The following is a 53552-nucleotide window of genomic DNA, read 5'->3' as shown; positions in this document are numbered from 1 at the left end:
GCACCGGACTCCGCAGCAGCAGGTTCCGTCGCCGCAGGCAATTCCGCAGCCGCCGATCCCGCCGCAGCCGGTTCCGTCGCAGCAGCGCCACCGGATGCGGCCGGATCACCGGAGTCAGCCGCAGCACCACCGGCTCCCGCCGAGACTCCCGAGCTCACACCCCCTTCAGCTGAGGCGGGAGCGGCAGAAGTGACGGGAGTTCCCGCCGAGCCCGAGATCCGCGGCTCCCAGCGACCCGGTTCGCGGGTGGGGACTCCGGCCATGTCGTCGCAGAGCCGGGTGAAGGCCATGTAGTAGTCCGCGATGGATTCCAGGAGTTCGCGGGCCGGTTCGTCGAGGTCCGCCAACAACTTCCGGGCGCGAGCCGGATCAGCCGCGACCACGGCGGCCTTGACATCGTCGGCCGTCTTCGCGACGAGCTCGTTGAGCCGTCCTCGCTGCGCACCGATGCCCTCGGCCGCGTGCTCCAGCGCTTCGGCAAGTGCGGCCATCGAGTCGACGAGGTCCTTGCCCGCCAGCCCAGCACCGCGGATGTGCGAGACGAAGGCCTCCGCGTCGGCGCCCTGCCACGCCGTGTCGATGCCGCCCAGCTTGCCGTCCACATCACCCGAGGACTGCTCGACGGTCTCGGCGGCCTCGCGCCACACCCGGGCCGCCGCGCGGAATTGCTCCGGGTCACCCACCAGGTCGGCGAGATCACCGGGCAGGAAGTGCGGGACGTCGAGCTCCCCGGCGATGTCCGCGAGGTAGTGGTGATGCTCGGTCGACATCGTCAGGCCTCCTGTCTACGCAGGTCAACGGCACTGTCGTCGTCGCCGACGGAGTGGTGGTCGACCACCTCGCGCAGCTCATCACCTGCGCTGGTCAAGGTTTCGGCCGCCTTGCGGTGCCGTTCGAGCAGCTGCTCGCACAGCTGTCGGTAGGAATCGGGCGCACCCGATTCCCGGCCGATCTCGCCGAAGGACTCGGCGGTGATCTCCGCCTCCGCCAGCTTCGCCCTGCCGGTGGTGATGTCCTCACCGGCCTCGCGCACCTGTCGCGCGTGGGTCGCCAGCCAGTCGATGTCGATCCTGATCCCCGACATCGGCCCCACCTCCAAGATCGGTTCTCGCTTCAAAGACAAACCGCCCGCAGCTCACCGTGGCTGCGGGCGGTTTGCTCGTTCCTCAGACGTTGGAGACCGGCGGTTCGGTTCCCGGGCGGGGCGGCGGGTTCGCTCCGAACCGCCGCTCCACCCGCGCGGCTCACCCTCCGGCGGCCCCTCCGGCCTGCGGCTTCGGAGCCGGGCGGTTCACGCCCGGTCCGACCGGCACCGAGTCGTAGGTGGCGCTGGCGGCCGCCGGGTCCAGGAAGTCGCCGCGCGGAAGCGTCCGCATCAGCCACGACGGACCGGCCTTGAGGTCACCAGCACCCTTGGCCACGCCGAGGCCCTGGGCCGTGGCGAGGTCCTTGATGCCGTACTGCACGCCCTGATCGGACACGAGGAAGATCGGGCCGCTCTCGGCACCCGCCTCGTTGGACGTGCCGCGCACCACGGCGGACTTGCCCGCGGCACCGTAGTAGTAGTCGACCTTCGGGCCCGAACCGTCGAACTGCGCCAGCTTCACAGCCGGCTTCACGGCCGGGGTGCCCTTGTTCAAGGTCATCGTGATGATCTGCGAGCCACCGACGTTCTTCCAGCTCAGGCACGACGTGTCGCTCCGCTGGAAGGAAACCGGCTTCGGCACCGACATCGGGAAGTGGTCGAGGTTGAGCGGGTTGTCCGACTCATCGGCGGTCGTGATCGCACCGGTGAGGTTCGGAACCTCGCGACTGGTGGACTTCCCGGCGTGCAGCACGGCGGCCGCACCCTGCGCGGTCAGCGTCTGCTTGCCGTCCTGCAGCAGCAGGAAGTACTGCTCCGGCTCGCCGGGAACGCTGCGCTTGACCACGTCACCGACCTTGTAGCGGTTCAAGTAGGACGCCGTCGCTCCCTCGTTGGGAATCTCCGGGACCTGCAGATCCGGCACGGTCGGAATCGCGTTGAGCATGTTGGTGCTGATGGTGCGCGGGGTCACGCCGTTGAGGCCGAACACGTCTCGGACGACCGTCTCGCTCTTGCCGACCTTCGCCTTCACCGCGCGCGTATTGGGCTCGTTCGTCCGCTGAGCCCGGTAGACGAGGTACTCGTCGCCCGAGCTCTGGTCCTTGACGAACAGCGACTGGTCCGGGGCCATCTCCACGCCGTGGTGCCCGTCGCCGCCGATCACGGTCGTCTCGACCTTCGTGGCGGCCTCAACCCGGGACGAGCTGAGGTTGCCCTGGACCTGGCCGACGTCGCAGACGGCCCACGACGGCTCCGCCGGGTTGTCCGCGCTCGGCACGTAGGTCGGCGCGTTGACCATGCCGGTCAACGGGCCGCGCGCGAAGTCGGCGAGCGCCGCTTCCTTTACCGTGGTCGTCGGCACCGCACCGCTGCCCTGCTTGCCTCCCTGCTGCATGACGAGCAGCTTCGCCGAGGCCATGTTGAGCATCGGGATGAGCCGCTTCTGCGCCTTGTCGTCGGAGGTGACGACGAAAACGCTGCCGCTCTCCTTCGCGACGACGATGTTCCCGGGTTCGGGAACCGTGCCCTTGCCGCCGAACAGGCCCCATACGAGGAACCCGATGATGCCGACGGCAGCGAGCACCGCGCCCGCGACCGTGGCCCGCTTGTGCGAGCCCATCGGGTCGTGGAGCATCACCGCGTCTTTTCGCACCAGCGCCGACTCCATGCGGCGAAGCACGAACCGGTAGGCCTGAACCTGTGACTTCGTTGTGGGTGTTGATGCCATTCTTCGCCTACAGCTCTCCCGTCCGAGGTACGGTTTCGCAGGATAGTCGCTGAGATATACCGAATGGGTGCGGTTCGGCGGACTCCGTCAGTATTCTCTGCACGCGGCTCAACTCCGACGAACGCGTCCGCCGCACCTACCTGCGAGGGGGAGAGACCGAACGGATGTCCGTGCCCACACAACATCCGGCCCAGCCGAAGGCTCCCGGGCCAGCCAACCCGCCCCGCGCCCGCATCCGCGCGCGCCGTCGGCGGATCAACGGCGTGACGCTCGCCGGGATCCCGGCCGCCAACATCGTGCTGATCGAAGTCGGCCTGGGAATCGGCGCCGGCGTCTTCTTGATCAACCCGCGCGACCCGGTCATGTGGTCCATCGCGGGCGGAATCGCGTTGCTGGCCCTGATCATCGCTCTTCTTCGGCGTCGTGGCCGCTGGTTCACGCAGTGGTTCGGGCAGGTGCTCGAATACCGCGGCCGCAACCACACCCGCGTGTCCCAACCGGCCAACGTCGACATCGCCGAGCCGGCTGAGGACAAGGACGGCGACGGGATCATCGGCCCGGACGAGAACCACCGGGTCGCCCTGCTGCGCCTGGTCGTCGACGACCTGGTGATCGCCCGCACCCAGGACCACGACCGGAACCCGGTCGGAATGTCCTGGCACAACGGCAAGTGGACCGCGGTGCTGATGGTCGAGCCGACCCCCTCGCTGCTCAACCCCGTGGACAACGCGCCGAACCTGCCGCTGGGCGCCATCGTTCCGTGCCTGGAGGACCGCGGTGTGGTTCTCGACGCGGTCCAGGTCATCTGGCACTGCTACCCGGGAAGCGCCGCCCTGCCGTCGAACTCGCCCGCGCTGAACTCCTACCTCGAGGTGCTGGGCCGGCTTCCCGCCGCAGCCCGCCGCACCACCTGGATCGCAGTGCGGCTCGACCCGCAGCGGTGCGCCAAGGCCATCGGTGAGCGCGGCGGCGGCGTGCTCGGCGCGCAGCGCGCGCTGATCGGCGCCCTGTCCCGCGTGCGCTCCTCCCTGGAACAGCAGGGGATTCCGACCCGCCCGCTGGACCCCGACGAGCTGCTGCAGGCCGGCATCTCCTCGGCCGAGCTGCACAGCGTGCTCGGATCGCAGCGGCCCGTCGGCCTCAAGGAGCGCTGGGACGGCGTGACCGCCGGTGGCGTCGGCCACTCCAGCTACGCCATCACCTCCTGGCCGAACCAGATGAACGACAGCCTCAACGCCCTCACCGGCATCCGCGCGCTGTCCACCAGCATCGCCCTGTCGGTCTCGCCGGTCGGCGAGGAGGACGAGGTCGGGCTCCGCGGTCTGGTGCGCGTCTCGGCGCGCACGCCCGCCGAGCTGGACACCGCCGACGCCCGCCTGAAGGCGATCAGCAACCGACTCGGGATGACCCTCACGCCGCTGCGCGGTTCGCAGCTGGCCGGCTACGCAGCGACGCTGCCGCTCGGAGGTGCGGCATGAGCCGAAGCAGGACGATCGACGTTCCCGGAAGCCAGGGCGTCGCACCGGAATTCCTCGTCACACCGGACACCCTCGACGCGATCAGCCCGTCCGGCGACCGCGGCGGCGTGATCATCGGATCGGACCCGCAGGGTGAGGCCCAGGCGGCCTCCATCCTCCGGTCGATGCCGACCCGCATGGTCACCGTCGGCGGCCTGTACCTGGCCCGCCAGCTCGCGCTGCGCGCGATGGCGACCGGCGCGTGGGTGATCGTGGCCACAGGACGCCCGGCCGCGTGGAAGATGCTGGAACGCGCCGCGGGTGAAACCCCGGACGGCAAGCCGGTTCCGCTGGTGCAGATCCGCCGGCTCGCCCCGTTCGACCTGCCGCGGTCCTCGGAGGACACCCCGCTGCTGGTCATCCACGACGGCGGCGCCGTTCCGCAGGAGCTGTTCCCGCCGCGCGCACCGTGGCAGACGACCATGTACGTGCTGCCGTACCTGCACCCGCAGGTCAGCAGCGGTACGGCGGCCAACACCGCCGACCTGGTCCTGTTGCAGCGCCTGCCGCTCAACCAGGCCCAGCTCGCTCAGCGGATCTGGAGCCTGCGCAACCACCAGGTGCAGCCGCTCACCCAGCTCCAGGACGACCAGCTCATCGCGCTGGGCAACATGACCTGGACGATGATCCGGCTGGTGACCAACCAGAAGGAGAAGGAGATCCTCGGCCCCATCCGCCGAGGCGACTGACCTCCGCCCGACCGACAAAGGAGCCCCCGGCACCCCGGGGGCTCTTTTGCGTCAATTTCTTAAGTATTTGATCCTCACCCGGGTGACGCTCAAATACTTAAGAAATTGGGAACCTCACCCGGGGGGGTTTCGGCAGTTATCCACAATTGCCTGGTTCGTCCACAGATTTGAGAATGCGCTTGGCATCGGGGGCTCGTGTCGGCAGCTTGGCCTGCATGAACCCCTCGTACGGCGTCTTCGACGTGCCGCTTTTCACCCGGCATGAAGCAAACGAAGCCGGTTACCACGACTACCAACTGCCCATTTTCTTCACCCGAGTGCTGCACGGTCACTACACGAGCAAACAGACCAAAGTCACCCACGCACTCCGGTGCCGGGCAGCGGCGAGGACGTTGCCCGGTGACTCGGTCATCACCGGTCGCTCGGCGGCGACGCTCCTCGGCCTCGAACTCGCCGGCGTCAACGACCCCGTCGAGGTACTCGTGAAACGACCCACCCACGGCAACCGGCGCGTCGGCATCCGCTCCTGGGTACGCGCGTTCAAGGACGGCGAGCACGTTCCCTGGGGGGAGATCAACGTGGCACTCCCGAACAGAATCGGTTTCGACCTGCTCTCGAGGAACACGATCCGGTTCGGAGTCGCCAACTGCGATGCCCTGCTGCGGTCAGGATTGACGGACGAGGACGCCCTGCGGGAATTCATCTCCGAGCACCGCTACTACGGTTGGAAGAAGGCTTGGCGCGCACTGGATCTCACCGATCCGCGATCAGAGTCCATCCCCGAATCAGTCCTCCGAGTCAACCTGGTCCAGGCGAAGCTCTATCCCACGCCCCAGGTCGAGGTGTACGCCGCCAACGGCATCTTCGTCGGCCGCCTCGACCTCGCTTTCGAGGAAGAACGCGTCGCCGTCGAGTACGACGGTGCGTGGCACGGATCCCCGGAGCAGCAGCGGCGCGACCTCGCCCGCCGCCAGCGCCTTCGAGAATGCGGATGGACCGTCATCGTGGTCACCTCGGACGAGCTCTACAACTCACCCGACAAGGTCGTGGCGAGGGTCCGGTCTGCCCTCCGCGGCACCGCGTGACCGGCCGACGCCAATTTCTTAAGTATTTGGGTGCCACCCGGGTGACGTTCAAATACTTAAGAAATTGGCTCCCTGGTCAGGGGAGGGTGCGGGTGGCTCTGGTTTGGTTCTTCCTGGTGGCGAGGTCCTTGTTCGCGGGGTAGTCGATCGCGCGGAGGGTGAGACCGTGGGGTGGGGCGACCGCTGTGGTGCGGGTCTGGGCCGCCAGCAGGTCCGCCGGGTGGGACTCGGCGCGGCGGCCATCGCCGGTCATCAGGAGCGTGCCGACGAGGCTGCGGACCATGGAGTGGCAGAAGGCGTCGGCCGAGACGTCGGCGACGATGAGGTTGTCCTCCGCGCGGGTCCACGTGAAGCGCTGGAGCTCGCGGATCGTCGTCGCGCCCTCCCGCGGCTTGCAGTAGGCCGCGAAGTCGTTGAGGCCCAGCAGTTCCCGCGACGCCTCGTTGAGGGCGTCCACGTCGAGCGGGCGGTTCCAGGCCAGGGTGTCCTTGCGCCGCAGCGGGTCGGCGCCCCAGGGAGCGTCTGAGACCTGGTAGCGGTAGTGCCTGCGCAGAGCCGAGAAGCGGGCGTCGAACTCCGGCGGCACCGCCTCGGCGCTGAGGATCCGCACGTCCGGCGGGAGGATCCGGTTCCACCGGTGCACCATGCGCGTCAGGTCCGGGATCCCCCGCGAATCGACCGAGAGCCTGCCGGGCGCCTCGGGATCCAGCGGGACCACGTCGAGGTGCAGCACCTGTCCGGTCGCGTGCACGCCCGTGTCGGTGCGGCCCGCGACCACGACCGACTTGGGCACCTCGCGGCCCGGGGGCTGCTTGGCGAGCGCGTCCTCCACCAGCCCCTGCACGGTGCGCAGACCCGGCTGCTTGGCCCAGCCCTTGAAATCCGTGCCGTCGTAGGACAAGTCGAGGCGCACGCGAACGAGCCCGCCATCCCCAGCGGGAACAGCGGGCTCGTTCACAGCATCACCGGCCAGAATCAGGACTCGTCCTTCTTCTCGGCGGCGGTGTCGTCAGTGGTCTCCACCTGGTCCTCAGCGGACTCGGTGGCGGCCACGGTCTCTTCAGCCTTGGCCTCCTCGGCCTTCGGCTCGTCAGCGGCGAACTTCGTGCCGCGGGCGGCCTCGGCCTCGGCAGTGGCGGTCTTCTCCGCCACCAGGGCGATCACGGCCATCTTCGCGTTGTCACCCTTGCGCGGCATCGTCTTGATGATGCGGGTGTAACCGCCGTTGCGGTCAGCGAAGAAGGGACCGATCTCGGCGAAGAGCTTGTGCACGACGTCCTTGTCGCGGATGGTCTTCATGACCTCGCGACGGTTGTGCAGGTCGCCCTTCTTGGCCTTGGTGATCAGCCGCTCGGCGATCGGCCGCAGCCGCTTCGCCTTCGCCTCGGTGGTGGTGATCCGACCGTGCTCGAACAGCGAGGTGGCCAGGTTGGCCAGGATGAGCCGTTCGTGCGACGGGGACCCGCCGAGACGCGGACCCTTGGTCGGGGTGGGCATCGGGTTGCTCCTCTCGAGGGCGCGCGGGTGAACCCCGGACGCGCAACACAGCTACAGCTGCTCTGTCTCCGCGTAGTCCTGACCGTCGTCGTAGCCGTTGTCCTCGACGGGACCCGCCGAGCCGACGATGACCTCGTCCTCGGCGGTCCAGCTCTCCGCGGGGTACTCGGCCGCGGCTGCGGACGGGTCGAACCCGGGCGGGCTGTCCTTGAGGGCCAAGCCCAGACCGGCCAGCTTCATCTTGACCTCGTCGATGGACTTCGCACCGAAGTTGCGAATGTCCAGCAGGTCGGCCTCGCTGCGCGAAACCAGCTCGCCGACGGTGTGGATGCCCTCCCGCTTGAGGCAGTTGTAAGAGCGAACCGTCAGGTCCAGGTCCTCGATCGGCATCGCGTAGGCCGCGATGGTGTCGGCCTCCGCCGGCGACGGGCCGATCTCGATGCCCTCGGCATCGATGTTGAGCTCGCGAGCGAGCCCGAACAGCTCGACGAGAGTGCGACCGGCCGACGCCACCGCATCGCGGGGCGTGATGGACGGCTTGCTCTCGACGTCGAGGATCAGCTTGTCGAAGTCGGTGCGCTGCTCGACACGAGTGGCCTCGACCTTGTAGGTCACCTTCAGAACCGGCGAGTAGATCGAGTCGACCGGGATCCGGCCGATCTCAGCACCGGTCTGCTTGTTCTGCATCGCGGGAACGTAGCCACGACCACGCTCGACGACGAGCTCGATCTCCAGCTTGCCCTTCGCGTTCAGCGTGGCGATGTGGAGCTCGGGGTTGTGCACGGTGACACCGGCCGGCGGGACGATGTCCGCGGCGGTGACCGCACCCGGGCCCTGCTTGCGCAGGTACATGGTGACCGGCTCGTCCTCCTCGGAGGAGACGACGAGCTCCTTGATGTTCAGGATGACGTCGGTGACGTCTTCCTTCACACCCGGGATGGTGGTGAACTCGTGCAGCACACCGTCGATGCGCAGGCTGGTGACCGCCGCCCCCGGGATGGAGGAGAGCAGCGTACGACGCAGCGAGTTGCCCAGGGTGTAACCGAAGCCCGGCTCCAGCGGCTCGATGACGAACCGGGAACGGGTCTCCGACACGGCCTCTTCGGACAGTGTGGGTCGCTGGGAGATGAGCACTTCGTATTCCTTTCCTCACGGCGCCCGCTATTTGACGCCGATGGAACGGCATGCCCGCGAGAAGATCGCGGGCCGGCGGCGGATTCCTGCACCGCCACCGCTGGCTGCGGCCGCCGACGACCTCGCGAGGAGGCCGTCGGCGGGACGCGTCACTTCGAGTAGAGCTCGACGATGAGCTGCTCGGTGACCGGGGTGTCGATCTGCGCGCGCTCCGGGCGCTGGTGCACCAGGATGCGCAGGTTCGAGGGCACGACCTGGAGCCATGCCGGAACCGGGCGCTCGCCGAAGGTTTCCTTGGCGATCAGGAACGGCGTGGTGCCCAGAGCCTTCGGCTTCACGTCGATGATGTCCCACTTCGAGACCTGGAAGCTGGGGACGTCGACCTTCTTGCCGTTGACCAGCAGGTGACCGTGGCTGACGAGCTGCCGCGCCATCCGGCGGGTGCGGGCCAGGCCAGCGCGGTACACCACGTTGTCCAGCCGGCATTCCAGCAGCTGCAGCAGGTTGTCACCCGTCTTGCCGGAGCGACGGTTGGCTTCCTCGTAGTAGTTCGAGAACTGCCGCTCGAGCACGCCGTAGGTGAACTTCGCCTTCTGCTTCTCCTGGAGCTGCAGCAGGTACTCGGTTTCCTTGATGCGCGCGCGACCGTGCTGCCCCGGCGGGTACGGACGACGCTCAAACGCCTGGTCTCCGCCGACAAGGTCAACCTTGAGACGACGGGACTTGCGGGTCGCGGGACCGGTGTAACGAGCCATTGGTGATCCTTACTCCTTTCCCGCGGCTCAGACCCGACGACGCTTCGGCGGGCGGCAGCCGTTGTGCGGCTGCGGGGTCACGTCTTGGATGGTGCCCACCTCGAGGCCTGCGGCCTGCAGCGAGCGGATCGCCGTCTCGCGGCCCGAACCCGGACCCTTGACGAAGACGTCGACCTTCTTCATGCCGTGCTCGGCGGCCTTGCGGGCCGCGTTCTCGGCGGCCATCTGCGCGGCGAACGGGGTGGACTTGCGAGAGCCCTTGAACCCGACGTGGCCGGCCGATGCCCAGCTGATCACCGCACCGGTGGGGTCGGTGATCGAAACGATCGTGTTGTTGAACGTGCTCTTGATGTGAGCCTGCCCGTGGGCAACGTTCTTCTTCTCCTTGCGCCGCACCTTCTTGACGGCGCCAGCGCGAGCCTTGGGTGGCATAGCTTTAGCTTTCTCCTAGCGAGGCTTACTTCTTCCCGGCCTTCTTCTTGCCGGCGACCGTCTTCTTCGGCCCCTTGCGGGTACGCGCGTTGGTCTTCGTCCGCTGCCCGTTGAGGGGCAGGTGACGACGGTGACGCACACCCTCGTAGCAGCCGATCTCGATCTTCCGGCGGATGTCGGCCTGGACCTCGCGTCGGAGGTCACCCTCGACCCGGTAGTTCTCCTCGATGAAGTCGCGCAGCTTGGTCAGCTGATCGTCGTCGAGGTCACGAGGCTTCGCGTCGGGCGAGACACCGGTACCGGAGAGAATCTCCTTGGCCCGGGTCTTGCCGACTCCGAAGATGTAGGTGAGCGCGATCTCCATGCGCTTCTCGCGCGGGAGATCGACACCAACGAGCCGTGCCATGTCGGCTCCTTCTCCTTTGTCAGTCCAGGTCTGCTCCCTCGCCGCCCCCGCACATTGGGTGCGGAGCCCCGGCCTGGTCCGGAGGTCAGCCGGCTCAACTCACGAGCCGACAGGTCGAGGGAGTTCTTCTCGATGTCGTCTGCGACCGAAGTGGTCTGCGATCAGCCCTGACGCTGCTTGTGTCGGGCGTTGTCGCAAATCACCAGGACTCGTCCGTGACGACGGATGACCTGGCACTTGTCACAGATCTTCTTCACACTCGGCTGGACCTTCACGGTCGTGCTCTCCTGTTGGACGCGTGTCCGGGTCGCCCCGAACACCGTGGAGGTCACTTGTAGCGGTAGACGATGCGCCCACGGGAGAGGTCGTAAGGCGAGAGCTCCACCACAACCCGGTCCTCGGGGAGGATTCGGATGTAGTGCTGGCGCATCTTGCCACTGATGTGCGCGAGGACCTTGTGGCCGTTTTCCAACTCGACACGGAACATCGCGTTGGGAAGCGGCTCGATCACCCGACCCTCGACCTCAATGGCCCCGTCCTTCTTGCCCATGTCCTCCGCGTTTCGTGACGGTGACGGATTGCGGGGCCGAAGCCCCTGCCACACGTGCCGGAGGCCCCGACACGCATGACCGACACACGCGGGATCCGATTCGAAATACCGATGAACACCCGATCCGGATACTCTGTGAAAAGAGTCGCGCGGACGGACACCCGAGCACAACGAACCGGCGCCACTCGTGCGCCGATAGTCCATCGTACGCGCAGCCGGATGAGCACCACACATCGGGGCTGCTCACACCGCGTTCAGCGTCACTGGAGGCTTGCGCTGATCTTCGCGCGCTCACTACTTTCGACCACATACTCGACTCGACACCGGCGTCGAGGCGCGCCCACCCCGGAAACCCGAGGAGCAGCGTGACAGCGCAGCAGCAGCCCACCGGCCGCCCGGTGCAGGCGTTGACCGGCAAGCTCTCCGAATACCGGACCTTCTTCCAGACCGCGATGCACAACCCGCGCATGGTCGGCGCCGCCACACCGACCTCGTCCGCCGTGGCAGCCACCATCGCGCAGGTCGTGCCCACCAACGGCACCCCGACCGTGGTCGAGCTCGGCCCCGGCACCGGATCGCTGTCCGAGGGCATCCACGCCCGCCTGCCCAGCGGCGCCCGCCACCTCGGCATCGAGCTCGGTGCGGACCTGGTCGCACACCTGCGCGAGCACAAGCCGTGGCTGGACGTCGTCCACGGCGACGCCGGCGACCTCATCTCCGTGCTCGCCGAGCGCGGGATCGACCAGGTCGACGCGGTCGTCAGCAGCATCCCGTGGTCGCTGCTGGACGACGAGCTCCAGGGCCACATCCTCGGCCAGGCCGCCAAGGCCCTCACGCCCCACGGCGCGTTCACCGCCCTCACGTACCTGCCCGCGGAGCGCACCCGCAACGCGCGCCGCTTCCGCGAGCGGCTGCACGAGACCTTCGACGAGGTCCTCACCCACACGACCTGGCGGAACTTCCCGCCGATCCTGCACTACATCTGCCGCCGCCCCCTGGTCTGAGCACCTCGCCAAACGGGTACATCAGGCAAAAGCCCGGGATCGGTCGATGTCGAACGCCGATTGCGGACCGGTTACGGTCGGGCGGCGTCAAACCCGGGGAGGGGCAGGAGAGTCGTGAACAGATCACGCGAGTACCTGATGTTCGTGGGACGTGCCGTCCAGAACCCGTCCAAGGTGGGCGCAGTGCTGCCGACCTCGGAGCACGTGGCCCGCGCGGTCGCCGACGTGGTGCCCAGCGGCGGTCCCAGCACCGTGCTGGAGCTCGGCCCCGGCACCGGCGCGCTCAGCGAACCGATCCGGCAGCGCGTCGCACCGGGATCCCGTCACCTGGCCGTGGAGATCGACCCGGAGCTGGTGCGCTTCCTCAACCGCACCAAGCCGTGGCTGGAGGTGATCCACGGAGACGCTTCCGACCTGCGCAAACTGCTGGCCGAAGCCGACGTGGACCAGGTCGACGCGGTGATCAGCTCGATCCCGTGGACCCTGCTGCCGGGTGACAAGCAGCGGGAGCTCCTGCGCGAAGCGGCCTCGGTGATGAGCCACGACGGGGTGTTCACCACGGTCACCTACCTGACAACCCTGTGGCGGGCGCAGACCAAGGAGTTCATCGACGCCCTCGACGCGACGTTCGACGAGGTGTTCCCCCGCAGCGCCGTCTGGCGCAACGTGCCCCCGGCTCGCGTCTACGCCTGCCGCCGCCCGAAGGCCTGACCGGAGCTGAAGCGGAGAGGGCCTTGATGACCTGCTGATTCGCCGGTCAGGCGTCGTCCGCGGCGGTGAGGACCCACGGGCCCTCCTCGGTGATGGCCACCGTGTGCTCCCAGTGCGCCGCGCGGGAACCGTCGGCGGTGACGACGGTCCAGGCGTCGTCGAGCTCCTCGGTCTCCGCGGTGCCGCCGGTCAGCATCGGTTCCACCGCCAGCGCCATGCCCACCCGCAGCTTCGGCCCGCGACCGGGCTTGCCGAGGTTGGGCAGGAACGGCTCCATGTGCATCTGCGTGCCGATGCCGTGGCCGCCGTACTCGGCGATGATGCCGTAGTCGCGGCCGTCGGTGGCGGCGGCGGACAGCGCCGCGCCTTCCACCGCGTGCGAGATGTCGGTCAGGCGGTTGCCCGCGCGCACCTTCTCGATGCCGGCCCACATGGAGGCCTCGGTCGCTGCGGACAGCGCCCGGTCGGCCTCGCTGACCTCCCCGATGGCCAGCGTGACGGCGGAGTCGCCGTGCCAGCCGTCGAGGATCGCGCCGCAGTCGACCGACAGCAGATCGCCCTCGGCGAGGACCTCGCGCACAGATGGGATGCCGTGCACGACCTTCTCGTTCAGGGAAGCGCAGATCGAGGCGGGGAAGCCGTGGTAGCCCTTGAACGAGGGCACGGCGCCGGCTTCGCGGATGACCTGGTCGGCGACGGCGTCCAGCTCACCGGTGGTCGCTCCCGGCACGGCCTTCTCCCGGACGGCGGCCAGCGCACGCGCGACCACGAGCCCGGCGGCGCGCATCGCCTCGATCTCACCGCGCGACTTGAGCTCGATGCCCTTCCCCCGACGCAACAAGGCACTCACCTTCGAAGTATTGCTGGATGATGCCGGGTTTCGCCCGGCGAATGAAATGCAACGGCCGGCCACCATCGGTGACCGGCCGAGCGAACGCTCACTGGTGGCTGCGCAATGCTTCCAGCGCGCGACCGGTGATCTCCTCGACAGAACCCAAGGCGTCGATCTTGAGGACCTTCTCCTGGTAGTAGCCCAGGATGGGTTCGGTCTCCTCGTGGTACACCGCGAGGCGGCGGCGGATGACGTCCTCGGTGTCGTCGGAGCGGCCGCGCGCCAGCATGCGCTTGACCAGCTCCTCCTCCGGGACGTCGAACTGCACGACCGCGGTCAGCTCGAGGTGCTTCTCGCCGAGGATGCCGCTGAGCACCTCGGCCTGCGCGGTGTTGCGCGGGTAGCCGTCGAGCAGGAAGCCCTGAGCGGCGTCCTCGTCGCCGAGCCGGTCGCGCACCATCTCGTTGGTGACCTCGTCCGGCACCAGCTCACCGGCGTCCATGTAGCTCTTGGCCTTCTGGCCGAGCGGCGTGGAGTTGCCGATGTTCGCGCGGAACAGATCTCCGGTGGAGATGTGCGGCACACCGAGCTTCTCGCTGAGCACAGCCGCCTGGGTACCCTTACCGGCTCCAGGCGGGCCGACGAGAACCAATCGCACCAAGGGTCTGCCTCCGAATCCTCACCATCGCGCGCCAACTGCTGACGAGCTACGCTGCGCCGCCCCGTACAACGGCGCTGCGATCCCAACCACCCTACGCATGGACGAGGGGCGGGCGAACACGCCCATGCGGAACTCCTCGCAAGGGCAAGCACGCTGGTCCGGGCGTGTTCAGCACACGCCCGGACGCTCCATTTTACCGGAGGAAACCCTCGTACTTGCGCTGCGTGAGCTGGCTCTCGATCTGCTTCACCGTGTCCAGGCCGACGTTGACCATGATCAGCACCGCGGTGCCGCCGAACGGGAAGTTCTGGTTCTGGCCCTGACCACCGGTCAAGCCCAGGAAGAACATCGGCAGGATGGCCACGATGCCCAGGTACAGCGAGCCGGGCAGGGTGATGCGGGAGAGCACGAAGCTCAGGTACTCCGCGGTCGGGCGACCGGGTCGGATACCGGGGATGAAGCCGCCGAACTTCTTCATGTCGTCCGCCCGCTCTTCCGGGTTGAACGTGATCGACACGTAGAAGTAGGCGAAGAAGATGATCAGCAGCATGTACAGCAGGATGTGCACCCAGCTGGCCGGGTCGACGATGTAGGTCTGCAGGAAGCGAGACCACCAGCTGTCCTGGTTGCCCGCGAGCTGACCGATCAGCTGCGGCAGGTACAGCAGCGACGAACCGAAGATGACCGGGATGACACCCGCCTGGTTCACCTTCAGCGGCAGGTACGTCGACGTGCCGCCGTACATCCTGCGGCCGATCATGCGCTTGGCGTACTGCACCGGGATCCGGCGCTGCGCCTGCTCGACGAACACCACCGTGGCGATGATCGCGACCGCGAACAGGCAGACCATGGCGAAGACCAGGCCGCCGTGCGAGTTCAGGATGTTGCCGCCCTCGGCGGGGATCCGCGAAGCGATCGAGGTGAAGATCAGCAGCGACATGCCGTTGCCGATACCGCGCTCGGTGATCAGCTCGCCCATCCACATCAGGACGGCGGCACCGGCGGTCATGACGACCACGATGGTGATCAGGTTCAGCACGGAGTCGTCCGGGATCGGCGAGACCGAGCAGCCCTGGAACAGCTGGCCGCGCACCGCGAGCGCGACGATGCCGGTGCCCTGCAGGACCGCGAGCGCGATCGCGAGGTACCGGGTGTACTGCGTGAGCTTGGCCTGGCCGGACTGGCCTTCCTTCTTCAGCTGCTCGAAGCGCGGGATGACCACTTGCAGCAGCTGAACGATGATGCTGGCCGTGATGTAGGGCATGATGCCCAGCGACAGCACCGAGAGCTGCAGCAGCGCGCCGCCGCTGAAGAGGGTGAGCAGTGAGTAGACACTTTCTGAGCCGCTGCCTTGGATCTGCTCGATGCACTGCTGAATGTTGGGGTACGACACACCGGGCGACGGGATCGTCGCGCCGAGGCGGTACAGCACCACCATTCCCAGCGTGAACAGGATCTTGCGGCGCAGGTCCGGCGTTGCCAGAGCCGAGCGGAAGGCGCCGAGCACGCGAACCTCCTGTACGCGAACCGGTCGGAACCGGCCGGAAAACAAGCGGCCGGCTTCGCCAGCCGGCACGGCGGGAAACTCCATGGACAAGGCCGTGGTCACCCACGGCACTACCGCGCGACTTTAGCAGGCCGCGAGGCCGATACGGACAGCGACCGAACCCTCACGACGATCAACGTTTTGCAACATCATCAACGAGCAGCGGCAACCGCACCCGTTCGGGCGCGGTTGCCGTTATTCCCAGCGTGACCTGCGGTGTTCGGTAGTGGGGCGGGAAGTTTTCATGAGAACTTCCCACGACCCCCCTGATCAACCGCAGTTGGCCTGCTTCTCGTCCTCGGTCATCGCGCGGGTCGATTGGGTGATCGTTCCGCCCTGGTCGTCGGCCGGGCCGCTGGCCTCGAAGTCGTTGACGTACCAGATGTAGTGATCGTAGAACTTGTCCTCGAAGTGCAGCTCGTAAGTTCCCTTCGCCTTCTGCATCTTCGGACCGTGGTAGACCTGCCCGACCTCACCGGGACGCACCGTGATGAAGGTCGTCTGCGATTCGGTGTGCTCGGAGCGCCACTCGTGGCCGTAGGTCGCCTTGAAGGTCACCTTGAACACCTCGCCGAAGCTGGTGCTCATCGACAGGCCCACGCTGTTGCTCTCCGCGGTGCTGTCGGACCAGGCGACGCTCATCATCTGCTCCTTGTCGGTGCAGTTGAACACCGGAGCGCCGACCTCCTCGGAGGTGTTCTGGTAGTACTCCACCTCGCCCGAGGGGTGGAAGACGCAGCTGTCGGTGCCGTTGTCGCACTTCTCCAGCAGCTCGCGGACCGTGGGCTCCTCCGCCGCCGTGGCAGGCGGGGCCAGCAGCAGCGCCGCCCCGAGCACCGACGCGCAGCTCGCCGCGATGCGCTTGTTCATCGAGTTCCTCTCGATCGGCTTGCCGTCCCGCCGGGATCCGCCGGCGGTCACGGGCAGGCGTCCACTTCTTCCTGGGACATGTCGCGGGAGTGCTGGCTGACCGCGGTCGAGGAGTCCTCCGCGGGCCCGGTCGCCTCGAAGTCGTTGACGTACCAGATGTAGTGGTCGTGGAACTTGTCCTCGAAGTGCAGCTCGTAGGTGCCGCGCACCTTCTGCATCTGCGCGGCCCGCTCCACCCAGCCGACCTGGTGGGAACCGGTGTCGACGAAGGTCGACTGCGACTCGGTGTGCGATTCCTCCCAGGTGTGCTGGAAGGTCTGCTCGTAGCTGACGGCGAAGATCTTGCCGAAGCCCGCCTCCGTGGTCATCGACAGACCGACGCTGTTGCTCTGCGACGTCGTGTCGGACCAGGTGACGTTGTGCCGCTGGTCGTCCGGCGTGCAGTTGTAGACCGGATCGCCGACCTGCTTGGTGTCGGCGGTGAAGTACTCCGGCTCGCCCGCGGGGTGGAAGACGCAGCTGTCGGTGCCGTTGTCGCACTTCTCCAGCAGCTCGCGGACCGTCGGGTCCTCCGCCGCGTTGACGCCCCGGGCGTTGATGATGCCCGCGTCGTCGGCGTTGGCCGTGGCCGGGACGGCCAGCGCGCCGAGCACGCTCGCCGAGGCCACCAGGGTGCGGATCGTTCGTGCCTGCATCGCGAGATCCCCTCAGCTCAGACCGACGGACCGGGTGCGGTCGTTCATCATCGAACCGACGTCAGCGGTGTTCTCCTTGAACGGTCCGTCGCGCTCGCCACCCAGGTCGGGCTCCGGGTAGAGCCACACCCAGCACCCGCCCCACGGCTGCACCGAGGAGACGACGTCCTTCCAGTCGTCGGGCAGGTTGATCTGGAAGTTGACCACGCCGTCCTTCTCGCACATCCCCGAGCCGTAGACGGTGAAACTGCCTCCGCCGTAGTTGGGATCGACGAACAGCGTGGCCTGGATGACGTCTCCGCGGTCGTCCCTCGGACTCGCGGTGGCCTCGGCCAGCGTGGTGAAGCACCGGGTCTCACCGGTGCTGAAGTGATAGCTGCAGTGCTGTCCCGGCGGCGGTGCCGCTTGTCCCCCGGCCTGCGCGACCGCTGTTCCGGGGACAACCGCGGCCATCACCGCGACGACCATCAGGACGGCTCGCCGTCCCACCTGTCGTGGTCGCATATGCCGTCGCTCCTCCCTCGCTCTCCAGCGCCGTCCGGGTGAAACGGCGGTGGTCAAAGCTAGGGAGGCCGGTGACAGGGGCAACACCACCGAAGAGGCGCCGCGCGAACCCACCTTCGCTTGAAGCTCTTCGGTGGATCTTCTTCGGCTGAAGAGGTGGCCCGGCGTTCGAGCATGTCGCCGCGCGATGGTCGCGATCTGGCTAAGTGAACTGCCGAGGGTGATGCTGCGGACGCACAACGTATCGCGTCCGTGAAACTGTGGGAATCACCAAAATACAAGAGGACCCGCCATCCCGGTTGGATGGCGGGTCCTTCTCGTTGAGCTGGCTCAGCGCTCGAGCTTGGTGACCGAACCGCCGGCGGCGGTGATCTTCTCCTGAGCGCTGCCGGTGAAGGCGTGAGCGGTGACGTCGAGCTTGACGCCATCCAGGTCCCCGTCGCCGAGGATCTTCACCAGCTCGTTCTTCTTGACCAGGCCCTTGGCGACGAGCTCGTCGAAACCGACGGTGCCGCCCTCCGGGAACGCCTGGGCCAGCTTGCCGAGGTTCACACCCTGGTACTCGGTGCGGAAGCGGTTCTTGAAGCCGCGAAGCTTCGGGAGCCGCATGTGGATCGGCATCTGCCCACCCTCGAAACGAGGGGAGACGGTCTTGCGGGCCTTGGTGCCCTTGGTACCGCGGCCGGCGGTCTTGCCCTTGGAGCCCTCACCGCGGCCGACGCGGATCTTGTCGCGCTTGGCACCGGGAGCCGGACGCAGGTCGTGCAGTTTGATGACCATGTCAGTCGACCTCCTCGACCGTCACGAGGTGACGGACGGCATTGACCATGCCGCGCACGTTGGAGTCGTCCGGGCGAACCACGGACTGACGGATCTTGCGCAGGCCGAGGCTGCGCATGCTGTCGCGCTGGTTCTGCTTGGTGCCGACCAGCCCGCGCACCTGAGTGATCTTGAGCTGTGCCATGACGATCAGACCCCCTGCCCGGCGGCACGCGCACGCATGATGAACGCCGGAGCGACATCTTCCAGCGGCAGGCCACGGCGAGCCGCGACCTCCTCCGGACGCTGCAGCTGCCTGAGGGCGTCCACCGTGGCGTGCACGATGTTGATCGGGTTGTCCGAACCCAGCGACTTGCTCAGCACGTCGTGGATGCCGGCGCACTCCAGGACCGCGCGCACCGGGCCACCGGCGATGACACCGGTACCGGCGCTGGCCGGACGCAGGAGCACGACGCCCGCGGCGTCTTCGCCCTGCACGGGGTGCGTGATGGTGCCGCCGAGACGCGGGACGCGGAAGAAGTTCTTCTTCGCCTCCTCGACGCCCTTGGCGATGGCCGCGGGAACTTCCTTGGCCTTGCCGTAGCCGACACCGACCATCCCGTCGCCGTCGCCGACGACGACCAGCGCGGTGAAGCTGAAGCGCCGACCGCCCTTGACGACCTTCGCGACGCGGTTGATGGTCACGACACGTTCGAACTGCGGGGTCTTCTCTTGGGCCGCCCCGCCACGGCCGCCGTCGCGGCGGTCCCGGCGGTCCTTGCCGCCGGACTCCCCGCCGCCTTCACGCCGAGTGCGTCCAGGCATCAGGCGTCCCTTCCAGTCTCGTTCTTACGCACTTGTCAGAACTCCAGTCCGCCGTCACGGGCGGCGTCGGCCAGTGCGGCCACGCGACCGTGGTAGGCGTTGCCGCCGCGGTCGAACACGACCTTCTCGACACCGGCGTCCTTGGCACGGGCGGCCACGAGCTCGCCGACCTTGGTCGCCATGGCCTTCTTGTCGCCCTCGAAACCGCGGAGCTCGGACTCCAGGCTCGTGGCCGACGCGACCGTGACGCCCTTGGTGTCGTCGATGACCTGCGCGGTGATGTTGCGCAGAGACCGGGTGACGACCAGACGCGGGCGCTCGGCGGTGCCCAGGATCTTCTTCCGGAGGCGCGTGTGACGCTTGGCGCGGGAGAGCCGACGCTTGGTCGAGATGTCCTTGCCAACCGGCTTGCGCTTGGTAGCTGTCTCGCTCATGGTCACTTACCCGTCTTTCCGACCTTGCGGCGGATGGTCTCACCCGCGTACCGGACACCCTTGCCCTTGTACGGGTCGGGCTTGCGCAGCTTGCGGATACGAGCCGCGATCTCGCCGACCAGCTGCTTGTCGATGCCCTTGACCGAAAGCTTGGTCGGGCCGTCGACCGCGAACTGGATGCCGTCCGGCGGCTCGATCACGATGGGGTGCGAGTAGCCGAGGGAGAACTCGAGGTTCGATCCCTTCAGCAGCACGCGGTAACCGACGCCCTGGATTTCCAGATCCTTCTGGTATCCCTGGCTGACGCCGATCACCATGTTGTTGACGAGGGTCCGGGTCAGCCCGTGCAGCGACCGGCTCTCCCTCTCGTCGTCGGGGCGCTTGACCAGCACCGCACCATCCTCGTCGCGCTCGACGAGAATCGGCTCGCGGACCTGGTGTGCAAGTTCGCCCTTGGGGCCCTTCACGGTCACCGCCTGGCCGTCGATGTTCACCTCGACGCCGGAGGGGACGGTGATCGGCAGCTTTCCGATGCGCGACATAGCCGCTCCTCCTCCCTTACCAGACGTAGGCGAGGACTTCCCCGCCCACGCCCTTCTTCATGGCCTGCCGGTCGGTCACGAGACCACCGGAGGTCGAGATGATGGCGACGCCCAGACCACCGAGAACCTTGGGCAGGTTCGTGGACTTGGCGTAGACCCGCAGACCGGGCTTGGAGACCCGGCGCAGGCCCGCGATGCTCCGCTCGCGGTTCGGGCCGTACTTGAGCTCGACGACGAGGTTCTGGTGGGTGTCCCCGTCCTCGACGCGGGAGCCGGAGACGTAGCCCTCCCGCTTGAGGATCTCGGCGATGTTCGCCTTCAGCTTGGAGTGCGGCATCACGACCTCGTCGTGATACGCAGAGTTTCCGTTGCGCAGACGCGTCAGCATGTCTGCGATCGGATCGGTCATCGTCATGACCTGCTCAACCTTTCTCGTCTGGTTCCGATGAGCCCGGACCGGTCACGCCCTGCGGGCGGACGTCTGGGCTCTGGCCTGGACGAAGTTCGGGGCCTCCCGCCACGGTGACGGGGCCCTGTTCTAGTCGGGCGCAAGCACGGCTCGCGTGCGGAGCGTGGGCATCAGCCCTGGTAGCGCCTGCTTCAGGGTAAGGGGCGCCGGATCAGACCGGGCAACCGGGACCCTGAAGCAGGCGAGCGATCACCAGGAAGACTTGCTCACGCCGGGCAGCTCGCCGGCGTGCGCCATGTCGCGGAAGCACACGCGGCACAGACCGAACTTGCGGAACACCGAACGCGGACGCCCGCACTTCTGGCAGCGGGTGTAGCCGCGAACCTTGAACTTCGGCTTCTGGGCCGCCTTGATGACCAGCGCCTTCTTCGCCATCGCTCAGTTCTCCTTGAACGGGAAGCCCAGGTGCTTCAGCAGCGCCCGGCCCTCTTCATCGTTGGTGGCAGTGGTAACGACGGTGATGTCCATACCCCGCGGGCGGTCGATGTTGTCCGGGTTGATCTCGTGGAACATCGACTGCTCGTTGAGTCCGAACGTGTAGTTGCCCCTGCCGTCGAACTGCTTCGGCGAGAGACCGCGGAAGTCGCGGATTCGCGGCAGCGCGATGGTGACCAAGCGGTCCAGGAACTCCCACATGCGGTCGCCGCGCAGGGTGACCCGCGCACCGATCGGCTGGCCCTCGCGCAGCTTGAACTGCGCGATGGACTTGCGGGCCCGACGGACCTCGGGCTTCTGGCCGGTGATCGCGGCGAGGTCGCGGACCGCGCCCTCGATCAGCTTGCTGTCCCGCGCGGCGTCGCCAACACCCATGTTGACCACGACCTTGACCGCGCCCGGCACCTGCATGACGTTGGAGTACGTGAACTCCTCGTTCAGGGCCTGGCGGATCTCCTCGCGGTACCGGGTCTTGAGCCGGGGGACGATCTTCTCAGCAGTAGTCATGATCAGATGTCCTTACCGTTGCGGCGCGAGACGCGAACCTTCTTGCCGTCCTCGTCGATGCGGTGACCGACACGGGTCGGCTTCCCGTCCGAGTCCACGACCATCACGTTGCTCACGTGGATCGGGGCTTCCTGGGTGACGATGCCGCCGGACTGGGCGCCACGCTCGGTCCGGGAGACCTTGGTGTGCTTCTTGATCCGGTTGACACCCTCGACCAGGACCCGCTGGGCGTCCGGCATGGCCTGGATGACCTTGCCCTTGGCGCCCTTGTCCTTTCCGGAGATGACGACGACCGTGTCGCCCTTCTTGATCTTCATGATCACAACACCTCCGGCGCGAGCGAGATGATCTTCATGAACTTCTTGTCGCGCAGCTCTCGGGCCACCGGCCCGAAGATGCGGGTGCCCCGCGGCTCGCCGCCCGGCTTCACCAGGACGGCGGCGTTCTCGTCGAACCGGATGTACGAGCCATCCGCGCGACGCCTTTCCTTCTTCTGCCGGACGATGACGGCCTTGACCACATCGCCCTTCTTGATTCCGGCTCCGGGGATGGCTTCCTTGACGGTCGCCACGATGATGTCCCCGAGGCCCGCGTAGCGCCGGCCCGACCCACCGAGGACCCGGATCGTGAGGATCTCCTTGGCCCCGGTGTTGTCGGCGACGCGAAGTCGCGACTCCTGCTGGATCACGTATGACTCCTGACCCTAAGTGCCCTGACCTCGTGCCCGGACACACTCTGGCGTGCCAAATTGCCGACCTGACACGCGCGGTCAACTTCCACAAGCGAAACGGCCGGTCGCTGATCTTGCCGACGACCGGCCGGTCCACCGTGTCGTTCTGGGGAACCACCGCAGCGCAGCGGCGCCCCAAAACGGTTGATTACTTGGCCTTCTCGACGACCTCGACCAGTCGCCAGCGCTTGCTGGCCGACAGCGGCCGGGTCTCCATCAGCAGCACCCGGTCGCCGATGCCGGCGGCGTTGGCCTCGTCGTGCACCTTGACCTTGGTGGTCTGGCGCATGACCTTGCCGTAGAGGGCGTGCTTCTTGCGGTCTTCCAGGGAGACCACGATCGTCTTGTCCATCTTGTCCGAGACGACGTAGCCCTCGCGCACCTTGCGGCTGTTGCGCTCCACGCCCTGTCCTTTCTCAGTCATGCCGCGCCCTCCTCAGCGCCTTCGGTGTTCACCGTGAGGCCGAGTTCGCGCTCGCGCATGATGGTGTAGATCCGGGCGATGTCCTGTCGGACGACGCGCAGCCGCCGGTTGTTCTGCAGCTGACCAGTGGCCATCTGGAACCGGAGGTTGAACAGCTCTTCCTTCGATTCCTTCAGCCGCTGCACGAGCTCCTCGTTGTCCAGCTCGCGGAGCTCGGATGCGGTGACACCCGCTGCCATCAGAAGTCACCACCCTCGCGGGACACGATCTTGCACTTCATCGGGAGCTTGTGCGCCGCACGAGTCAGCGCCTCGACCGCCGTCTTCTCGTTCGGGAACGTCAGCTCGAACATGATGCGTCCGGGCTTGACGTTGGCGACCCAGGACTCCGGCGAACCCTTACCGGAACCCTGACGGGTTTCGGCGGGCTTCTTCGTCAGCGGGCGGTCCGGGAAGATGTTGATCCACACCTTGCCGCCACGCTTGACGTGCCGGGTGATGGCGATACGGGCCGACTCGATCTGACGGTTGGTCACGTAGCCGTGCTCGATCGCCTGAATGCCGTACTCGCCGAAACTGATCCGGGTGCCACCCTTGGCGAAGCCCTTACGCTTCGGCGCGTGGCTCTTGCGCCACTTCACCCTGCGTGGGACGAGCACGTCTCAGCCCTCCGTCTTCTCTTCAGCCGGCGCAGCCTGCGGCTGCTCGCCCTCCGCGGCCTTGGTCTCGGCCTTGGCGGACTTGTCAGCCGCACCGCGCTCGCCGCGGTCCGCGCCGCCACGGCGACGGCCACCGCGGTCACCGCGGCCACCACGCTCGTTGCGGTCGTTGCCGCCGCCGCGCGGCGGACGGACCTCGGACTCCTGCTGCTTCTGCTTCAGGCCACCGACCAGCTCGCCCTTGTAGATCCACACCTTGACGCCGATGCGCCCGAAGGTGGTGCGGGCCTCGAAGAAGCCGTAGTCGATGTCCGCGCGCAGCGTGTGCAGCGGAACGCGACCCTCGCGGTAGAACTCCGAGCGCGACATCTCCGCGCCACCCAGACGTCCGCCGCACTGCACCCGGATGCCCTTGACCTGCGACGAGCGCATGGCCGACTGAATGGCCTTGCGCATCGCGCGCCGGAAGGACACGCGGTTGGACAGCTGCTCGGCCACACCCTGTGCGACCAGCTGGGCGTCCGCCTCGGGGTTCTTGACCTCGAGGATGTTGAGCTGAACCTGCTTGCCGGTCAGCTTCTCGAGGGAACCGCGGATGCGGTCCGCCTCGGCACCACGACGGCCGATGACGATGCCCGGCCGGGCGGTGTGAATGTCCACGCGGACGCGCTCACGGGTGCGCTCGATCTCCACCTTCGAGATCCCAGCGCGCTCCATCCCGCGAGACAGCTGCCGGCGGATCTTGACGTCTTCCGCGACGTACTCCGAGTACTGCTTGTCGGCGTACCAGCGAGACTTCCAGTCCGTGGTGATGCCGAGTCGGAAGCCGTGCGGGTTAATCTTCTGACCCACTACCGGGCACTCCCCTTCTGGCTCTTTCGGGACTTGGTCGCCGCAGGCCGAGATTCAACCTCGACCGTGATGTGGCTGGTCCGCTTCCGGATCCGGTACGCACGACCCTGCGCGCGCGGCCGGAACCGCTTCAACGTCGGACCCTCGTCCACGTACGCGTGGTGCACGACCAGCGTGTCGGGGTCGAGGGAAAGGTTGTTCTCCGCGTTGGCGATCGCACTGGCGAGCACCTTCGACACCGGACCGCTTGCGGTCTGCGGCGCGAACTGAAGCACAGCCAGGGCATCGCTGGCGCTCCGGCCCTTGATGAGCTCGACCACGCGCCGCGCCTTCATCGGCGACACGCGGACGAACCGGGCCCGCGCCACTGCCCGCGGGGCTTCCGCGGCAGTGGAGTCGGAACGGGCTGTCATCCTGCTACCCCTTGCTCTTACTCGTTCGTGTCACAGACCCGCTCAGCGGCGGCGCGACTTCCGGTCGTCCTTGACGTGGCCCTTGAACGTGCGGGTCGGGGCGAACTCGCCCAGCTTGTGACCCACCATCGCCTCGGTGACGAACACCGGGACGTGCTTGCGGCCGTCGTGCACCGCGAAGGTGTGGCCCAGCATGTCCGGGATGATCGTGGACCGACGGGACCAAGTCTTGATCACGGTCTTCTTGCCCGACTCGTTAAGCGCGTCCACCTTCTTGAGCAGGTGGTCGTCCACGAACGGGCCCTTCTTCAGGCTGCGTGGCATGTTTGCTTACCTCCCTGCTCAGCGCTTCTTGCCGGTACGCCGGCGGCGGACGATGAGCTTGTCACTCGGCTTGCGGAGACGGGTACGACCCTCCGGCTTACCGTTCGGGTTGACCGGGTGGCGACCACCGGAGGTCTTGCCCTCACCACCACCGTGCGGGTGGTCCACCGGGTTCATGACGACACCGCGGACGGTCGGGCGCTTGCCCTTCCACCGCATGCGGCCGGCCTTGCCCCAGCTGATGTTGGCGTGCTCCGAGTTGCCGACCTCGCCGACGGTGGCCCGGCAGCGCGCGTCCACGTTGCGGATCTCGCCCGAAGGCATCCGCAGCTGGGCGTACGGTCCGTCCTTGGCCACCAGCTGCACCCGGGCACCGGCCGAGCGAGCGATCTTCGCACCCTGACCGGGGCGGAGCTCGATCGCGTGGATCACGGTACCGGTGGGGATGTTGCGCAGCGGGAGGTTGTTACCCGGCTTGATGTCGGCCCGAGCGCCGGACTCGATCGGGTCTCCCTGCTTCACGCCGTTCGGCGCCACGATGTAGCGCTTCTCGCCGTCGGCGTAGTGCAGGAGAGCGATCCGAGCACTGCGGTTCGGGTCGTACTCGATGTGCGCGACCTTGGCCGGCACGCCGTCCTTGTCGTTGCGGCGGAAGTCGATCAGGCGGTAGGACCGCTTGTGACCGCCACCCTTGTGCCGCGTGGTGATCTTGCCCTGAGCGTTGCGGCCCGCCTTGCGATTCAGCGGGACGATCAACGACTTCTCCGGCTCCGTCCGGGTGATCTCGGCGAAGTCGGACACGCTCGAGCCACGACGGCCAGGCGTCGTCGGCTTGTACTTGCGAATGCCCATTTCTAAAGCAACCTCGTCCTAATCAGCACCGTCAGGCGGCCGGACCGCCGAAGATCTCGATCGCCTTGCTGCCCGGCGTCAGGGTCACGATCGCCCGCTTGGTGTCCTTGCGCTTGCCGAACCCGGTGCGGGTGCGCTTGCGCTTGCCGTTGCGGTTGATCGTGTTGACGCTGGCGACCTCGACGTCGAAGATCTGCTCAATGGCGATCTTGATTTCGGTCTTGTTCGAGCGCGGGTCCACCAAGAAGGTGTACTGCGACTGCTCCAGCAGTCCGTAGCTCTTCTCGGAGATCACCGGCTTCAGGATGATGTCCCGGGGGTCGGCGCTCACTGCTCTGCCTCCTCAGCGGAAGAAGCGACGGCCTTGACCGACCGGCCCTTGGCCGGACCTGCGACGAAACGGTCGTAGGCGGCCTTGGTGAACACCACGTCGTCGCTGTTGAGCACGTCGTAGGTGTTCAGCTGACCCGGGTCGATCAGGTGCACGTTCTGCAGGTTCCGCAGGCTCAGCCACGAGTTCTGATCCTCGTGGCGGTCGAGCACGACCAGAACCTTCTTGGCTTCGGTCCAGTTCCGCAGCGCGGTCTTGGCCGACTTGGTGGACGGCGCTTCGCCGCCGACAACGCCGGTGACCACGTGCAGCTGGCCGGCGCGAACCCGGTCGGAGAGGGCACCGCGCAGGGCGGCCTTCACCATCTTCTTCGGGGTCCGCTGGGTGTAGTCCCGCGGCTGCGGGCCGTGGACGGTGCCACCGCCGGCGAACTGAGGGGCGCGGATGGAGCCCTGACGGGCGTTACCGGTGCCCTTCTGCCGGTACGGCTTCTTGCCGCCGCCGGAGACCTGACCGCGGGTCTTGGTCGCGTGCGTGCCCTGGCGAGCCGCGGCCAGCTGGGCCACGACGACCTGGTGCAGCAGCGCCACGTTGGCCTGCGCGTCGAAAATCTCGGCCGGCAGCTCGACGGTGCCGTCGGTCTTGCCGTCCGGGGTACGGACATCGAGCGTCAAGCTCATCACGCACCACCCTTCGCGGGACTCTTCACCAGAACCAGGCCACCCTTCGGGCCGGGCACGGCGCCCTTGATCAGCAGCAGGCCGTTGTCGCCCTCGACCTTGTGCACCTTCAGGTTCTGCGTGGTGACGCGGTTGGTACCCATCCGCCCCGCCATGCGCATGCCCTTGAAGACGCGACCGGGGGTCGCGCAGCCGCCGATGGAACCCGGCTTGCGGTGCACGGCCTGAGCACCGTGGCTCATCGGCTGACGGTGGAAGCCGTGCCGCTTGATCGTGCCCGCGAAGCCCTTGCCCTTGCTGGTGCCGACCACGTCGACCACCGCGCCTGCCTCGAAGAGGTCCGCGCTGATCTCCTGGCCGAGCTCGTACTCGCCGGCGTCCGCGGTGCGCAGCTCGACGATGTGACGGCGCGGCGTGACACCGGCCTTGGTGAAGTGGCCGCCACGCGGCTTGTTCACCCGGCGGGGGTCGACGGCGCCGAACGCCAGCTGCACGGCCGAGTAGCCGTCCTTCTCGGGGGTCCGGATCTGGGTGATCACGTTCGGCCCGGCCTGCACGACGGTCACCGGGATGACCCGGTTCTTGTCGTCGAAGACCTGGGTCATGCCGAGCTTGGTGCCCAGAAGCCCCTTGATCTGCCTGTCAGACATTGGTCTCGTTCTCTCCGCTACCTCGTCGCCGTGCCTTACTGGATGTTCACGTCGACGCTGGCCGGCAGGTCGATGCGCATGAGCGCGTCGACCGTCTTCGGCGTCGGTTCGAGGATGTCGATGAGCCGCTTGTGCGTCCGCATCTCGAAGTGCTCCCGCGAGTCCTTGTACTTGTGCGGGGAGCGGATGACGCAGTAGACGTTCTTCTCAGTGGGCAGCGGCACCGGCCCCACGACCCGAGCGCCGGTGCGCGTCACGGTCTCGACGATCTTGCGTGCGGACGCGTCGATCGCCTCGTGGTCGTAGGCCTTGAGCCGGATGCGGATCTTCTGTCCCGCCATGGTGGCTTGCCGTTCCTCTAGTCTCGTGCCGCGGTTAGGTACATGGGTGCAGGGCGCACCCATCGGTGCCCCTCACGGCCCTCAGCTTGGTGTCGTCCCCGATACCGGGAGCCGTCACAGCTCTCAGTCCGCCCCTGTTCAAGTGTTGAGGTGCCCGGTACACGCGGTCGGGCGTGTCGCCCAGCTGTCGCAGACCGGTCCCCACGAACGTCGCCGATGGGGTGGGCCCGGAGGCCCGTACACCTTTCTTGTGCCCTGCTCGGCCGACCGAGCGGCCGGGGGATCGGATTCCGAAAGAGAACGGACCCGAACACCGAACAAGGGCGCGAGGCCCTCGCACCAAGGCGGCCGGAGTTTCAACCCGGCTACCAGGACCGATGAGATCGATCCGAAGCCTGAAATTCCGGCCGCCCTGAACGAGCAACCCACATAGGATGGCACATCGCTCGCACCACCCAAAATCGGGGGTCGTTTTACGGGACCGAGGTCACGCAAAACAAGAGAGGACCCGCTTTCCGTCGCGGAAAGCGGGTCCTCGTCACATCACTTGTTGATCTTGGTGACGCGACCGGCGCCGACCGTGCGGCCACCTTCGCGGATCGCGAAGCGCAGACCCTCGTCCATCGCGATGGGCTGGATCAGCTGGACCGACATCTCGGTGTTGTCGCCCGGCATGACCATCTCGGTGCCCTCGGGCAGGGTCACAACGCCGGTGACGTCCGTCGTCCGGAAGTAGAACTGCGGACGGTAGTTGTTGAAGAACGGCGTGTGACGGCCACCCTCGTCTTTGGACAGGATGTAGACCTGCGCCTCGAACTCGGTGTGCGGGGTGGTGGTGCCCGGCTTCACGACGACCATGCCGCGCTCGACCTCTTCGCGCTTGATGCCGCGAATCAGCAGACCGACGTTGTCGCCCGCGTGGCCCTCGTCGAGGAGCTTGCGGAACATCTCGACACCGGTGACGGTGGTCTTGAGCGGCTTCTCCTTGATGCCGACCAGTTCCACCTCCTCGTTCACCTTGATGATGCCGCGCTCGATGCGGCCGGTGATGACGGTGCCGCGGCCGGTGATCGAGAAGACGTCCTCGACCGGCATCAGGAACGCCTTGTCGGTGTCGCGCACCGGGTCCGGGACGCTCTCGTCGACGGCGGACATGAGCTCAACGATCTTGTTGGCCCACTCCTCGTCGCCCTCCAGCGCCTTCAGCGCGGAGACGCGCACGACCGGCACGTCGTCGCCCGGGAACTCCTGGGACGACAGCAGCTCGCGGACCTCCATCTCGACGAGCTCGAGGATCTCCTCGTCGTCGACCATGTCGGACTTGTTGAGCGCCACCAGGATGTAGGGCACGCCGACCTGGCGAGCCAGCAGCACGTGCTCGCGGGTCTGCGGCATCGGACCGTCGGTCGCGGCGACCACCAGGATCGCACCGTCCATCTGGGCGGCACCGGTGATCATGTTCTTCACGTAGTCAGCGTGACCCGGAGCGTCGACGTGAGCGTAGTGACGCTTATCCGTCTGGTACTCGACGTGCGAGATCTGAATCGTGATGCCGCGCTCTTTTTCCTCCGGCGCCTTGTCGATCTCGTCGAACGGCGTGAAGGGGTTCAGCTCCGGGAACTTGTCGTGCAGAACCTTGGTGATGGCTGCGGTGAGCGTGGTCTTGCCGTGGTCAACGTGACCGATGGTCCCGATGTTGACGTGCGGCTTGTCCCTCTCGAACTTCGCCTTCGCCACTGGATTGTCCTCCTGGACTTGTTAACTTTCCGCCGTACGACTTGGTGTGCCAGGCGGAGTCCTGTCGGGTCGGTGACGAGCGGTTCGCTTCCTCCCGGAGGAGTTCACGGCCCGCTCGCCGCCGTCTGGAGGGGATTGCTCCCCGGTCGCCTTCGCGAGGCGTCGCCTCTTGGTCGGCCCCGGTGACCCGAGGCCGACCAGCGGGTCACTCGCCCGTTGCCTTGGCGATGATCTCCTTAGCCACACCGGCCGGAACCTCGGCGTAGGAGTCGAACACCATCGAGTAGTTGGCACGACCCTGGGTCTTGGACCGCAGGTCGCCGACGTACCCGAACATCTCGGACAGCGGCACGAGAGCCTTGACGACGCGGGTTCCGCTGCGCTCCTCCATGGCCTGGATGTGGCCACGGCGGGAGTTCAGGTCACCGATGACCTCGCCCATGTAGTCCTCGGGCGTGGTCACCTCGACCGCCATCATCGGTTCGAGCAGCGCGGGAGACGCCTTGGCGGCCGACTCCTTGAGCGCCATCGAACCGGCGACCTTGAAGGCCATTTCCGACGAGTCGACCTCGTGGTACTGGCCGTCGAGCAAGGTCACCTTCACGCCGACCAGCGGGTAGCCGGCCAGCACGCCGTACTGCATGGCGTCCTGCGCACCCTGGTCCACCGACGGGATGTACTCCCGCGGGATCCGACCGCCGGTGACCTTGTTCGAGAACTCGTAGGTCGCGCTGTCGGACGTCTGCTCGATCGGGTCGAGCCTGATGATCACGCGCGCGAACTGACCGGAACCACCGGTCTGCTTCTTGTGCGTGTACTCGTACTTCTCGATCGTCTTGCGAATCGTCTCGCGGTAGGCCACCTGCGGCTTACCGATGTTCGCCTCGACGCGGAAGTCGGTCTTCATGCGGTTCACCAGCACCTCGAGGTGCAGCTCACCCATGCCCTTGATGATGGTCTGACCGGTCTCGTCGTCCAGGTTGACCTGGAACGTCGGGTCTTCCTCGGCGAGCTTCTGGATCGCCGTGGAGAGCTTCTCCTGGTCGGCCTTCGTCTTGGGCTCGATGGCCACCTCGATGACCGGCGCCGGGAACGTCATCGACTCGAGGACGATCGGGTTCGCGGAGTCGCTCAGGGTGTCACCGGTGGTGGTCTCCTTGAGACCGATCACCGCGTAGATGTGACCGGCCTGGATCTCCTCGACCGGGTTCTCCTTGTTGGAGTGCATCTGGAACATCTTCCCGATGCGCTCCTTGCGGCCCTTGGTCGAGTTGATGACCTGGGCGCCGGAGGCGACCTTGCCGGAGTAGACCCGGATGTAGGTGAGCTTGCCGAAGAACGGGTGCACCGCGATCTTGGAGACCAGCGCGGCGAACGGCTCCTGCGTGCTCGGCTTGCGCTCCGCCGGGGTCTCGCCGTCGGGCAGGGTGCCCTGCACCGGCGGGACGTCGAGGGGCGAGGGCAGGTAGTCGACGACCGCGTCGAGCATGGGCTGAACGCCCTTGTTCTTGAACGCGGTACCGCAGATGACCGGGAACGCGGTGCGCTCGACGGTGATCTTGCGGATGCCGTCCTTGATCTGCTCCTGGGTCAGCTCCTCGCCGCTGAAGTAGGCCTCCATGAGGGCCTCATCAGTCTCGGCGACGGCCTCGACCAGCTTCTCCCGGTACTCGGCGGCCTTGTCGGCCAGATCCGCCGGGATCTCCTCGACCTCGTAGTCGGTGCCCTTGGACACCTCACCACGCCAGGTCAGAGCCTTCATCCGGACCAGGTCGACGACGCCCTCGAACTCGGACTCGACACCGATCGGCAGCTGCAGGACCAGCGGCTTGGCGTGCAGCCGGTCCTCGATGGTGCTCACGGTGTAGTAGAAGTCCGCACCGAGCTTGTCCATCTTGTTGACGAAGCAGATGCGCGGGACGTCGTACTTGTCGGCCTGGCGCCAGACCTGCTCGGACTGGGGCTCGACACCTTCCTTGCCGTCGAACACCGCGACGGCGCCGTCGAGGACGCGCAGCGAGCGCTCGACCTCGACGGTGAAGTCGACGTGGCCGGGGGTGTCGATGATGTTGATCTGGTTGTCGCCCCAGAAGGTGGTGGTAGCAGCCGAGGTGATCGTGATGCCCCGCTTCTGCTCCTCCTCCATCCAGTCCATCTGAGACGCGCCGTCGTGCGTCTCACCGAGCTTGTGCGTGATCCCGGTGTAGTACAGGACCCGCTCGGTCGTGGTGGTCTTGCCCGCATCGATGTGGGCCATGATGCCGATGTTGCGGACCTTGGTCAGGTCAGTCAGCACGTCGCGTGCCACGAGATTCTTCCCCGTTCCCTAACAGCAGGTGCAAGTCGCGGTGACAGGTGCAAAGCTGTCGAATCGGTTCGGCTGGCGGGCAAGACCCACCAGATGTCACCAGCGGTAGTGCGCGAAGGCCTTGTTGGACTCCGCCATCTTGTGCGTGTCTTCACGCTTCTTGACGCTCGCGCCGAGACCGTTGCTCGCGTCCAGCAGCTCGTTCATCAGGCGCTCGACGATCGTCTTCTCGCGGCGCTGCCGGGAGTAGGTGATCAGCCAACGCAGCGCGAGGGTGGTGGACCGGCCGGCCCGCACCTCGATCGGCACCTGGTAGGTCGCGCCACCAACACGGCGGCTGCGGACCTCCAGGGTCGGCTTGACGTTGTCCAGAGCACGCTTGAGCGTGACGACCGGGTCGGTGCCGGTCTTCTCACGGCAGCCTTCGAGGGCCGCGTAGACGATCCTCTCGGCCAGCGAGCGCTTGCCGTCGACGAGGACCTTGTTCACCAGCTGCGTGACCAGCGGCGAGCCGTACACGGGATCAGCGTGCAGCGGCCGCTTCGGGGCCGGACCCTTGCGGGGCATCAGCTCTTCTCCTTCTTCGCGCCGTAGCGGCTGCGAGCCTGCTTGCGGTTCTTCACACCCTGGGTGTCAGCGGAACCGCGGATGATCTTGTAGCGCACGCCGGGAAGGTCCTTCACACGGCCGCCACGAACGAGCACGATCGAGTGCTCCTGCAGGTTGTGGCCCTCACCCGGGATGTAGGCCGTGACCTCGATGCCGCTGGTCAGCTTGACACGAGCGACCTTGCGCAGGGCCGAGTTGGGCTTCTTCGGGGTGGTCGTGTACACGCGGGTGCACACGCCACGCCGCTGCGGGCTCCCCTTGAGCGCCGCGGTCTTGGTCTTGGCGACCTTGTCCTGGCGGCCCTTACGGACCAGCTGCTGGATGGTGGGCATGGACCGGCTTTCTGTCAGCGTTCGCGTCTTTTAGGTACTCGACCAAGCAGCCGCTCGTTCGAGCTTCGGCGTGCCCTGGGCGTCGAGCACCTGTCAGGCACTGTGTTTCGGGACTCCCCGCACACGAGGTCGGGCGTGTCGCCCACCCCTCGGCCCTCGCAGCGCCCGCATCGGCCGAAACCGAGGTAGACCCCAGAGGGTTTTCGGAGGAGTTCCACACATCCTCGGCGCTGCCGCGGCCCTCCACTGGGGCGGCCACGTCATGCACGGGCATGCGGATCGACCCGATTGGCGTCGGGTCCGATAAACAAAGATACCCGGCCCGTTCTCAGAGGGTCAAAACGGGGGGTCCTCTTGACCTGCTCGATCACCCGGCGCGGCCTGCGCGCCTCGAATGAGGTGCGAGCTCTCATCAACTGATGGCACCAGCCTACCCCGTGCGACAAGCCCCTCGGGGGCAACCGAGAACGGGGTGTCCGGTCCGGACACCCCGCTTCAGACGCGGCGCGAGACCGCGCGCGAACCAGCGATCAGGCCTCGACGAGCCAGCCCTCCTCGGACAGGACCTTGAAGGAGTTGGGCAGCACGTAGGCGGTTCCGCCGCCGACCTGGCCGTGATCGGGCTTGGCGATCCCGGTGATCGCGTCGAACGGCTGCGCGACCCGGTAGCGGCGGTAGGGCCCCGGCTCCCGTCCCGCCGGGAGGCCGCGCTGCGGCAGCGTGGTGCCCGCGACGAACGCGGTGTTGCCGGTGGGCTCGCCGAAGCGATCGATCTCGTCGCCGGGCTGCAGCCGGACCACGAACTTCTGGTCGTAGGACGACAGCGGCGGCTCGTCGGCCATCTCCGGCCACGGGCACTCGAAGTCCAGCAGCGCCTCGTCCGGCTCCCGCAGGTAGCGCTCGCGCTCGACGGTCATCGCGCCGATCAGGAAGAACCCCGCCGTCCACGGGTCCGGGAAGCGGTGTTTGGGGTTCGGCCGGTCGTCGTGCGCCTCCACCGCCCACCAGCCGTCCGGCTCCGGCCGCATGCTCCAGCCACCGCTGACCGGCTCATCGAAGCTGTAGAACCGGCTGCTCACGCCCTGAGCCGCCAGGTGCGCGCCGACCGCGACGAACGCGTCCTCCGGCCGGTGGGCCAGCATCGACGCCGGGTCGTTGGCCAGGATCAGCGACTTCGCCTCGGCGGAGCGGACGTCGGCGACCGTGGTCGGCGCCTGGTAGCGGGCGCGGCGGATGTGGTCGAGGAACTCCGGCGGCGGCGCGATGTCGTGCTCTTCGAGGTAGTAGGCCATCGCCTGCGGCCACACCCACACGCCGTCGGTGTGGAACTGCTTGGGCACCTCGGCGCCGCGCTGCGGGTCGAGCTCGTCGGCGTCGGTGGACATCGCCGACAGCACGATCTCGCCGCCGTTGAGGTAGCTGAAGACCTCGCGCTTCTCGATCCACGGCACGGCGGGCCGGAACACCTGCGGAGTGCCCTGCGGATCGCGCCCGTCGAAGACCGGCAGCATCCGCAGCGGACCGGTCGCGCCGTCCGGATAAGTGACGGAATCGACGAAGTAGTCCCAGGCCGGGGCGAGCAGCCACTGCGCGGGATCGCGGCGCGGGTAGAAGCGCAGCTCGTCGAGGTGCGCGCGGCCGTCCTCCGGCGGGTTCTGCCACTGGGGCTCGTCGAAGGAGGTTCGCAGCTCCCCGCCGGCGAAGACCGCGGAGGTCCAGGCACCCGTGCCCGGGGTGTAGCCGACGTCGCGGATCCTGCGCAGCAGCTCGAACGCCTCGTCACCCGCATCGGACTCGAAGCGGGTCCCGAGCGCGGTGCAGCGGATCTCGCCGGTGCCCGCCACGGCGCGCAGGGCCTGCAGCAGTTCCTCCAGCTGCGCGGTGCGGTCCGGGAAGGCGCCGAAGGCGGCCGGAGCCGGGAAGGGCGGGTGCACCGGGAACGGGTCACCCTGCCTGACGCTGATCAACTGTCCCCCTCAGCGGTTTCGGTGTGCGCCACCCCGTCGAGGCGGCGGCGCGGTGCCGGCTTCGGCGAGGGGAACCCGCCTGTCTCGGCACCGACGGTTGCCGGTTCGGCCGACCACGTCGGCCGAACCGGGTAACGCTCGTTCCAGTCCTGATCGGACGGCGGCTCGATGGCGGCCCGGCCGGGCTGGAAACCGCCGCGGCCGAACTCTGCCACGCAGTCCAGCGCCACCTGCTCGATGACGTCGCGCAGCTCCAGCTCGGCCAGCCAGTCCAGCGGCAGCTCCCCGACGCCCTGCAGAGCGCCGACGATGTTGCCGCAGATCGCGCCGGTGGAGTCGCTGTCGCCGTCGTGGTGCACGGCGATCTTCAGCGCCAGCTCGACGTCCTCGCCAGCGGCCAGAGCCGCGCACACCGCGATGGCCACGGCCTCCTCGCCGACCCAGCCGCCGCCGAGCGCCTCGGCGATGCGCTCAGGCGAGGGAACGCCTTCGGCAGCCAGGCCGACCGCGGCCTTGATCGCCTCGGTGGTCTCCTCGTGGTCGTCCCAGGTCTCCAGGACCTGCAGCGCCAGCCACACGCCGTCGTCGAGGCTGCGGCCGAGCAGCGCCTGCTGCACGATCACCGCCAGCGCGCCCGCCGAGTGGTAGCCGGCCGGGTGGCTGTGGGTGAGGGCCGCGGTGCGCGCCGCCAGCTCGAAGACCTCCGCCGGGTCGGTGGAGGTCAGCGACACCGGAGCCGCGCGCATCGCGCCCCCGCACCCCTTCGAGTTGTTGATCTTCTGGGTCAGCGAACCGGCCGGGTTGCCGTCGCCGAAGTCCGTCAGCGCCCGGAAGATCGTCTTGCCCGGCGCCCGCGTGCGGAACAGGTTCGGGACCTCGACCAGCCAGCCGTCGGGCAGCGGGTGGTCGTCGAGGAACGGGCCCGCGGACGCGTCCCACTCGACTCCCTGGGTGTGCAGCCAGCGCTGGTAGGCGAGCTGCACCTCGGGCAGCGGGTCCTCGGCGCCGAGCGTGCGCGCGGCGATGCTGCCGCGGATCAGCCCTTCGGCCGTGAACAGCGTCATCTGGGTGTCGTCGGTGATCGCACCGTGCACCCCGTATGCCTCGCGCAGGCCGCTGGGGCCGGTCGGGCCGAAGCGCTCGGTGATCTGAGCGGCGGTGGCGAACTCCAGGTCGGCTCCGAGCGCGTCCCCCAGAGCGCCGCCGAGGAAGCAGCCCAGGACGCGCTCGGTCAGCGACGGCGCCGCGTCTCCGGGGCCCTCGTTCTTGGCGTGCACGCGACGGCCGCCGGAGATCGGAGGGGCCTCGACGACCTGCGGTTCCGGTTCGGCCGCGTCCTCATCGTCGACGCCGGACGGCGTTGTTCCCGCTGCGGTGGCGGCGATTTCGTCCGCGACGTCCGGGACGAACGCCAGTTCACCGGTGTCGGGAACCGCTGTGGTGGCCTCGAGGTCGGCTTCCTCGACCGTCGTGACGTCGTCGTCGAGGGCGACGTCCTCGACGTGGTCTTCAGCGGTGACCGCGTCTTCGGGTTCCCGCGCCGCCTCGTCCGGCAGCCGGCTCGCCGTCGGCTCGTCCTCCGCGTCCGCCTCTTCGACCGCCTCGGTGGAGCATTCGACGTCCTCTTCGGAATCCGCGGCTTCGGCGACCCCGGTGACCTCCGGTTCGGCCGCTTCCTCGTCCGCCACGGCCTCGTCCGCCACGGCCTCTTCGACCAGGTCCGATTGCGCCACGTCCCGTTCGGGCTCGTCCTGTTCGGACTCCGGCTCGACCGCCGTGAGCCGCGCTACGGCGGGCACCGCGTCGGGCTCGGGGCTCAGGTCGATCGGCGTCGGCTCCGGCTCCGTATCGGAGTCCGCGTCGGTGAAGCGGTATTCGGGGTCGGCGTCGCGGGTGAACCGGGCGTCAGGCTCGGGCTCGTTCTCGTCGCGCTGGGGAACGGCGATGAGGTCGAAGGGGGATCCGATGCCGCTGACGTCCACCACCGTGGAGCCCTCGGGCTCGTCCGCATCCTCAACGGCCTCGACGACCTGCGCGTTCTCCGTCTCCGGCTCGATCTCGGGCTCGGGTTCAGGCGCGAGATCGACCAACGGCGTCTCGGGAACCGGCGCGGGTTCCTCGACCTCCGGTTCGGGCTCGGCGGCTTCCCCGGGGTCGAGGTCGATCGGTGTGCGCGAACGCATGTCGAGGTCGAGGGGGTTCTGCTCGCGTACCGGCTCGTCGCGGATCGCAGCGAAGACGGCGGTGGTCTCGGTCTGCTGCTCGGGTTCGCGGACCTCGGCGCGCGCGGGGAAGGTCGGTGCGCCGATCCGCGCGTCGTCCTGCGATTCGAACCGCGGAACGTCCTCCTGCACCGGCGGTTCCGGGTCGATGGGCGGTTCCGGGACCGTGATCGGTGCCGGGGCGGCGGCCGCTTGCGGCGGTGTCGTCGGCTGCGCCTGCGGCGGTGACGACGGCCGCGCAGCGGGCGGCGGGGAATCGTCCCTGATCGCCGGCATCACCATGGTCTGCTCGGCGGATCCCTCGACGGTCTTCGCTGGTCCGGCGGCGATCTGCCGGGCGCCCTGCTGCTGGGGTCCGCGCGTGTAGCGCTGCGCCCACTGGGGCGGTGGCGGCGGCGCGAACGCTTCGGCGGCGTCGCCGCACAGGGTCTCGATGACCTGGCGGAGTTCGAGCTCGTCCAGCCACGGCGCGGGAATCGCGGCGGGGCCGTGCAGCGCGCCCGCGAGCTGTCCGGCGAGCGCACCGGTGACGGCGCTGTCGGCGGAGTTGTTCACCGCGACCTGCACGGCGTCGGCGAAGGTGCGGGTGCTGCCGACGGCGGCGAGCGCGATCCCGAGCTCACCGGGCTTGTCGACGACGTCGAACTCGATGTCGATGTCGAGCGGTCCGGGTGTTCCGCCGCGCTGGCCCACGAACATGGCCGCGTGCACGGTCCGGCGCACGTCGGCGGGCACCCCGGGCACCCGGTAGGCGGCGTTGAGCCTGCGCTGGTCGGAGCTGGTGACCGCGTCCCACAACGGGATTCCGCGGATGAGCTGCGCGAGCACGTCGGCGTGCAGGCCGGCGGCGGCGATCGAGTTGGCGCCGGAGGTGAAGAGGTTCGCCACGCCCGCGCCCGCCGCGTACACGCCTTCGGGCACGTTGGACCACACCATCGCCGGGGCGGCGATCACCGGGTAGTCGGCGGATCCGTCGACTACCACCGGCGGATGCAGCACGCCGTCGGGGCCGAGCGGCGAGCGTGCCGCCATGCGTCCGAGCAGGCCCAAGGCGTTGCCCGCCGGGTTGCGGGTGGAGTAGAGCTCCCGGCGTTCCAGCAGCCAACTCGCGGGTGCCGATTCGGTCGCCGCGAACGCCGACATCGCGAACTCCCACGGCACGCCCTGGGTGTGCAACCAGCGCAGGTGGTTGGCGAAGACGAACTCGGTGGGCAGCCCGGTGCAGCCCTCGGCCTTCGCGCGCAGCAGGCCTTCGAGGGTGAACGCGGTGAGCTGGGTCAGGTCGGTGACGGCTCCGCGCCTGCCGTAGACCGGCAGGTAGTCGACGACACCGCGCGGCCCGAACCACTGCTGTATCTCGGCGGTCGTGGTGTGCCGGACGCCGGCACCGAGGGAATCGCCCACGGCGCCGCCGAGCAGCGCACCACGGAAACGATCGGCCCAGCTCAACTGTCTTTGCGGGTCGGTCATCGCCTTCTCCTCGTTGCTCACCAGGCGGGGTAGCGCTGCGCCCACGCCGGGTCCGTCGGCGGCCCCGGGCTGAACTCCGCCAGCGCGTCCTTGGCCACCGTCTCGACCAGGCCCTTCAGTTCGAGGGTCCCGAGCCAGTCCGGTGGAACGGCCCGAGTCCCGTAGAGCGCCCCGCCAATGTTGCCGCACACGATCCCCGTGGAGTCGGAGTCCCCCGAGTGGTTCACCGAAAGCAGCAGTGCATCACGCAGGTCGTCGGTGGCCAGCACGGCGTAGAGACCGATGGCGAGAGCCTGTTCACCGACCCAGCCGCCGCCCAGCTCCTGCGCGATCTCCTCGGGCGACACCGGTCCCCGCTCGGCCAGCGCGACCGCCTTGTCCAGGATCTGCAGCTGCTCCTCGTTCTCCCGCCACCGCGTCAGCAACTCCCTGGCCAACCGCACGGATTCGCGCAGCGGGACCTCGCGGATCAGCTGGTGCACGATCACCGCCAACACCCCGGCGGACAGGAAACCGCTGGGGTGGCTGTGGGTGAGCGCCGCGGTCCCGACGGCCGCGTAGAACACCTCGGCCGGATCGTTCGACCACACCGCCACCGGCGCGGCCCTCATGACACCGCCGCACCCCTTGGAGTTGTTGATCCGGTTGTGCGTCGTCGCGGAAACCCCGGTCTGCGCGAAGTTCGACAGGGCCGACATGCAGGTGCTGCCCGGAGCCCGGCTCGCGAACAGCTCCCGGTTGGTGATCAACCACCCGTCCGGCCGCTGCAGGTGCCGGGTGTAAGGCCCACCCGCAGCACGCCATTCCGGTCCCTGCGTGTGGTACCAGCGCTGGTACGCGTGCTGCACCTCGGGAACCGGATCGTTGTCCGTCGGCTGCATCCGCCGCGCCACGTGCGCCCGGATCAACCCCTCCAGCGTGAACAGCATCATCTGCGTGTCATCGGAGATCTGCGCGACGCCGTCCCGGAGCACAGGTCCGGTGATCCCGGCAGGCCCGTGCTCCCGCCGAGTCGAGTCGATGTCGTAGAACTCGATCGCGAACCCGAGCGCATCTCCCATCGCCCCACCGAGCATCGACCCGAGGAACCGCTCGTGCGCATCGATGGGTGGGGACGCGGGCTGCGACGGTGTCGGCTGAGGTTGAGCTGCTGGCTGCTCCGCACCCCGGCTCTTCTCCAGCTGCTGCTTGAGCATGGAACCCGGGATGTGCGCTTGATGCCGCGTTCCGAGGTCGAGGACGAGGTCGACCTCGTCCAGGTGCTTCTCGATGGCGGCGAGGTTGGCCCTGGTCGCGTTCTTCGCGAGGTCCGGCAGGTGCTCGACGGACGAGGCGCCCACCAGGACCAGCCCGTCGTTGAGCGGAAATGCCGACGGGTTCCCGTCTTCGGCCACGACCAACGCGAACTCGCAGTGCTCCAGCAACGTCACCAGCGAACTGCCGGAGAGGTAGCCGGTCGCATGGAGGTGCAGGTAGCTCTCCAGGTCGCTCACCGGTTCCGGGAAGCCCAGCGTCTTCGGCGAGGGCCGGTACTCGAAGTTCGGGCTGTACCGGTCGGTCAGCTCGCCCGCCTCATCCGCCCAGTACGCCCCCACGAACGCGTGTCCGGGGATCTCCTCGCGCGGACGTCCTTGGTACATGCGGTCGGGAGCACCGATCCACGAATCCGGCGCGTTCCGCGCGGCAGCACGCATCTCGTCAGTGGCCTCGGGCGCCGCGTGCATGATCGCCCGCGAACCGATCAGCATCACGTCCGCGGCGTGCGGTGAGGCGACGACGTGCACGTTGACATCAGCGAGCCGCGGCAGCAGCTTGAAGCCGTTCACCCTCGCCGTCCCGGGAGCGAAGTCAGGAACGTTGTCCTTCCTGGTGCACACCCAGATCTGCTTCTTCTCCTGACCCTTCACGGTCACCATGACGGGCTCGGGCTCGTTCTCGGAACTCACCAAGAACGACTCCGCCGTCAAGAACTCCTGGTAGACCTGGCCGATCGCCTCGGGATCATTCGCATACCGCTCGATCGCCTGCTCCAGCGCGGTCATACCCGCCCCTTCCTGGGAACTCACGGCTGCGACCCCTTCCGGTGGTTGTGGGGATCTCGGCTCGTGCTCAGCATCGTCGACAGGCCCGGCCCTCCGGCCTGATCCGCTCGTCCTTCATCGCACCCGTTCTCGACGGGGCGCAATCACCAGGCCGGGTAGCGCTGGGTCCAGGACGGATCCGTCGGCGGCCCCGGGCTGAACTCGGCGAGCATGTCGTTGGTGATGGTCTCGATCACCTCGCGCAGTTCGAGCTGCTGCAACCAGTCCTGCGGGATGCCGCGCGTTCCGTGCAGCGCACCGCCGATGTTGCCGCACACGATCCCCGTGGAGTCCGAATCGCCGGAGTGGTTCACCGAGAGGAGCAGCGCATCACGCAGGTCGTCGGTGGCCAGCACGGCGTAGAGACCGATGGCCAGCGCTTCCTCACCGACCCAGCCCTCGCCGAGCTCGCCCTTCAGCTCCTCGGGCGTCACCCGGCCTCGCTCGGCCAGCGCCACCGCGCGGTCGAGGACCTGCAGCTGCTCCTCGTGCTGCGGCCACCGCGTCAACAACTCCCGCGCCAACCGCACGGATTCGCGCAGCGGAACCTCGCGGATCAACTGGTGCACGATCACCGCCAACACCCCGGCGGACAGGAAACCGCTCGGGTGGCTGTGGGTCAGCGCAGCCGTCCGCACGGCCACGAGGAAGACCTCGCTGGGATCGTTGGACCACGCCGCCACCGGCGCAGCCCGCATGACCCCGCCGCAGCCCTTGGAGTCGTTGATCCGGTGCTGCGGAGTCGCGAAAACCCCCGTCTGCGCGAAGTTCGCCAGCGCCGACATGCAGGTGCTGCCCGGAGCCCGATTCGCGAACAACTCCCGATTGGTGATCAACCAGCCGTCCGGGTTCTGCAGGTGCTGCGCGTACGGCCCACCCGCAACCCGCCACGGCTGGTTCTGGGTGTGGAACCACCGCTGGTACGCGTGCTGCACCTCAGGAATCGGATCGTTGTCCCGAGGCTCGATCCGCCGCGCCACGTGCGCCCGGATCAACCCCTCCAAGGTGAACAGCATCATCTGCGTGTCATCCGAGATCTGCGCGACACCGTTGCGCAGAACCGGCGCGACGAGCCCGTTCTCCCCGTGATTGCGACGAATCATCCCGATGTCGTTGAACTCGATCGCATACCCCAGCGCATCACCCACCGCACCCGCGAGCATGGATCCGAGGAACCGCTCGTGCGCGTCGGGCCTGTCCTGCACTCCAGACTGCGCCGACCGAACTTCACCGGGTGCTGTCGACTGCTTGGTCAATCTCACGTCATCGGGACCGAATTCGGACATGAACGCCTCAGCAATGGACTCGAGCTGGCGGGCCGGTTCGAGCTTTCGCCGCCACAGCAGCGGAAAGGCCTCCGCCCCGTGTCGCGCACCGCTGAGAAAACCGGACACTTGCGCATTGCGGGACACGTTCCCTCCTGCGAAAGCGTGAAGCATCTCGGCCCAGCCACCAGTGTTGTGAGCTCCGAGGCAGAGTGCGCGAGCGACCACCTCCGGGCCTGAGGATCCAGTGCCGAGTTCGGCAAGCAGCCCGGGCTCGTTGAAGTTCCCGTCCGCCTCTGACAATCGGCTCAGCCTGAGACTCGTCTCGCTGCTTCCCGGCTGATCGAGCAGCAACCTCAAAAGCTGGTCCCAGCCGAGCTTGTGCCCGTTGAACGCGCGTACCAGCGCCACTGCGAGGACCCCAGCACTGGCCTGTTCCTCGGGCTCCTCGCTGACCAGTCCGGCCAGTCCAACAGCTCGCCGGAAAGCCTCCTCGTCGGAGCCGTTGATGCTGACCAACGCCGCTGGGACAGAGGCGGCAAAGCTCCCGAGCGTTCCGCCGAGGCCCATTTCCCGACCACGTGCAAGCAGAGCAGCATCGAGATCGGCGCCCCCTCGGTGTTCCGAACAGGCGGCGGTAGCAATCCTGACGCTGGCAACCAGGGCCGCACAGTTCGGTGCGCGCCACGACTGCTCCCGCATTCCGGCCAACAGCCGACCAGCACTCGTGATTCCTTGCGCTTCTGCCTCCGCACCGAGCGAATCACCAAGCGCCCCACCCACGAGCATGCCCAAGACCCGGCCGAGAACCTGGTACTGCTGCCGTGGCCAAGCCAGGGGGTTCTTCCTGTCTCCCCCGTACACCAACCCGACCTGGGTGTCGACTTCCTCGAACCACGACATGGGGAGCAAGCTCGGTCGAGCTTTGATGTCGCGCCACGCCTGAAGGGTTCTCAACTCGTTCGGGGTCAACTCACCCTCGCCGGCAAGGCCCTCGTTCATGTCTCAATCCCCCCGCTCAGAACCCTGGATAAGGTCCCGCCCATTCGGGCGTCCAGACACGTTCAGGAAGCCCGACTTGAACAGCCGCGACGTCGAAGACCAGCCGATCGACCACCTCACGAAGCTCCAACCCGTGGACCCATTCCCTTGGCAATCCTCGCTCACCATTCCGAGCGCCATGAAACCCGCCGACAAGCGGGGCCGCTGCGGGCATCACTTCCGACGTGCGACGCACTGCGGACTCGAAATCGCCATCGCGCGCCGCGACCAGCAGAGCGATGGCGAGGGCGTTCGGGGCGGCACCGTCTTCGACCAGCGCGGACAATTCGTTGCGCGAGGGCGGCGGTCCGGTCAGCTCACAAGATCGAAGCAGACGTTGAACGTTCTCGTCCGGCCACTTGGCCAGTTCCCCAATGACGACCTCGATGCCGTCGCTCAACGTACCTCCGACCAACAAGGTGTTGACCAGGACCGCGTAAGCGCCGGCACTCAGAAATGCGTCGGGATGGCCGTGCGTGAGCAAGGCATTCGCAACTGCCTGTTCGAAGACTCGCTCCGGAACGTCCGACCACGCAGCCAGAGCGATCGCCCGAGGCAGAACCGAGGGTGTCTTCGCGTCGTTAATCGGCTTCGAGAACCACCCTGACACGTACCACTCACCGAACGCGGACAGCGCCTCGACGCACACTGGGTCGGGGTCGCGACGATCGAACAGCTCTGGGACTTTGATCAGCCAACCGGTGGGTTCGGGGATCTCCTCACGGAGCTCTGCCGGTAGGGCCCTCTCCCATGGAACGCCCTGCGTGTGCAGCCATCGCACGAGTCCGAGCAGGCTGATCATGCGCGGCGTGAGCCTCTTGGTTTGACGCAACGCGGTCTCCGTGCGAACGACCGCGTCGAAGCTGAACAACATCATCTGAGCCGATGAGCTCAGCCGTCCGTGCACCACCATGTCCGCCAGCACGGATTCCAAGGCGGCACTGGGAAAGTGCGTCCCGATCCCGTGGAACGCGGACACGTCTTTGATCGCCTTGTCATAACGCACTTCACGGCAGAAGTCGTCACTTCTGCGCCCGAAGACCCTCCGCACTCGCTCGGCATCCCAGTATCGAGCGACGCGCTTGCCGTTCCGCCACTCGCTGTCCTCCGTCGCCTCCAAACGGCCACGAGTCTCCAGAACCACTCGCTCGTCAAGAGTAAGGAGTTCGTCGAACTTCGCAGTCAACGCCGCGCTCGGCCGCTGGCGCGCGCCCATCACTCACCCCGTCCACGGTCGATCAGGTGAATTTTCCACTCGCCCGAATCAGGATCAAAGTACTGCTTCGACACCTCGAACCGGTTGCCATCCGGCCAGACGATTTCCCGCTCATCAGGATTCATGAACTCCAGGTCCTTGGCCCAACGCGGATCGTCAATGATGAACTGAACCCTCTGCTTGCCCGTAGCCTTGCCAAATTCGTCCAGCGGAGCGTCCTTGCTGGCACTGGTGAAACCGTTCTCAGTAACCGTGGCACCTGGCTTGTACCGGTCCAACAGCGCCTCGAGCTCATCGGGTTCGACCCCGATGTTGCGATACGCGGTTGGACCAGAGAAGTCCGGCATCTGGTTGAGCGCACTGCGCAGAACCTTGATCTCTTCCGCCAGGTACGGCAAGTCGATCGTGTCCAGGTCCCGCAAGGCACGGTTGATCGTGATTGCGTCCTCACCCACATAACGTCGGAGGCCCACGGCATCGACATCGTGGAGGTGGTTCAGTTGCGGGAATTTTGCGCGCAATTCGGCGACAGCCTCCGCGAACGTCCGGTCGCGCAAGCGGCTTGCCTCCATGCGTTCTTGGTAGACCCGACGATCCTCGTCCGTTGCCCGGAACGACGGCTTCTGCTCACCGACCACATCAAGCGGTTCGGGCTTCTCCGGACTCGACTCGTACGGGTCGGGAGTGTCCTGCAGATGATCCGGGCCGCGTTCCGACGGATCCGGATAATGCGTTTCCCGCCCAGGTGAACCAGTTTCGGGGGCGTCGGACGCTTCACCTGCCCCAAGTATTTCCTGGATCCTGGACGGCTTCGACACGTCGCCAACATCGCTCGGCTCGTCGAAGTCAGGGAGCGTCTTGGGAGGGCCCTCCGGCGCCGAGCCTGGTGTCCCGTCACTCGAGTGGTAGCGCTCCGTATGCGTCGGAGTGATGCCCAGGCATTCCCACGACTCGCGAGGGCTCCGTTGGGGACCAGGGTTCGGGTGATCGAAATCCTGTGAAGGACGTGAATCCACGTCGTGATTTGAGCCCGTCAGCTCAGGCGAGTCCCCCTTCAGGGACTCCGAATCCAAGTCCGACCGCCATGGGGTGCCCGACGGCCCTTCCGGCGAAGAAGCCGGTTCAGGACGAGAGGGAGCGAAGTCGTTGTGAACCGCTTGCTCGTGCCCCACGTCCGTCGAGGGTTTTTCGCGCGTTGAGGGCTTCTCGGTGGCGACCGGCTCGGAGTCGGCCACGCTCCGAGGAACGCTCGGGGTCTGTGGCTTTTCGGGCGATGGCGGGCGACTTGCCGGACCGAACTCACTTCGCGAACCGCCAGCTCGCGCGTGGGGAGAGCCTGTTGAAGGTGTCTCCGGGGAGGCAACGCGCGGAGCCTCCGGACGCGGAGGTGGACCGGGCGGAGCGGGCCGCTGGACGTTCGGATTCGGAGCCGCCGAACGCGACTGAGCCGGGTCCTGTGTCCTCGGGGCGCTGTGCGGCGCGGAGCCGCTCGGAGTCTGGGACCGAGGAGCTTGCTGGGGCGTGGGAGTGTTGGCGCGCATTCCGGGCTGGTGCCCTGATTGCGGTGGACGCGAGGGCGGACTCGCTTGAGTTCCCTGCGGCGATGAAGGCGCGCGTCCACCCAGCTGCTGCGGTGCACCCGGGCCCGCAGAGCGTGACGGATGAGGCCCGTAGGGAGCCGGGCCCGCAGGACCACCGCTCTGCTGACGCGGTGGCTGCACTTGACCACCGTGCGGCTGCTGCGAAGCAGGGGCTTGGCCACCCTGTCGCGGATGGCCGTTGTGCTGGTGTGGCGGGAAAGACCCCTGCGGTTGGGGCGCCTGCAGGTTGTAGCCGCCGTTCTGCGGGAAACCCGGCTGTGGGTTCTGTTGCGGGTGTTGGGGCCCTTGTGGCTGGTGAGACTGTTGCGGCCGCCCGTTCGGGTACTGCTGGGGTGGCGCCGAGGGCCGGGGCGGCCCCTGGTGGGGGGCGAAGTTCTGCTGCGGCGAGACGTTCCCGTACTGCGGCAAGCCCTGCCCCTGGGGACCGAAGTGTTGCCCCTGCGGGACGTTTCCCTGCTGCGGGAAGTGCTGCTGCGGCGGGAATTGACCCGGCGGCGGGCCGTAGCTTCCCGGCGGAGGGCCGTACTGCCCCGGCGGAGGGCCGTAGTGCCCCTGGGGAGGGCCGTAGTGCCCCTGGGGAGGGGCGTTGCTGTAGTTGTGGCCGGTGACGGGGTCGGCTGAGAAGTCCTCGTCCTTGCGGCGGCCGAAGATTCCGCGCATGCGGGCGCCTTCGGCTTGGATGCCGTGGCGGACCCATTCTGGTCGGTGGCCTGGTGGGTAGGGGCTGCTGTGGACGGCTTTGGTGCCGTCGGGACGGAACGCGGTCCACTCGCCCGGGGAGTCGAGCCTGGGTTTGGGGGTTCCGGGCTCGTTCTTGTCGAACTTGGCGCTGGACTCGTTGGCGTAGATGTTGCCGTAGTTGTCGACCCAGGCGTTGGTGTTGGGGGCGAGGACCTCGACGCCGAGTTCCTCGGAGAGCTGCTGGGCGAAGTTCTTGGAACCGTCGGGGACGTCGGCACCGGTCTCGCAGGAGACCAGGCGGATCGGGGTGCCGTCCTTGTAGCCCGAGGAGCCCCTGATGATCTCGGCGAGTTCCTTGGCGTCCAGGTCGTTGCCCTTGAACTTCACGCCGTTCGGGCTGCCGTGCATCTCGATGGTGAAGCGGTTCGGGTCCACCGAGCACCTGGGGCGCTTGTGCGCCCAATCGGCCCGGCCGAAGTAGTCCTTCACCGGGGGTTTGGTGAACGACAGGCCAGCGCCGGTCGCCTCGATGTCCCGAACGGACGAACCGAGCTTGCCCCGGAGTTCCGGTGAGATGTCGAGGCGCGGAGTGTGCTCGACCATGTGGTGCCCGGCCTGCCACTGGTCCTTCGGCGGGGTCTCGGCCGCCATCGAATCCGAGGTCGAGATCTTCGGCGAGTCGGGTTTGGGCTGCTCAGGAAGGCTGTTCGGCGTTTCCCGCGTGCGCTGGGCCGGGATCGGCGTGCGCGGTGAGTCGGCCGTGCGCAGCTGCTCCGGGCGCGGCGGGGCGACCTGCTGCCGTTGAACGGGCGTGCCGTGCCTGGCCGGGGTGTGCGGCGCGTCGGGCCGAGCGGACCGCATCGGAGCCGGGGCGTGCGGGGCCTGGCGGGGCATCGGCGACCCGCCCCTCGGGGCGTGCGGGTGCGCGGGTCCGGGGTTGTTCGGGCGCGGGCCCGGAGGGTGGCTCGGAGAGCGCGGCGTCCGGGGCGCGTGGGACGAGAGGTCCCTGGCAGCGCCCGGATGCCCCGAGCTGCCGGTCCAGCCTCCCTGTCCGCCCTGACGTCCGCCGCGCGGGGAGGGCGTTCCGCCGCCGGGGGCCGACGGGCCCCCAGGCGCGTTCGCCCCTCCCGCCGGGGCTGCCCCCGACGGCTGATCCGGGCGCGGCGTCGACGGAGCCGACTGCGGCGCAGCGGTTTCCGGTGGCCTGGCCGGAGCATCAACACCGGCGGCCGAGGTGTGCGCGGGCTCCCGCGGAACGTCGGGGGTGTGCGTGCCCGTGCCACCGGAACCGGAGCCGCTGGACTGGCTCTGCCCGGACGGGACCGAATCCGATTGGCCTCCAACAGAATTCGACGACTCGGACCGAGGGTGCGCACCGGAATCCGGGCCGGTCTCCTGGCGCGCTCCAGACTCGGAGCCCGGGCTCGAATCCGTGCGAGCCTGCGTCCCCGAACCAGGATCAGCGCTCGAATCAGCACGAGCCTGCGGGCCGGAATCGGAGGAAGGATCGGGACGGGCCTGCGGACCCGCATCGGAGTTCGTCGAGCCACCGAGTCCCGAACCGGAATCGGAGTCGGTGCGCGACGAACCACCCGAGCTCTGGCCGGCGTCGCCGTGCGACTGCGAGCCCGAGCCCGCATCCGTCCGGCCCGGTTCCGCCTCGGTGCGCCCACCAGGGGACGAGCCGCCCGAACCCGGTTCGGAACGCGAACCGCTGGGGTCCCCGGCGGATTCCGACCGCGCCGAGGGCGGCGCATCACCCGGCGACGACGCCCCCGGTGCACCCGAGGAACCCGACCCACCGGAGCCGGAAGTCGAGGACGAACCTCCCGAGCCGCCACCGGATCCGGAGTCACCCCCGGAGTCGACGCCGTCGGCCGCGTCCGGTCCGCCCATCCTGGCGTTGCGCCGACCGACGACGTCGGTGCCGAAGGTGTCGTCGACCTTCTTCCACGTCTTCGCCGCCAGGTGTTCGGCGACGTCGAGCTTGTCGGCGACCTTCCCGATCCCCCCGGCAGCGGACTTCCCCATGTCGCCGAGGGTCTTCATGATGTCGCCGAAGACCTCGGTGAGCTTGGCCAGCTTCGGCGAGACGTTGCTGATCGTCCTGGTCAGCTTCGTGACGATGTCGACGATCTTCGTGACGGTCTTCGAGATGAACGCGACCGCCTGCGGGATCACCCAGGCCAGCGAGGCGATCGGCGGCAGCACGGCTTCCAGCGCGTAGGTGATCAGCCGCGAGACGCAGTCGGCCACCAGGTCGCGGACGAACTCCCGGACGAACGAGACGACCTCGCCCATGATCGTCACGACCGAGCTGATGGTGCCCGCCAGCTTCGCCGCACCGGTGAGCGCTTCGCCCTTCTCCGCGGCGGTCTTGCGGTAGGCGTCGCCCGCGGCGCCGGACCAGTCCGCGGTGTCGGCCTTGACGGCGGCGTTGTACTGCTCGGCGGCCTCGCTGACCGCATTCGAGACGTTCTCCCAGGTCTTGCCGTAGGCCTCGACGCCGTCGGGGTCGCCGGCGAACCAGTCGAGCGCTTCCTTGAGCGGCTGGACGTGCTCGATCAGCCAGGACAGGCCGTAGGACAGCAGGGTGCCGATGGGGTCGACGGCGGCGCTGATCGCCTCCATCGCGAGCCCGCCGTAGGCGAGCCCGGACTCGACCCAGCTGGAGCCCTCGTTGAGGCTGGAGACGTCGTTGACGGACTCCGCGATGCCGATTCCGGTTGCCCAGCCCGCGTCACCGGTGCCCTTGGTGATGAAACCGTCGTTGCTCTCGGGCTGCTGCGCGACGAGCGGGTTGCTCACGGCTGCACCCCGCGGATCAGCTCGCTGTTGTGGTCGTCGACCTGCTGGTAGTCCTCGGCACTGGCGCGGACGTTGTCAGCGATCTCCTGCATCGAGGTCACGGCCGTGCGCAACGCCTCGACGCCGATCTGCTCGACCGGGTCGATCATCCACGCGAAGGGTCGGCACAGGATTCCGTAGGCGTCGTTGTCCAGCGAAACCTGCTGCGCCGCATCGATCGCGGTACCCAGCTGATCAACCACACCATCCACTTTGGACGCGTGGGTGCGCAGGTTCTCGATGACGACGTTCATCTCGTCAGGCATGTGTCATCCCCGTTCAGCGCAGGAAGGAGCCGTTGCCGAAGTCCTCGTCGTCGAAGTCGTCCGGCTTGCGACGGCCGGGCGCCTGCTGACGACGCGGCGCCGGGGACTCGTCCTCGACGGAGGTCCGGATCTCGTTCGCCCGGGTCCCGCGCGGCGGTCCCTCCTCCGGCGGCGGTTCCGGGAAGTGCCTGCGCGCCTGGCCGAGCACGTGCTGAGCGGCCGAGTCGGCGAGCCCCACGGTGTCCTCGACGGCCTGCTCCATCTGACCCGGGATCTTGGCCTGCGCCTGCTGCACCAACCGCATGATCTCCGAGGCCAGCCTGGGCATCGGGCGGTTGCTCGCGTTGTCGGCGAGCTGCAGGTTCTGCAGCATCCCGGACGAGGCCACCGTCACCTGGATCGCGCCGTCGCGCGTCGACTCGGTCACCGAGATGCTCTCGACCTGCTGCTGAAGCCGGTTGAACTTCTCCGCCTTCTCCTGCGCCCGGTCCTGCCAATCCCGGACCATCCGCTCGGCGGCACCGATGTCCCTGCCGAAGTCCTCCGCCACAACACTCCCCGTAGATCCCGTCCAGCGGATCAGGAGATTATCAACCGATCGTGGGGCGGGAGGTCCGTTCGGCGGCCTTCCGGTCGAGGCGAGGATCACGGTTGCCAGATGCCGGCCGACCGCGCCCGCGCGGGAGCCGATCGGACGCTCCGCCACGCCCACCGCAGGGCGGACCGAGCCCCGCGGCAGGCATTAAGGTCGGGGTCGTGACGGTTGGATGGTGCGCTGAGCTGGTTCGCCCGGACAGCAAGCAGCTGACCGAGTCCCTGCGAGCCGCGATCCGGGACGGATCGCTGGCCGCCGGCAGCCGGGTCCCCTCGACCCGATCGCTGGCCCACGACCTCGGGATCGCCCGCGGCACCGTCACCCGCGCCTACAACCAGCTGGTCGCCGAAGGCTTCCTCGTCGCCAGGCAGGGCGCGCCGACGGTCGTCGCCGAGCTGCTCGCAGCACCCGCGCCTCCCGACGCACCCGAACCCGCGCAGCCCGACGTGGCTCGCTGGGACTTCCGCCCGGGACGGCCGAACCTGAGCTCGTTCCCCCGCCGGGACTGGCTCGCCGCGAGCCGCAGGGCGTTGCGCGACGCCCCCACCGACGACCTCGACTACGGCGACCCGCAGGGGCACCCCCGGCTGCGCGAAGCCCTCGCCGGCTATCTCGCTCGGGAGCGGGCGGTGGCGACCACGGCGGGCAACATCATCGTCTGCAACGGCTACACGCAGGCGTTGTCGCTGCTCAGCAATGCCCTTGCCGACCACGGCGAGACTTCCATCGACTTCGAGGACCCGTCGGCGCCGCACCTGTGGGACATCCCGGCCGGGTTCGGGATGTCGGTGCACGGCATCCCCGTGGACGGCGAGGGCATCGACGTGTCGATGGTGCGCAGTCGTGCCGTGGTGGTCACGCCCGCGCACCAGTTCCCGCTCGGCGTCAGCATGAGCTCCGGGCGGCGGGCGGAGCTGGCTCGGCGGGCCAGGGACGAGGACCTGCTGGTCATCGACGACGACTACGACGGCGAGTTCCGCTTCGACCGGCAGCCGATGGGATCGCTGCAGGGGATGGCCCCGGAGCACGTCGTCTACGCGGGCACGGCGAGCAAGACCCTCGCACCCGCGCTGCGCCTGGCCTGGCTCGCGCTGCCGACGCGGCTGGTGGCGCCGGTGCGCGACCTCAAGCGGCAGAGCGGACTGCACGCACCTCTGTTCGAACAGCTGGCCATGGCGGAGCTGATCCTGTCGGGGGCCTACGATCAGCACGTCCGCCGATCGCGCGCCACCTACCGGCACCGCCGCGAGCAGCTGGGCGAAGCCCTGCGCGGGATGCGCGCGAACCACCGGCCTCACCCGGCAGGGATCTCGGCGGGCCTGCACGTGACCTTGCAGCTGGATCCGGAGGGACCCACGGAACTCGAAGTTCTCGACAGGGCTCGGCGGCACTCGGTGGAGCTCCAGACGCTGGGACCGCACTGGGTCAGCCGCGGTGCGCACCCGCCCGGCGTGATCGTCGGGTACGCCGCACCGTCCGACCGCGCGTTCCGCCCCGCACTGCAAGCACTGGTCACCGTCCTCGAACGATGACCGGATCGGGCGACACTTCCGCGCGCCCGACGTGTCGCCAGGACAACTGGGGAACACTTGTTCTATATTGGTGTCCCCTCCCGCGATAAACAGGAGACTGAGTTGACCGAAGAGCAGACCACCCCGGCCGAGAGCAACGGCGCCGACAGCACGGCGCCCTCCGCTGTCGCGACCGAGGCCACTTCGTCCGAATCCCAGGCGTCGGCGGCCACCGAGGGCTCCGAGGCTCCGAAGAAGCGCCAGACCCGCAAGAGCACGGCGAAGAAGACCCGCACGGTCGAGCTCACCCTCACGGTCACCGGCACCGCCGACGGAGAGTGGCAGGCCGACCTGATGCACCAGGGCAAGCGGGTCGTGCAGGCCCTGCCCGTCGCCGCCGCCGCGGTGTCCAAGGCCGCCGCCGAGCTCAACTCGGAGATCTCCGAGACAATCGAGGGCGTCATCAACGAGGCCCGCCAGCAGCACGAGGCCAAGCTCGCCGAGCTCGAAGCCGAGGTCGAGCGGGTCCGCAAGGCCCTCGCCGACCTCGAAGCCTGACCCGCAGAACTCCCGGGGCGCCGTGGTCCCCTCCCAGGCACGGCCCCCTGGACATGAAGAAGCCCCTGCCAAGCAGGGGCTTTTTCATGTCCCGAAGTCAACGAAATGATCAACAGCGGTTCCGCTCGCCGGTGGCTCTGGACTAGCTTCCGAGGCATGAGTCCAGTCCCCGCGGAACAGACGCTCCCCATGCCCAAGGTCGAGGCGGAAGCCCTCGCCGACTACTACGACACCCAGTCGCAGTCCGCACCTGCCGACAGCGCGCCCGACGAACCCCGCAGCTAGAGGATCGACGCGGCCTCACCGCCGTCAGCACCGCAGGCCAGCTGAGCAGCAGATCCGCTGCGAGCCAGGTCGGACACCGGCAGCGACGTCCTCTTCAGCGCACAACCGCTAGTAATAGCGCACAACAGCATCGAGCACGATCACCCGCTGAACCACGAGAAAGCGCCCCCTGCCCGGAGGAGTCGGGCAGGGGGCGCTTGGTCACTCAGGACTTCAGCGGTAGTCGCGGCCGAAGTCGTAGTCGTCCAGCGGGACGGCCGCACCGGTGCCGGCGCCGAACACATCCGGGGTGTAGTAGCTGTCGTCGTAGGACGGGATCGCGTAGGCCGCGGCCCGTGCCTCCTCGGTCGGCTGCACCTGGATGTTGCGGTACCGGTTGATGCCCGTACCAGCCGGGATCAACTTACCGATGATCACGTTCTCCTTCAGGCCGACCAGCTTGTCACTCGCGCCCTCGATAGCGGCGTTGGTGAGGATGCGGGTCGTCTCCTGGAAGGAAGCCGCCGACAGCCACGACTCGGTGGCCAGCGACGCCTTGGTGATGCCCATCAGCACCGGACGGCCGGACGCCGGGTCCCCGCCTTCGGCGACGACGCGGCGGTTCTCCGACTCGAACTGCGAGCGCTCGACCGGCGAACCGGGCAGGAACTCGGTGGCACCCGAGTCGATGATGATGACCCGGCGCAGCATCTGGCGGACGATCGTCTCGACGTGCTTGTCGTGAATGCCCACACCCTGCGACCGGTACACCTCCTGCACCTCGTTCACCAGGTGCAGCTGGGCCTCGCGCGGGCCCATCACGCGCAGCACCTCGTGCGGGTCGACCGCACCTTCGAGCAGCTGCTGACCGACCTCGACGTGGTCGCCGTCGGTGATCTGCCGCTCGGTGCCGTCGACCGAGATCGCCGCGAGCCGCTGACGCTTGGACAGCTTGTCGTAGACGATCTCCTCGCCGCCGTCGTCCGGAATGATCGTGATCTTCCAGTAGCGGTCGTTGTCCTCCATGCGGATGCGCCCGGAGGTGTCGGCGATC

At 67.8% G+C, this 53552-nt stretch carries 59 protein-coding genes and 1 pseudogene (1 of these 60 cut by a window edge); 8 read left to right on the top strand and 52 right to left on the bottom strand.

Annotated features, from left to right (window positions below; all coding sequences use genetic code 11):
• The 3 genes from ACYVF3_RS08435 to eccB form a co-directional block, all read right to left on the bottom strand.
• On the bottom strand, positions 1-770 hold a 770-nt coding region (locus tag ACYVF3_RS08435; RefSeq protein WP_461153604.1), incomplete at its 3' end, for a WXG100 family type VII secretion target.
• A gap of 2 nt (positions 771-772) precedes the next feature.
• Positions 773-1084 (bottom strand): hypothetical protein, encoded by a 312-nt coding sequence (locus ACYVF3_RS08430; protein WP_461153603.1) that lies wholly within the window; start codon positions 1082-1084, stop codon positions 773-775.
• A 160-nt stretch (positions 1085-1244) separates the two neighbouring features.
• Positions 1245-2813, bottom strand: coding sequence for a type VII secretion protein EccB (eccB, locus tag ACYVF3_RS08425; protein ID WP_461153602.1), 1569 nt, complete (start codon positions 2811-2813; stop codon positions 1245-1247).
• 164 nt (positions 2814-2977) lie between these two features.
• On the opposite strand from eccB, the gene eccE reads away from it, so the two are divergent.
• From eccE to ACYVF3_RS08410, 3 genes are all read left to right on the top strand, one after another.
• Entirely contained in the window at positions 2978-4291 is a 1314-nt protein-coding gene (gene eccE, locus ACYVF3_RS08420) for a type VII secretion protein EccE (protein WP_461153601.1), read from the top strand.
• Positions 4288-5019 (top strand): hypothetical protein, encoded by a 732-nt coding sequence (locus ACYVF3_RS08415; protein WP_461153600.1) that lies wholly within the window; start codon positions 4288-4290, stop codon positions 5017-5019. Before eccE ends, ACYVF3_RS08415 begins: the two co-directional genes overlap by 4 nt.
• Positions 5020-5234: 215 nt before the next feature.
• Entirely contained in the window at positions 5235-6104 is an 870-nt protein-coding gene (locus tag ACYVF3_RS08410) for an endonuclease domain-containing protein (protein WP_461153599.1), read from the top strand.
• A gap of 76 nt (positions 6105-6180) precedes the next feature.
• Here the strand turns inward: ACYVF3_RS08410 and truA are convergent, their stop codons facing one another.
• From truA to infA, 8 genes are all read right to left on the bottom strand, one after another.
• A complete protein-coding gene (gene truA, locus ACYVF3_RS08405; RefSeq protein ID WP_461153598.1) occupies positions 6181-7017 on the bottom strand; it encodes a tRNA pseudouridine(38-40) synthase TruA in 837 nt (278 codons plus the stop codon).
• Between the two features lie 62 nt (positions 7018-7079).
• Positions 7080-7601, bottom strand: a complete 522-nt coding sequence (gene rplQ / locus ACYVF3_RS08400; protein ID WP_461153597.1) for a 50S ribosomal protein L17 — start codon at positions 7599-7601, stop codon at positions 7080-7082.
• A gap of 51 nt (positions 7602-7652) precedes the next feature.
• Positions 7653-8735, bottom strand: a complete 1083-nt coding sequence (locus tag ACYVF3_RS08395) for a DNA-directed RNA polymerase subunit alpha (RefSeq protein WP_461153596.1) — start codon at positions 8733-8735, stop codon at positions 7653-7655.
• Between the two features lie 149 nt (positions 8736-8884).
• Positions 8885-9490, bottom strand: a complete 606-nt coding sequence (rpsD, locus tag ACYVF3_RS08390) for a 30S ribosomal protein S4 (protein WP_461153595.1) — start codon at positions 9488-9490, stop codon at positions 8885-8887.
• 27 nt (positions 9491-9517) lie between these two features.
• Entirely contained in the window at positions 9518-9922 is a 405-nt protein-coding gene (gene rpsK, locus ACYVF3_RS08385; RefSeq protein ID WP_093414154.1) for a 30S ribosomal protein S11, read from the bottom strand.
• 25 nt (positions 9923-9947) lie between these two features.
• The gene (gene rpsM / locus ACYVF3_RS08380) at positions 9948-10328 is read right to left on the bottom strand and encodes a 30S ribosomal protein S13 (RefSeq protein ID WP_461153594.1); all 381 of its coding nucleotides are present in this window, start codon (positions 10326-10328) and stop codon (positions 9948-9950) included.
• 161 nt (positions 10329-10489) lie between these two features.
• A complete protein-coding gene (rpmJ, locus tag ACYVF3_RS08375; RefSeq protein ID WP_093414693.1) occupies positions 10490-10603 on the bottom strand; it encodes a 50S ribosomal protein L36 in 114 nt (37 codons plus the stop codon).
• 53 nt (positions 10604-10656) lie between these two features.
• On the bottom strand, positions 10657-10878 hold the full coding sequence (infA, locus tag ACYVF3_RS08370; RefSeq protein ID WP_009948665.1) for a translation initiation factor IF-1: 222 nt from the start codon (positions 10876-10878) through the stop codon (positions 10657-10659).
• Positions 10879-11243: 365 nt separating this feature from the next.
• Between infA and ACYVF3_RS08365 the strand changes: the two genes are divergently transcribed.
• Together ACYVF3_RS08365 and ACYVF3_RS08360 are read left to right on the top strand one after the other, a co-directional pair.
• Positions 11244-11882, top strand: coding sequence for a class I SAM-dependent methyltransferase (locus tag ACYVF3_RS08365; protein WP_461153593.1), 639 nt, complete (start codon positions 11244-11246; stop codon positions 11880-11882).
• A gap of 114 nt (positions 11883-11996) precedes the next feature.
• Complete coding sequence (locus ACYVF3_RS08360) at positions 11997-12593, top strand: class I SAM-dependent methyltransferase (protein ID WP_461153592.1); 597 nt, start codon at positions 11997-11999, stop codon at positions 12591-12593.
• Between the two features lie 46 nt (positions 12594-12639).
• Here ACYVF3_RS08360 and map read toward each other — a convergent pair whose 3' ends face one another.
• The 40 genes and pseudogenes from map to ACYVF3_RS08160 form a co-directional block, all read right to left on the bottom strand.
• The gene (gene map, locus ACYVF3_RS08355; protein ID WP_461153591.1) at positions 12640-13434 is read right to left on the bottom strand and encodes a type I methionyl aminopeptidase; all 795 of its coding nucleotides are present in this window, start codon (positions 13432-13434) and stop codon (positions 12640-12642) included.
• Positions 13435-13531: 97 nt separating this feature from the next.
• Positions 13532-14086, bottom strand: a complete 555-nt coding sequence (locus tag ACYVF3_RS08350) for an adenylate kinase (protein WP_461153590.1) — start codon at positions 14084-14086, stop codon at positions 13532-13534.
• Between the two features lie 193 nt (positions 14087-14279).
• On the bottom strand, positions 14280-15593 hold the full coding sequence (secY, locus tag ACYVF3_RS08345) for a preprotein translocase subunit SecY (protein WP_461153589.1): 1314 nt from the start codon (positions 15591-15593) through the stop codon (positions 14280-14282).
• Between the two features lie 309 nt (positions 15594-15902).
• Positions 15903-16502 (bottom strand): hypothetical protein, encoded by a 600-nt coding sequence (locus tag ACYVF3_RS08340; protein ID WP_461153588.1) that lies wholly within the window; start codon positions 16500-16502, stop codon positions 15903-15905.
• Positions 16503-16549: 47 nt separating this feature from the next.
• A complete protein-coding gene (locus ACYVF3_RS08335; RefSeq protein WP_461153587.1) occupies positions 16550-17197 on the bottom strand; it encodes a hypothetical protein in 648 nt (215 codons plus the stop codon).
• Positions 17198-17209: 12 nt separating this feature from the next.
• Entirely contained in the window at positions 17210-17701 is a 492-nt protein-coding gene (locus ACYVF3_RS08330) for a hypothetical protein (RefSeq protein WP_461153586.1), read from the bottom strand.
• Positions 17702-18031: 330 nt separating this feature from the next.
• Positions 18032-18481, bottom strand: coding sequence for a 50S ribosomal protein L15 (gene rplO, locus ACYVF3_RS08325; RefSeq protein WP_461153585.1), 450 nt, complete (start codon positions 18479-18481; stop codon positions 18032-18034).
• A gap of 1 nt (position 18482) precedes the next feature.
• A complete protein-coding gene (gene rpmD / locus ACYVF3_RS08320; protein WP_145744551.1) occupies positions 18483-18665 on the bottom strand; it encodes a 50S ribosomal protein L30 in 183 nt (60 codons plus the stop codon).
• 5 nt (positions 18666-18670) lie between these two features.
• The gene (gene rpsE, locus ACYVF3_RS08315) at positions 18671-19285 is read right to left on the bottom strand and encodes a 30S ribosomal protein S5 (protein ID WP_145744553.1); all 615 of its coding nucleotides are present in this window, start codon (positions 19283-19285) and stop codon (positions 18671-18673) included.
• Between the two features lie 35 nt (positions 19286-19320).
• Positions 19321-19719 carry a 50S ribosomal protein L18 gene (gene rplR / locus ACYVF3_RS08310; protein WP_461153584.1) on the bottom strand — a complete coding sequence of 133 codons (399 nt, stop codon included), beginning with the start codon at positions 19717-19719 and terminating at the stop codon, positions 19321-19323.
• A 2-nt stretch (positions 19720-19721) separates the two neighbouring features.
• Entirely contained in the window at positions 19722-20261 is a 540-nt protein-coding gene (rplF, locus tag ACYVF3_RS08305) for a 50S ribosomal protein L6 (protein ID WP_461153583.1), read from the bottom strand.
• A gap of 16 nt (positions 20262-20277) precedes the next feature.
• The gene (gene rpsH / locus ACYVF3_RS08300; protein ID WP_145744561.1) at positions 20278-20676 is read right to left on the bottom strand and encodes a 30S ribosomal protein S8; all 399 of its coding nucleotides are present in this window, start codon (positions 20674-20676) and stop codon (positions 20278-20280) included.
• A gap of 243 nt (positions 20677-20919) precedes the next feature.
• Entirely contained in the window at positions 20920-21105 is a 186-nt protein-coding gene (locus ACYVF3_RS08295) for a type Z 30S ribosomal protein S14 (RefSeq protein WP_145744563.1), read from the bottom strand.
• Positions 21106-21108: 3 nt separating this feature from the next.
• Entirely contained in the window at positions 21109-21672 is a 564-nt protein-coding gene (gene rplE / locus ACYVF3_RS08290) for a 50S ribosomal protein L5 (protein ID WP_145744566.1), read from the bottom strand.
• A 2-nt stretch (positions 21673-21674) separates the two neighbouring features.
• Positions 21675-21989 carry a 50S ribosomal protein L24 gene (gene rplX / locus ACYVF3_RS08285; protein ID WP_461153582.1) on the bottom strand — a complete coding sequence of 105 codons (315 nt, stop codon included), beginning with the start codon at positions 21987-21989 and terminating at the stop codon, positions 21675-21677.
• A 2-nt stretch (positions 21990-21991) separates the two neighbouring features.
• Positions 21992-22360, bottom strand: coding sequence for a 50S ribosomal protein L14 (gene rplN, locus ACYVF3_RS08280; protein ID WP_145744570.1), 369 nt, complete (start codon positions 22358-22360; stop codon positions 21992-21994).
• Positions 22361-22550: 190 nt separating this feature from the next.
• Positions 22551-22826, bottom strand: coding sequence for a 30S ribosomal protein S17 (rpsQ, locus tag ACYVF3_RS08275; protein ID WP_461153581.1), 276 nt, complete (start codon positions 22824-22826; stop codon positions 22551-22553).
• Positions 22823-23065 carry a 50S ribosomal protein L29 gene (rpmC, locus tag ACYVF3_RS08270; protein ID WP_363786240.1) on the bottom strand — a complete coding sequence of 81 codons (243 nt, stop codon included), beginning with the start codon at positions 23063-23065 and terminating at the stop codon, positions 22823-22825. Before rpmC ends, rpsQ begins: the two co-directional genes overlap by 4 nt.
• Positions 23065-23484 (bottom strand): 50S ribosomal protein L16, encoded by a 420-nt coding sequence (rplP, locus tag ACYVF3_RS08265; protein ID WP_132624366.1) that lies wholly within the window; start codon positions 23482-23484, stop codon positions 23065-23067. Before rplP ends, rpmC begins: the two co-directional genes overlap by 1 nt.
• A 3-nt stretch (positions 23485-23487) precedes the next feature.
• Complete coding sequence (gene rpsC / locus ACYVF3_RS08260; RefSeq protein ID WP_461153580.1) at positions 23488-24336, bottom strand: 30S ribosomal protein S3; 849 nt, start codon at positions 24334-24336, stop codon at positions 23488-23490.
• Positions 24336-24749, bottom strand: coding sequence for a 50S ribosomal protein L22 (gene rplV, locus ACYVF3_RS08255; RefSeq protein WP_186459629.1), 414 nt, complete (start codon positions 24747-24749; stop codon positions 24336-24338). Before rplV ends, rpsC begins: the two co-directional genes overlap by 1 nt.
• A gap of 42 nt (positions 24750-24791) precedes the next feature.
• Positions 24792-25073, bottom strand: a complete 282-nt coding sequence (gene rpsS / locus ACYVF3_RS08250; RefSeq protein ID WP_093414191.1) for a 30S ribosomal protein S19 — start codon at positions 25071-25073, stop codon at positions 24792-24794.
• Positions 25074-25091: 18 nt separating this feature from the next.
• Positions 25092-25925 (bottom strand): 50S ribosomal protein L2, encoded by an 834-nt coding sequence (gene rplB, locus ACYVF3_RS08245; protein ID WP_461153579.1) that lies wholly within the window; start codon positions 25923-25925, stop codon positions 25092-25094.
• A gap of 31 nt (positions 25926-25956) precedes the next feature.
• Positions 25957-26256, bottom strand: coding sequence for a 50S ribosomal protein L23 (gene rplW / locus ACYVF3_RS08240; RefSeq protein WP_145744584.1), 300 nt, complete (start codon positions 26254-26256; stop codon positions 25957-25959).
• Positions 26253-26936 carry a 50S ribosomal protein L4 gene (gene rplD, locus ACYVF3_RS08235; RefSeq protein WP_145744586.1) on the bottom strand — a complete coding sequence of 228 codons (684 nt, stop codon included), beginning with the start codon at positions 26934-26936 and terminating at the stop codon, positions 26253-26255. The genes rplW and rplD overlap by 4 nt, the downstream gene beginning before the upstream one ends.
• Positions 26936-27586, bottom strand: coding sequence for a 50S ribosomal protein L3 (gene rplC, locus ACYVF3_RS08230; RefSeq protein WP_461153578.1), 651 nt, complete (start codon positions 27584-27586; stop codon positions 26936-26938). Before rplC ends, rplD begins: the two co-directional genes overlap by 1 nt.
• 35 nt (positions 27587-27621) lie before the next feature.
• A complete protein-coding gene (gene rpsJ / locus ACYVF3_RS08225) occupies positions 27622-27927 on the bottom strand; it encodes a 30S ribosomal protein S10 (protein ID WP_009948626.1) in 306 nt (101 codons plus the stop codon).
• 543 nt (positions 27928-28470) lie between these two features.
• Positions 28471-29664 carry an elongation factor Tu gene (tuf, locus tag ACYVF3_RS08220; RefSeq protein ID WP_461153577.1) on the bottom strand — a complete coding sequence of 398 codons (1194 nt, stop codon included), beginning with the start codon at positions 29662-29664 and terminating at the stop codon, positions 28471-28473.
• A gap of 205 nt (positions 29665-29869) precedes the next feature.
• Positions 29870-31972, bottom strand: coding sequence for an elongation factor G (gene fusA, locus ACYVF3_RS08215; protein WP_461153576.1), 2103 nt, complete (start codon positions 31970-31972; stop codon positions 29870-29872).
• A gap of 96 nt (positions 31973-32068) precedes the next feature.
• Complete coding sequence (rpsG, locus tag ACYVF3_RS08210) at positions 32069-32539, bottom strand: 30S ribosomal protein S7 (protein WP_145744594.1); 471 nt, start codon at positions 32537-32539, stop codon at positions 32069-32071.
• Positions 32539-32913, bottom strand: coding sequence for a 30S ribosomal protein S12 (gene rpsL, locus ACYVF3_RS08205; protein ID WP_009948619.1), 375 nt, complete (start codon positions 32911-32913; stop codon positions 32539-32541). The genes rpsG and rpsL overlap by 1 nt, the downstream gene beginning before the upstream one ends.
• Positions 32914-33443: 530 nt before the next feature.
• Positions 33444-34880: a TNT domain-containing protein gene (locus ACYVF3_RS08200; RefSeq protein ID WP_461153575.1), complete on the bottom strand. Its 1437-nt coding sequence runs from the start codon at positions 34878-34880 to the stop codon at positions 33444-33446.
• Entirely contained in the window at positions 34877-38572 is a 3696-nt protein-coding gene (locus ACYVF3_RS08195; RefSeq protein WP_461153574.1) for an ADP-ribosylglycohydrolase family protein, read from the bottom strand. The genes ACYVF3_RS08200 and ACYVF3_RS08195 overlap by 4 nt, the downstream gene beginning before the upstream one ends.
• A 17-nt stretch (positions 38573-38589) precedes the next feature.
• Positions 38590-40614: a type VII secretion system-associated protein gene (locus ACYVF3_RS08190; protein WP_461153573.1), complete on the bottom strand. Its 2025-nt coding sequence runs from the start codon at positions 40612-40614 to the stop codon at positions 38590-38592.
• Between the two features lie 143 nt (positions 40615-40757).
• A complete protein-coding gene (locus ACYVF3_RS08185; RefSeq protein ID WP_461153832.1) occupies positions 40758-41858 on the bottom strand; it encodes an ADP-ribosylglycohydrolase family protein in 1101 nt (366 codons plus the stop codon).
• Positions 41859-42011: 153 nt separating this feature from the next.
• Positions 42012-42488 (bottom strand): annotated as a pseudogene (locus ACYVF3_RS08180) (ADP-ribosylglycohydrolase family protein); the annotation flags it as partial.
• Between the two features lie 448 nt (positions 42489-42936).
• Entirely contained in the window at positions 42937-44175 is a 1239-nt protein-coding gene (locus tag ACYVF3_RS08175; protein WP_461153572.1) for an ADP-ribosylglycohydrolase family protein, read from the bottom strand.
• Complete coding sequence (locus tag ACYVF3_RS08170; RefSeq protein ID WP_461153571.1) at positions 44175-49265, bottom strand: WXG100-like domain-containing protein; 5091 nt, start codon at positions 49263-49265, stop codon at positions 44175-44177. The genes ACYVF3_RS08175 and ACYVF3_RS08170 overlap by 1 nt, the downstream gene beginning before the upstream one ends.
• Complete coding sequence (locus tag ACYVF3_RS08165; RefSeq protein WP_461153570.1) at positions 49262-49570, bottom strand: ESX-1 secretion-associated protein; 309 nt, start codon at positions 49568-49570, stop codon at positions 49262-49264. Before ACYVF3_RS08165 ends, ACYVF3_RS08170 begins: the two co-directional genes overlap by 4 nt.
• A 13-nt stretch (positions 49571-49583) precedes the next feature.
• Positions 49584-50120 (bottom strand): YbaB/EbfC family nucleoid-associated protein, encoded by a 537-nt coding sequence (locus ACYVF3_RS08160; protein WP_461153569.1) that lies wholly within the window; start codon positions 50118-50120, stop codon positions 49584-49586.
• A gap of 206 nt (positions 50121-50326) precedes the next feature.
• On the opposite strand from ACYVF3_RS08160, the gene pdxR reads away from it, so the two are divergent.
• The 3 genes from pdxR to ACYVF3_RS08145 all read left to right on the top strand — a co-directional run bounded on the left by pdxR (position 50327) and on the right by ACYVF3_RS08145 (position 52519).
• Positions 50327-51697 carry a MocR-like pyridoxine biosynthesis transcription factor PdxR gene (gene pdxR / locus ACYVF3_RS08155; RefSeq protein ID WP_461153568.1) on the top strand — a complete coding sequence of 457 codons (1371 nt, stop codon included), beginning with the start codon at positions 50327-50329 and terminating at the stop codon, positions 51695-51697.
• A 102-nt stretch (positions 51698-51799) separates the two neighbouring features.
• On the top strand, positions 51800-52234 hold the full coding sequence (locus ACYVF3_RS08150) for a DUF6319 family protein (RefSeq protein WP_461153567.1): 435 nt from the start codon (positions 51800-51802) through the stop codon (positions 52232-52234).
• Between the two features lie 156 nt (positions 52235-52390).
• The gene (locus ACYVF3_RS08145) at positions 52391-52519 is read left to right on the top strand and encodes a hypothetical protein (RefSeq protein ID WP_461153566.1); all 129 of its coding nucleotides are present in this window, start codon (positions 52391-52393) and stop codon (positions 52517-52519) included.
• A gap of 213 nt (positions 52520-52732) precedes the next feature.
• Here ACYVF3_RS08145 and ACYVF3_RS08140 read toward each other — a convergent pair whose 3' ends face one another.
• A protein-coding gene (locus ACYVF3_RS08140) for a DNA-directed RNA polymerase subunit beta' (RefSeq protein WP_461153565.1) crosses the window boundary here: on the bottom strand, positions 52733-53552 show its final stretch. It continues 3092 nt past the right edge of the window; 820 of the gene's 3912 nt are visible here — the last part of the coding sequence; its start codon lies beyond the right edge, outside the window; its stop codon occupies positions 52733-52735.

Source organism: Saccharopolyspora tripterygii, from assembly GCF_054778355.1.
This window is presented reverse-complemented; position numbering and strand designations above follow the sequence as displayed.

Coding starts and splice junctions, on each gene's coding strand:
- ACYVF3_RS08430 (WP_461153603.1), bottom strand. CDS start 1,084: ATGTCGGGGATCAGGATCGACATCGACTGGCTGGCGACCCACGCGCGA.
- eccB (WP_461153602.1), bottom strand. CDS start 2,813: ATGGCATCAACACCCACAACGAAGTCACAGGTTCAGGCCTACCGGTTC.
- eccE (WP_461153601.1), top strand. CDS start 2,978: ATGTCCGTGCCCACACAACATCCGGCCCAGCCGAAGGCTCCCGGGCCA.
- ACYVF3_RS08415 (WP_461153600.1), top strand. CDS start 4,288: ATGAGCCGAAGCAGGACGATCGACGTTCCCGGAAGCCAGGGCGTCGCA.
- ACYVF3_RS08410 (WP_461153599.1), top strand. CDS start 5,235: ATGAACCCCTCGTACGGCGTCTTCGACGTGCCGCTTTTCACCCGGCAT.
- rplQ (WP_461153597.1), bottom strand. CDS start 7,601: ATGCCCACCCCGACCAAGGGTCCGCGTCTCGGCGGGTCCCCGTCGCAC.
- rpsD (WP_461153595.1), bottom strand. CDS start 9,490: ATGGCTCGTTACACCGGTCCCGCGACCCGCAAGTCCCGTCGTCTCAAG.
- rpsK (WP_093414154.1), bottom strand. CDS start 9,922: ATGCCACCCAAGGCTCGCGCTGGCGCCGTCAAGAAGGTGCGGCGCAAG.
- rpsM (WP_461153594.1), bottom strand. CDS start 10,328: ATGGCACGGCTCGTTGGTGTCGATCTCCCGCGCGAGAAGCGCATGGAG.
- infA (WP_009948665.1), bottom strand. CDS start 10,878: ATGGGCAAGAAGGACGGGGCCATTGAGGTCGAGGGTCGGGTGATCGAG.
- ACYVF3_RS08340 (WP_461153588.1), bottom strand. CDS start 16,502: ATGAACAAGCGCATCGCGGCGAGCTGCGCGTCGGTGCTCGGGGCGGCG.
- ACYVF3_RS08335 (WP_461153587.1), bottom strand. CDS start 17,197: ATGCAGGCACGAACGATCCGCACCCTGGTGGCCTCGGCGAGCGTGCTC.
- ACYVF3_RS08330 (WP_461153586.1), bottom strand. CDS start 17,701: ATGCGACCACGACAGGTGGGACGGCGAGCCGTCCTGATGGTCGTCGCG.
- rplO (WP_461153585.1), bottom strand. CDS start 18,481: ATGGTCATCAAACTGCACGACCTGCGTCCGGCTCCCGGTGCCAAGCGC.
- rpmD (WP_145744551.1), bottom strand. CDS start 18,665: ATGGCACAGCTCAAGATCACTCAGGTGCGCGGGCTGGTCGGCACCAAG.
- rpsE (WP_145744553.1), bottom strand. CDS start 19,285: ATGCCTGGACGCACTCGGCGTGAAGGCGGCGGGGAGTCCGGCGGCAAG.
- rplR (WP_461153584.1), bottom strand. CDS start 19,719: ATGAGCGAGACAGCTACCAAGCGCAAGCCGGTTGGCAAGGACATCTCG.
- rplF (WP_461153583.1), bottom strand. CDS start 20,261: ATGTCGCGCATCGGAAAGCTGCCGATCACCGTCCCCTCCGGCGTCGAG.
- rpsH (WP_145744561.1), bottom strand. CDS start 20,676: ATGACGATGACCGATCCGATCGCAGACATGCTGACGCGTCTGCGCAAC.
- ACYVF3_RS08295 (WP_145744563.1), bottom strand. CDS start 21,105: ATGGCGAAGAAGGCGCTGGTCATCAAGGCGGCCCAGAAGCCGAAGTTC.
- rplE (WP_145744566.1), bottom strand. CDS start 21,672: ATGACTACTGCTGAGAAGATCGTCCCCCGGCTCAAGACCCGGTACCGC.
- rplX (WP_461153582.1), bottom strand. CDS start 21,989: ATGAAGATCAAGAAGGGCGACACGGTCGTCGTCATCTCCGGAAAGGAC.
- rpsQ (WP_461153581.1), bottom strand. CDS start 22,826: ATGACTGAGAAAGGACAGGGCGTGGAGCGCAACAGCCGCAAGGTGCGC.
- rpmC (WP_363786240.1), bottom strand. CDS start 23,065: ATGGCAGCGGGTGTCACCGCATCCGAGCTCCGCGAGCTGGACAACGAG.
- rplV (WP_186459629.1), bottom strand. CDS start 24,749: ATGACAGCCCGTTCCGACTCCACTGCCGCGGAAGCCCCGCGGGCAGTG.
- rpsS (WP_093414191.1), bottom strand. CDS start 25,073: ATGCCACGCAGCCTGAAGAAGGGCCCGTTCGTGGACGACCACCTGCTC.
- rplB (WP_461153579.1), bottom strand. CDS start 25,925: ATGGGCATTCGCAAGTACAAGCCGACGACGCCTGGCCGTCGTGGCTCG.
- rplD (WP_145744586.1), bottom strand. CDS start 26,936: ATGAGCTTGACGCTCGATGTCCGTACCCCGGACGGCAAGACCGACGGC.
- rplC (WP_461153578.1), bottom strand. CDS start 27,586: ATGTCTGACAGGCAGATCAAGGGGCTTCTGGGCACCAAGCTCGGCATG.
- rpsJ (WP_009948626.1), bottom strand. CDS start 27,927: ATGGCGGGACAGAAGATCCGCATCCGGCTCAAGGCCTACGACCACGAG.
- rpsG (WP_145744594.1), bottom strand. CDS start 32,539: ATGCCCCGCAAGGGTCCGGCCCCGAAGCGGCCGCTGCACGCTGATCCC.
- rpsL (WP_009948619.1), bottom strand. CDS start 32,913: ATGCCCACCATCCAGCAGCTGGTCCGTAAGGGCCGCCAGGACAAGGTC.
- ACYVF3_RS08195 (WP_461153574.1), bottom strand. CDS start 38,572: ATGACCGACCCGCAAAGACAGTTGAGCTGGGCCGATCGTTTCCGTGGT.
- ACYVF3_RS08190 (WP_461153573.1), bottom strand. CDS start 40,614: ATGACCGCGCTGGAGCAGGCGATCGAGCGGTATGCGAATGATCCCGAG.
- ACYVF3_RS08175 (WP_461153572.1), bottom strand. CDS start 44,175: ATGGGCGCGCGCCAGCGGCCGAGCGCGGCGTTGACTGCGAAGTTCGAC.
- ACYVF3_RS08165 (WP_461153570.1), bottom strand. CDS start 49,570: ATGCCTGACGAGATGAACGTCGTCATCGAGAACCTGCGCACCCACGCG.
- ACYVF3_RS08145 (WP_461153566.1), top strand. CDS start 52,391: ATGAGTCCAGTCCCCGCGGAACAGACGCTCCCCATGCCCAAGGTCGAG.